We start from the raw sequence: 53242 nt of genomic DNA, 5'->3' as shown, positions 1-53242 counted from the left end.
GTTGTCCCATAGCCAAGGGCAGTGATCACACCGGCCAGCTCGTGGCCGAGGATCGACGGCGTCCGGTCACGGAAGGCGCGATCGGCCCAGGTCGAAGGCCACTCTAGTTCGGTGTTGACGAATCCTGCCGCGTAAACCTGAACGACGACATCGTTTATCGCGGCTTGCGGCTCGGGCCGCTCCACCAGCTTCATGCCGGCCGTTCCCGCAGTCTGGTCCGTTACAACGATTGCTTTCATGGGAATTGTCTCCTCAGTGATTTGTTGGTTCGAGGTAAATTGCAGGCGTGGTTTTTCTACCTCTCATGCAGTTGGCTACCGGTTCGGCGCCTTCCGCGACGAACTGGATGTTGAATTGCTGCGTAGTGCCGACGAGACTGCTGCTCGGGTTCCTCGGAGTTGCCGCGCCGCGAACCCAGCATTTTTGTGAATCTCAACCGCGCGACGAATTTGACGATTCCGGTATCCCAGGTTGCCTCCGTTAAGATGTCTTGGCAGGGCTGACCTCTGGAAAATCGATCGGGGTCTGCACCGCGTTGTTCATGAAGTTGGTCAGCAGGAATTGGGCTGTGAGCGCTATCGTGCAACCGCGGCCAATGTCGCGATGCGCCAATCCGGACTCGTGCGACGCGGCGAAGCGGATCGCTATTGGCGAGCGAACCTGGGGGGGCAAGCACCGGCAGCGGCCGAGGGTTAACTCGGCCGCTGCCACATGATGTTAGCAAAGGCTCCTAGGGGTGCGCGGTCTTCAGCGCGCGCTCCCCGCTTTCGGGCGCGTTGAGCACGAAGGTGACGAGGAGAACCGCAGCACCATTCGCCCAGTAGTACCAGGCGTCCAGCCCCTGCAGGCCGAGCACGAAGGGCACGGCGACGAAAGTAATGCCGACGAGTCGGTCAACCGCGATATGCAGCCCATACGGCAGCACTCGGACTACACCGGTCTTGTGGTTGGTGAACAGGGTCAGAATGAGGGCGGCGACGCCGGTTGCGACCGACACCCAGAGCGCCAGCGGATTGGCATGGCCGAGTCCGAGCAGGAACGGCGCTGCCATCAGGCTCAGCGCGACGGGATAGTCGAGGAAGGCGTGAACGGTCTTTGTGACGAAACGAATATTCATGAGACTCTCCGGTTGATCAGGGATTGGGGACTTGCACACTGCTCATATGGAAGACTATGGGTGACGCTTGGTGCCAATAACTTTGCTGATCGTCCCGATGGACTCCTTCGCTGCCCTGTTCGCCCACGTAACGCCGACGGCCCGGACGTTCTTCACCGGGAACCTGTGCCAGACGTTGCAGTTCACTGGTGTGGGCCATTTGCACCTCTTCAAGGCAGGCGCGCTCACGGTCACCCAGGACGGACAAGCCGATCTCGAACTCGTTGAGCCGACCCTGCTGTTTTTGCCGCGCGGGCGGACCCACAGTTTCGCAGTTGATCCCGAGCGCGGAGCCGACCTTGTATGCGCGACCGTCGAACTCGGGGGTGCCGAGGGCAACCCGATTGGCCAGGGCCTGCCTGAATGTGTGGTCCTGCCGCTCGCTGCTCATTCGGCGCTGGCCCCGGTTTGTGATCTGCTGGTCGGCGAAGCCTTCTCCGAAGCTGGTGGCCGCCAGGCGGCGCTCGACCGGCTGTTCGACTATCTGCTGATCCTGATCGTGCGTCACGTCGTTGAGAGCGGCGCCATTTCGAGCGGCGTGCTCGCCGGGCTCGCCGACCCACGCCTGGCCAAGGCGCTGACCGCGATGCACGAGGCGCCGAAGAAGCCTTGGAAGCTTGAGGATCTGGCCGACGTTGCGGGCATGTCACGCACCCGGTTCGCCGATCATTTTCGGACGCTGGTCGGGCTGACGCCCATTCAGTACCTGACGGTCTGGCGCATGACGATCGCGCGCCAGCTTCTCGGCAAGGGCAAACCGGTCAAGAGTGTCGCGGCGCAGGTCGGCTACGACAGCGCGGCCGCCTTCTCGCGCGTGTTCAGTCGGGTGACCGGGCAGCCGCCGCGCGAGTTCGACGCGCTCCGGGATGGATCTCGATAATCGATGGATTCGGCACTAGAGCAACCTGCATAACAGTGCGCAATGACTGACATCGGCGCAAAGCTGTCGACAAGGATTTTCGTACACCTCGGATGCTGACCCGGCGGATCAGGGATGCTGACATTGTGGCTAATTAAACGGCGCGCCATGACCGAGGCCGGAAAGGGCCGATAGGAGATCAAGACCACTGCCATGTGATCAGCTAACGCAAAGTTGATCTCCATATTGGATTGACTTCAAAGCGACGCAGCAAAATTCCTTCTAATCACAAGAAATGGAGGAAGGAATGGCTGAGGAGGTCAGTCCAAATAACCCTGCTGAGGCTGTGGCCGAAGTTGCCAAAACCGACGGTACGGCGCAGGAGTACATTACTATCGATCAATTCTGGGATGAGAACCCGTTAATTATGCCTTGGATGGAACAATACCTCCCAAGAAATCGCATGTGGAAAGATGCCGTTTTCGAAGCATATAACGCAATGTTCTCCATTGTCGTCGTTTTGATTTTGTCAAAGGCATTCTTAGTGCCCGACAGGATAATTTTTGCTCCTGGAATTATCGTGATAATTTGGAATTCATATCTTTTGGCAAAGCTTAATACAAGAATGGCCCGTGCACAGGGAAAATTTATCAGAGCCAAGCTGAATGCGAGACCCTTTCCCGAAAGGGTTCGGATCAGAGTGCAGGGGTTCAAAGAGTGGTTGAACCCTTAAATCGGAGGCCACCATGACCATGCAGAGGTTTTCCAAGTTGCTTTGTTTCGTCTCCAGCATGCTGGTGGCCGGCGTCACCCACGCCGGGGAAGCGGAACAGGCCTTTAAAAGAGGAGATTACGCAGCAGCCGTCGAGTTGTGGAGGGGCATGGCTGAGTCCGGTGACCCCAAGGCGCAGGACAATCTTGGCACTGCTTACGTCGAAGGGCACGGTGTCACACAGGATTACGTTCAAGCTGCCGCTTGGTACCGTAAGGCAGCGGACCAAGGTGATGCTCAGGGAGAGCACAATCTCGGCTATCTCTACGACCGTGGGCTAGGCGTCAACCAGGACTATTCCGAATCTGCAATTTGGTATCGCAAAGCTGCCGATCAAGGATTGGCGGATGCTCAAATCAATCTCGGGTTGCTATACAGAGATGGAACAGGCGTTCCGCAGGACTATCGAGAAGCTGCCACGTGGTTCCGTGAGGCCGCCGATCAAGGAGGGGCCGTTGCCCAATACTTTGTAGGTTTGGCTTACTTCAAAGGGGAAGGCGTCGCCCAGGATTATGCTGAGGCAATCGCATGGTTTCGCAAAGCGGCGGTGCAGGGAAACGTCCAGGCGCAGCATGACCTTGGTGTAGTTTATGTACAGGGCCTAGGCGTTACAATTGACTACGCCCAAGCCGTCTCCTGGTTCCAAAAGGCTGCGGACCAGGGGGATGCGCGTGCTGAGTTCAATCTTGGTATTTCGTACTACAAGGGGCTAGGGGTTCCTTTAGACTATGTGCAGGCTGTTGCCTGGCTGCGGAAGTCTGCAGACCAGGGGTATGCGAAAGCTGAGAATACCCTCGGAGTAGCATACCTGGCTGGCCGTGGAGTGAAGCAGGATACTGCTCAGGCCCTCATTTTGATACGCAAGGCCGCTGATCAAGGGGATCCCACTGCTAAGGCCAATCTTATCAAGTTGGAACCGCCGGCAAAAAAGGCATAAGATTCACTATCTTTTCGAATTTCGGCGCTCAAAACTGGTCGGCAACACCTGATAACATTGTGACCAATTAAATCACGACTTCAGATCGTTCCACGAAACGTTCGCTGGGGGCCAAAGGTGCAGCGGACGAAGCTTTCATCACTTTGGTGCTTTCCGCGTGACCCTGAAATCCCGCCGACGTCGCCGCTGCCAATGATGCCGATCGCCGAACGACGACTTTTCACGCAAATATCGATAACATGAGGAGTCGCTAATGTTGGCGCCATGGCCTACAAACAGCAACTGCTCAAACGTCACGATGGAGGACGAGATGGCTTATGGAATAGTTCACCACTTTCCGGGTGGGACAAAGTCACAGTACGAGGCCTCGATCGCCGCTGTGCATCCAGCAGGCGGTGCTCTGCCGAAGGGCCAAACCTTCCATGCAGCTGGGCCGTCCACAGGGGGCTGGACAATCGTTGCCATCCACGATTCCAAGGAGAGTTGGGAGACGTTCCGCGATGGCATCCTGATGCCCACGATGGGCAAGGGCATCAAGGGCGGCTTCACCTCGCCACCCCAAGAGACAGCGTTCGAAGTCCAGAACATTCATGGCGGAGCGCTCGGGAACTGAATATGGGCATCTCGGCAACGTGCGCTGGTTCGGTGGCTCCGCACCGTGTAGCCGAAATGCTGTCGACCGACCCTATCGATGAGTTGGCCGAACCAACGATTGACGCTGTGAAGTCGTGAGGCTCGTCTCGGTGCTAGCGTCCGAACTGGCGCCCGTTGCCGACGATGCTGTCATTTTGCGATATCCGCCGGACAGCTGTTGCTGACATTGTGGCTAATTAAACGGCGGGCGATGATCGAGGCGCGGAACGGCTGTTAAGGGCCGTTTGTCGACCATCCGGTTTAGGTTCGCGCTAGCCATAAGCTGCCGTTGCCGGGCCGACCTGATGCATCACGGGCTTCGACCTGCGGTGGCCGGGATTAGTCAGTCGGCGACATAGGCTGCCAGTTCCTCAGCCGTCCCCAACGGAAATGCTTCCTTCAAATACTCGAGAAACGCCGAAACGCGAGGGCTAAGCAAACGCCTTGAGGGATAAAGGGCCCAAAGCGCCGTCTCAGGCCCTAACACATCCCCCCAATGCACCAACCTGCCGGCAGTCAGATCGCCGCTGGCAAGCGACAACGGGAGGCGCGCGGCGCCGAGCCCCATGCGCACTGCATCTCGGACCATAACGAACGACGCCAGGCTGAGCACTGGCTTGGCGTTAATCGTCGACTTGCCAGACGAGGTCGTGACTTGCCAGGCTTCGGACTCATTCAACGAGCCTCGACTGATCGCGGGAACGAGACTTCCCGAGGCTGGGGGCGTAAAGTACGGACTGGCCACTACCACCAGCCGGTCGCGCAGGAACACTCTCCCAACAAGGGTGGCATCCGGCTCCGGGTTGACGCGGATGACGAGGTCGTAGGCTTCTTCGATCATGTCCACGGCCCTGTCTTCCGTGGTGATCTCCAACCGAACTTCCGGGTATCTAAGCACGAAGCCGGCGGCGAGCCTTCCGACCGCGGTCTGAGAAAAGAGCAGTGGCGCGCTGATGCGTAGCCGGCCACGCGGGCTATGGCCCCCCGAAGCGATCGCTTTCGCCGTCTCATCAAGTTCTGTGAGCAGAAAGCCCGTTCGTTCAAACAGGGCTCGTCCCTCCTCCGTGAGCTTGAGCGTCCGCGCACCACGTTCGAACAGGCGCAGATCAAGACTTGCCTCGAGATCGGCCACGCGTCTGGAAAGGGTGGCCTTTGGCCGGCCGGCGGCACGCGAGGCCTTTCCGAACCCGCCGTGGCGGGCCACTAGGTTGAAGTCGGCAAGAGCGAGAAGATCCACGATTTTTGTTCTTTACTGTTCCACCAATGAGACGACCTGTCCAAACATACCATCTATCGGGATGAATGTGGATCACTCATTTTGAGCGTGCCTTTTAACTCAAACAGAAAGTGAACCCCAATGACCATCCTCGTTACAGGTGCCACCGGCCGCGTCGGCCGCCATGTCGTCGACCAACTCCTTCAGCGCGGCGCGACGGTGCGTGTGCTGACCCGCGACCCCGCGAAAGCCAGCTTCCCGACCGGTGTCGACGTCGCCACGGGCGATCTCCTCGACATCGATGCGCTGCGCAGCGCCTTCAAAGGCGTGAGCACGCTCTTCCTACTCAATGCCGTCACGGGTGACGAATTTGCCCAGGCGATCATCACGCTCAACGTCGCTCGTGAAGCGGGCGTCGACCGTGTCGTCTATCTCTCGGTATTCGAAGCCGATCGGGCGGTGAACGTCCCGCATTTCGCCGTGAAGTTCGGCGCCGAGCGCATGCTGGTGCAGATGGACTTCAGCGCCACCATCTTGCGTCCGACCTACTTCATCGACAACGAGTCGATGGTAAAGGACGTCATTATGGAGCACGGCGTCTATCCGATGCCGATCGGCAGCAAGGGCGTAGCCATGGTCGACGCCCGCGACATCGCCGAAGTAGCCGCGATCGAGCTCATCCGCCGCGACTCCGCACCCGGCAAGCTGCCGATCGAGACCATCAACGTGGTGGGGCCCGACACGCTGACCGGCCCCGACGTGGCTAAGATCTGGTCGGACCTTCTGGGTCGCCCGGTGGTCTATGGGGGCGACGATCCCGGCGCGTTCGAGCAGAACATGGCGAGCTTCATGCCGAAATGGACGGCCTACGAGATGCGCCTGATGGCCGAGCGTTATGTCAGCGACGGCATGATCGCGGAGCCCAATGACGTTGCACGGCTGACCAGTATTTTGGGCCGCCCCCTCCACACCTATCGCGACTTTGCGGCCGGGGTCGCGAGCGCGGCCTGAAGGTCGCGCCATCCCGGTCATTGGCGATGTCACTTACCTAGAGAACGCGCCAACAACGATGACGTTGAATTACCCGAGCTCGTGGATGGCGACGTTAGGAATGACCGACTTCGCGATCTCGCATAGATGCTGGTGATGGGTGAGATAGATCACCTGCCCAACACCGGCCATCTCGCCGAACAATCGGAAAACTTCCTCCGATCGGAGATGGTCGAAGGTCTCCATGATGTCATCGGCAATGAACGGAATAGCCGGCCTGAGCTTGGCAAACTCATAATATCCGGCGAGCCGTAGAGCCAGGTAGAGCTGAAAACGCGCGCCTTTCGACAAAGCGTCTGCGACCTTCGATTGGCCATCCCCCTGTGTCGCGATGAGGACCTCGCCGCCCTTTACCGGCTGGGTCGTCAAGCCTGTGTACTGGCCGCGTGTGATCAGTGCGAAGGCGTCGGAGGCCTCGCACATCATTCCAGAGCGGTGGCGTTCGCGATAAACCCGGAGCGCGCTCGACGCCGACATCACCCCAAGCTTCAATTCGATGTAGCGGACGGCCTTTTCCTCGATTTCGAGGAGGACGGTGCGGCGCTCCGCATCAATTCGGGCCACAGCGCTGTCGCCGCCGATCGCATCGAGCTTGTCGGTCGCCCGGGTACGTCGGACGAGCTGCTGTTGCAGTGAGTCATCGAGGTCGGCGAGGCGCCGCTCGCCTTCCGCCTTTTCAATTGCGAGCCCATCGAGATCGAGGCCTTCCAGCAACGACCGCGCGTGCATGAAATCGTCAAGGGCGAGCTCGCTCGTGAGTCGTTCTTCAAGCTCGGCCAGGGCACTGTGCAGGCCGTCTCGCTCGCGAAGCTGTTCATCGCGCTCCACGACCTCCGGCAGAGTTTTCACCCCAAAGGCATTGAGCACTTCCTGCTTTGTGGTCACGTTTGCCGCGACATCAGCGTTCAGTGTCTCCCGAACGGCATGCAACTTCTGAACGTCAAGGAGGAGATCTGCCCTCGCCTCACGAGCACGCTCGGCTTGCTCCAGACGCTCTGTAAGCCGGACGCTCACCTGTTCCGGCGCCTCGCCGTCTGCACGCTCGCCGGCCTGCGCACGAAGGCGGGCCACCTCTTCAGCAAATGCAGTCCTATCCGCCTCCATCTTGCTTATGCGGATACGCATGGCCTCACGATCCTGCAGGGCCTTTGACAGCTCCGACAATTGATCGAGCACGCTCCCAAGCCCCGTTCCGGCGATGCCTTCTTCGAGCCAGGTGCCCTGGAGCGCTTCCTTAACTTCGGCCTGCCATGCACCCTCTCGCCGCTCGGCGATTTCAACAGCGAGCCGCCTGGCGGCCAGCTCCTCTTCCTTCGCGGCGACGCTCCTCAACGCTTCCGCGCGCTCCGCGTCGACCTTCGCCTGCCTGTCCAGAAAGCGGTCTGCAGCAACCACCATGGCCTCCAGGGTCTCGCTAGCATCCAGCTGAATCCCAACGCTTTGAAGCGCCGAGGCCAATCCGAGATGGATCCGCTCTCCCTCGGCTATTGCGCGTTCAATCCTTGCGCGTGCGAGCACGATGTCGTCCCAGGCGCCAAGCGCGTCGGCGCGCGCGGAAAGGCGCTCCTCGAGAAGCCCGATCAAGAGGTCGAGCGACTGCGCCTGGCAATCCTCAAGCAGAGTGTTGGCCATTTGCTTGATCTCAGTGGATGCCATTTCTGCCCGCTCGGCCACCCCGGCAAGCTGACCGCTCACGCGCTCTATGGCCGCTTCGGTCTCGGCAGCCCTTTGCTTGATTGCGCGCAAATCCGCCAGCTCGCCAGCATGGGCCAGTCGAGCCGCGCCGACATGGTCGTCCTTGGCCAATGTCGCGGCAAAGACATCTGCGGTTTCCGCCTTGAGGTCGGCGCGGTGATTTCGCCAGGCCTCGTCCCTCTCGCGTCGAATGGCTTCGGCTGTGTCATCGTCGGTGATGTCGGCCGAGGCGCGAGCAGCAGCCAGACGTGACAACGTCGCCATCCGACTTTGTTCATGCTCAGCCAAGCGCTCGGAGAAGACCGCCTTTTCCCTTTGAAGGTCCGCGGCCAATGTCTTCCACCCAGCCATCTGCATGGGTGGCGGGATCGGCATCTTCGAAAGTGCGTCCGTTTCTCCCGACCACGGCCGAAGGCGCCGCATCGCATTCGCCAGCCTTGTTTGCCGCTCGTCCTCCAACGCGCGAGCCTCTCTTATCTCGCGTGCGTGACGACTGGCCTTCGCCTCTGATACGGCTGCCATCAGCCTGGCTCTTGCGGGCTCGGGCACCGCCCTCTCCTCGCCAACGCGACCTCGTGCGGCGTTAAGGCTGTCGAGCGCGGCAGCGGCTTCATCGCGGGCCATCCGCAGGCTCGTCGTGATGCCGGAGCGTTGCTCGACCATGGTGCGAAGCGAGCCAACCACAAAGGCAGGCAGGATGAGCCGAGACGGATCCTGTTCGGCCGACCTTCCAAGCGCGGCGAGACAGCTCGCTACGACCTGGTCGAGTATCTGCACTTCCATCTTGCGGGTCGGCAGATCCATTCCCGCGGACAAATAGCGCGCTTTGCGATCGGCAAGTCCGCGCACCTGTTCGGAGATCGCCAGGACAGTGTCGTCGACGGTGATTGCCTCGATCTTGGCCTTCGCCCGATCGATCTCATCGGCATTCGCCTGCAGACGGGTCCTCAGCTGCGCGTCCTGATCGATCAATTCCGCGACGCTGCCACTCCAGGTCCTGGGAGGAGATGGTATGTCAGGCAGCTCAGCCAGCCTGCTTGCCTTGCGTGTGATTTCGGCCAGGAGCGGCGCGGCGCGCACATATCGGTGGATTGTAGCCAGGCGAGCCGACAACACCGAGCGTTCAGCGAGGCTGCGATCATACTTATCCTGGGCTTCCACCCGTTCCGCCTCGAGTGCCTCGTATGTCGAGGCCAGGGTGTCGATCGTCTCCTTGCGTGACTTGAGTTCCGCAAAGCGCTTCTTGAGCAACGCGATTTCGGTGCTCTGGGCCTGCTTTCGGTGAAGCCCGTCTGCCTCCGTCTCCAGTGCGGCCAAGACATCGCTGGCATTGCCAAGCCCTGCACTGGCGGTGAAAAGGAGCTTGCCGAGATCGCCACGCGATTCAAGGATGGCCTTGCCCCCTTCTTCCAGCGTCTCGTCATCGAGCGAGAACATGCTGCTGTAGGCATCGCGGGACAACCCGGCGAGGTGAGCCGAAATGGCAATCTCGCTGACTGGCTGGCCTTCCGCATCGTGCAGCGAGTTGCTGCGGCTTTTGGTGCGGGACACGGCAAGGGCGCGCCCATCGAATTCAAGCAGCCCGCCGATGCGCATCGCGCTGTATTCGTGCAGGAAATTGTAACGGCTGCGCTCTTCAATGCCAAAGAGCAGATCTAGGTAGGCGGAGAGCGCGGTCGATTTTCCGGCCTCATTCAGCCCGAAAACGATATGCAGATCGGGACCGGAAACCGGCTTCTCTCCGAAGTCGATCGCCCTATCGGTGAACTTGCCATAGCGGGTCAAATCAAGGCGCCGCAATCTCATCGCGTTGCACCTGCCTTGAGCCTCGCCGTGACCACGTCAACGCTGCGTGCCAACACATCGTCGAGAAACTGTTCATGCCCCGCTTCGTCCTTGCCGGCGAAACCGCGGGCATCGGGCGGCAGGTCCGCGATCGTCTTCGAGACGAGTTCTCGCGCTTCGGCTCGAAATGCTTCTGAGCCTGCATTCGCGCGCATCGACTGTGCTAGCTCCAGGGTGGGATCGGCAGCACTTCCCAAATCCCCGACACCGGGAGCCCAAAGAGCAAGCTCCAGCTTCTCCACCCAGGTATTGCCCACCTGCTCAGCTGCTTGTTCGGCTTCTGCGACAGCCAAGTCCCGATCGCGCATCAGCGACCAGGACAGCGCTGAAGTGCCGATCAGGCCAAGGCGGGCAACAAGGTAGCGCGATCTGGCAACCTCCCGAGATTGCTCCAGCCCTGCTCGGATGCGGACGATGGCCTCGCTCCATTCCGACGCCCCAGTTAGATCGACGCTCACGCGCTCGAACTGCGCGACACTGGTGAGCCTCTCCTCGATCTCGACGGAGCGATCGTCGCGAATGGTGACCAGCGTGACCGATTTCTCACCCGCCTCATTGATGTCCCTCCCCTGAGGGATCCCTGGCATCACAAGCGTGCTCGCACCGGAATACACTTGGCGAACGTGAATGTGGCCAAGCGCCCAATAGTCAAAGCCGTGGCTGTGCAGATCGACGACACTGCAAGGGGCATAGACGTCATGGCCTGGGGAACCGGACAGGCTCGTATGCATGATGCCGATGTTGGCAGCTCCCTCCTGCGGGCCGGCATATTTGGGCAGCAGGCTTTCGGGCGCCTTGGGGCTGGCGAAACTTAGCCCATGGAACGCGACGTCTATGCCAGAGCCAGGCTGGATTACGGATTGGGCGCGGCGGCCAAAAGTCGTAACCGTGTCCGGCAGTACGAGCTGCTTCGTAATTCGCGACATTGCGTCGTGGTTGCCGCGGATCATGTAGACCCTGACGCGGGCCTGGTGCAGGCGCGTCATCTGCGAAGCCAGATAGCGCGCCGTCTTCATCGAGGTCTGGTCGCCATCGTAAAGATCGCCGGCAACAACGAGAGCGTCGACACGCTCCTCCAGGCACAGATCCACGATCGCGGTGAATGCCTGGCGGCTGGCATCCCCGACGAGCTCGGCAAGCTCGGGATTGCGCAGCGCAAGTGAGCGCAAAGGGGAATCGAGATGGATGTCGGCCGTATGAACAAATCGAAATGCCATTGCAGGCGCTCTCCCGGCTGGAACCGAAGCTCAGGCCAATTCTGTCGAAGTCCAGTTCGCCTAAACCACAGCGACCAGGTCAAAGCCTCGGTAGCAAAACCCGACAGCGTTGGGCAACGGAGGGATATGATGGCCCATGATCCTCGGCAAGGCGGGAAGGACAAATCGATGCCCTCGAAGAAACGGCGGATGATGCCAAATAACACGAGCGCGGCGTTTCGGCCCTGGAGACCGTGCTGCCCTGCGGCGTTTATTAGACGGTGCGCATTCGCCATGATGCGCATCGTCGAGACTGAAAGCCGCGGCACATTTTACATTCAGACGCGCAAAATAGCAGAGGCTATACCAAAGACCTCCGAGACCCGATCGGATGCGCCGGATCGAATGCTCTCAAGGCGACGGTGTGCTGACGCTTGATCATGCGAGTTCGCCAAATAGTGGCACGGTCGGAGCGTGCACGTCGATTGCCTTCACGATGGTAGCGGCGAGAGGAAGATGCGTTTTCTCAGCCTCCCAGACTTGCCGGAATCGTTGGACGGTTTCCGCGGCGGTGTCGACGACAAGCTTTTCCGGCAGAAGTGCCTTGGCCGCCAGATGCCTAAGCTCATCGGTATCGAGCTTGGCCATCTTCTTCGTGCGAGAGTAATTAAGCGCAGCCGTGTCCTCGCCCTTCATATAGGGAATGGTCGACACCAGGTCGTAGGCCGGCGAGAGCGCGGCCGAGCGCCGGTCCGGATAGATCAGCGACCAGTTTTTGAGGTGCATGTCGCCATTGCCGATCAGCGCGCTGAACACGAGGCGGCGAATGAACTCGGCCGCGCCGACATCGCCCGCCTCGGTGCCGATCACGCGCGCGATGTTGGCGTAACTTGCACGCTTGTACTTGTCGTCCGGGAAGACCCCGAACACCTGCGCGAAATCTTCGGTGTGGACAGGACCGTCACCGGTCCGGTCGAAGCGGCTGACAGCAAGCGCCTGCCCTCTTAATTCACCCACTCCTTCGGGAATGCCGGCGATTGCATCGAGATCGACCAGGTTGATGATCGGCACCTCCATGCCGATCATCCCGGCGATCGTCATCATCGAAAACTCGTTTTCCGGGACGCCGGTGAACTGCTGGGAGGGGAGCTTCACGATCCACGATCCGCCGACGCCCTCGGCGGGAATGGTCAGGCCGCCGCCCTTCCCTGCGTTCTGAAACGCGGAGAACTTGAGCTGCACACCGGCGAGCGAGAAGCGCAGCGCATTGGGTTTGGCGTTCTTCGGAAGATCCTCGTCATCACCAGGAGGAAGGCCGTCACCGACCGCAGGATGGATCGAGAGTGCTCCGGGCAGATCGAGCCCCAGGACCCAGAGCAGGAAGAATTCGCGCTGCTGATTGACCCCGGCCCGCTCGGCGAGATAGCGACGCAAGCCGCCCTCCGGCAACAGGTTCGAGAAGAATGGCGGCACGACCCTTTGTGTCGGGCGGATCCTGGTGATGAGGCCGCCCAGGTCGTCCTTGAACGACAGGCTGAGGGTCGGCCGATCCGGGTTATCGACGTAGTCTTCGTTGAACGCAAATATCGTCCGATCGCCCTGCAGGTGGGTTAGCGTGCCAATAGGCTCGTCGTAGAGCCGTACATCCAGAACCGAGACGTCAGGCATCCGCGTCTCCATCGTCCAGCGAATAGGCAGGTCGCGGCTCCGACGGAACGGGATGGGCGATGGAGTTGCGAAGGCGCTGCAGGTTCTGTGCGATGTCGTGCAAGATGGGTCCTGCTTGGGCGCTCGCCTGATGGCGCTGGAGGCGGGCGATCAGCTCGCGCACGAGCTGCATCTCTTGATTGCTGAGATTCACCCGCCGCAGAAGCCGAAGCGTATCCTCGATGCGATCGATGTCGGCTGAGCTGCCGTAAAGGTGCTTCATTTTCTTGACCAGGCGCTCGGCACGGGCAAAACGCTTGTCGTTTGGCTGACCGGCCTGGATATGCATGTCGGGCGTCGCTTGGGACTTGACCAGGCCGAGCACCGCCGACACGAGCTTCTTCGGCACGAGCATGACCTCGAGATCGAGCGCGCGTGTCAGGTCTATGAAGCTCGACAGTCCCGGCTCCATCTTGCCGCTCTCGATTTGCGAGATATGGCTCTGCGTCAGCCCGGCCCGCTCGCTGAGCGCGCGCTGGCTCACACCGGAGGCCTCGCGGACCTCGCGTACGTGCGTGATCAGGGTTTCGCTCTGGTAGGCCATGATGTAGAATCCGGATCAAAAATGCCAAAGTGATCAGGATATTATATCTAGCGCGCCGCGCGTTCTCTGTCAACCGAACGATACAGCATAATGATCACCGCGCCGTTCTGATATATAATACCGTATAGGCCCTTATCGGCTTGCGCTGGTCTTGGCCCGGCAACAAATTCCGTCCGACTTCAGCAAACTTTCGAGACGTCAACGCTGTCCCTCTCCTCACGGGGGGAGTCTCCATCCGTTCCGGCGTCAGCCGCGCCGCGCAGCGGCCAAAGCAAATGAGGGCGTATAAAGCGCAGACGATGAAATGTCCGCCGGACGGACATTGTCATTTCATCGTCGAGCCGGTTCGTGATGCCGAGACCGGTTCAACAGGGCGGCCTAAGGAGCGTCAGCATAGCGCCGCCGCAGGCGGGACGCGGGGCAGACCGCCCCCGGCGAGGCGTGCCACATGGCCTGATGATTTCAACGGGCAGCTGGTCACGTCTGGCTGCCGGGAGTCGAACATCACGAGACCCGATGGGAGGCCAGCGGCAGGCAGGCTTGTACGAACGACATGCGGCGCGTTGCGGCCGATACCATCAATTCGACAATGGGGAGGGTTTTGAACGCCCTAAAAGGTGTTAGCGCTGTCCACTTGCTATGCACGCTGTAGACGGCGGTAGCCGCCGCACGGAGCCTGCAGCACAACACAAACAGAGCCCGCCTCCGCATAGACTGTGATCAGGCTGCGTCGTGGAATGAAACCAGCCTCCGGCGCCGGTCGTCCCAAAGCACGAGCCTGACGCATTTGAAGCTGTCCCAGAGGGTGATACGGCCGATGCAGGCGAGTTGCGGATGGTCGCGCAGCACTTCCGGCAAGCGGTAGTAGGGAATCCGGCTGGACAGATGATGGACGTGATGGATGCCGATGTTGCCGGTGAGCCACCGCAGCACCGGCGGAAGATCGTAGTGCGAGGCGCCATGCAGCGCCGCTTGGGGAAACCGCCAATCCTCGCCCCCCGACCAATACGTCCCCTCGAATTGGTGCTGTACATAGAAGAGCCAAACGCCAGCCGCACCTGCCAGCAGTGCGACCGGCAGATGGATTAGGAGAAAGGTAGCCAAACCGACGGTCCATAAAATCAAGGCAGCCAGCGTAACGATCGCAATATTCGTCAGCATGGTCGAAATCCAAGGCAGAGCACCCGAGCTCATCATCCCGAACGGCAGGCGCTGCTTGAACAGGAATAGCCAAGCTGGCCCGATCCCGAACATCACAAGCGGGTGCCGGTACAGCCGGTAAGCGACGCGCTTTATCGGCGAAAAGGCACGGTATTCGGCAATCGTCAGCGTGGTGATGTCACCGACCCCGCGTTCGTCGAGATTGCCCGCAGTCGCATGATGGGCGGCGTGTGCACGCCTCCAATAATCATATGGGGTCAGAGTCAGGACCCCAAGCAGGCGGCCGGTCCAGTCATCGAGTCCGCGACGGGCGAAGAACGAGCCGTGGCCGCAATCGTGCTGGATCATGAACAGCCTAAGCAGGAAGCCGCTGGCAGGAAGGATCGCGATGAGCCCGGGCCAGAAGCTGTTGGTCAGCGAAAGACAAGCAGCGGCCCAGAAGATGGCGAAAGGGATAAGAGTGATGAACAGTTCGAAGGCGCTACGCCCTAGACGCGGCTGTCGGTATTTCGCCAGCTTCTTCAACCACGCTTCGGCATTGTCTTCAACAAGTGAAGCGGGTGGATAGACATGTGCGCTCATTATAACCAGTCCGTTTTTTCGCCACCCTGCGATCGAAAACTATCCACCCGTCCGGATGGTCCATGCGCAGCGCGTAATGGTTTGTCATATTCGCGTCCTTCGCTGCCGCTCTCACCGATAGGTTTAGGCTCGCGTAATGAAAAATGCAGCCGCCAGAACAGCGACAGTCCACAGCACCGCTCAGCTTCAAAGCCACGGCCCCCGTGTGAAGAGAGCCGCTTCTCCGTGCCCTTCGATTTGGTCGGCGTAGTCGCGACGACGACCGTCGGCTTGCCCCCCACGTTTGCCGAATCCAGGAAGCAGCGTAGATTCACGCATGGAAATGACCCAGCCAAGACCCACGGCCGGGCGCGGGGGAAAACGCAGCCGCGCGATCCGATGATCAGACTGACAATGACGGTTGCCGCGCATGTCCAGAAGAGCGTGGATTTGGCCCGCCGGTGATCTTCCATCAGCGCGCGAGAGATAGCTTGCTGCCTTCTGTGGCCATGGAACGGTTCCTTTTAACTGATGTTCGGATCGGTAGCCCGGCCCGCCGGCGCCAGGCATCGCGGCGCGTTTCCCGCAGGGGAGTTGGTTAGCCCCTGCTACCGCCGGGGGATGGCGCGGCATCCTTGGCGGGAACGTCGGCAATCATGGCCTCGGCGGTGATCAACAGGGCGGCGATCGAACCGGCGTCCTGGAGTGCGGTCCGCACCACCTTTGCCGGGTCGACGATGCCAGCCTTGATCATATCGACATAAATCTCGTTCTGGGCGTCGAAGCCCTGATTGGAGTCCTTGCCCTCAGAGAGCTTGCCGACGACGATCGAACCTTCGACGCCTGCATTTTCTGCGATCTGGCGGATCGGCGCCTCGAGCGCGCTCAGCACGATCGAGATACCCGCCGTCACATCGGCATTGGCGCCATTCAAGCCGGCAAGCGACGACCTGGCGCGCAGCAACGCCACGCCGCCGCCCGGAACGATGCCTTCTTCGACAGCGGCGCGCGTGGCGTTCAGCGCATCGTCGATGCGGTCCTTCTTTTCCTTGACTTCCGATTCGGTGGCGCCACCGACGCGGATGACCGCAACGCCGCCGGCGAGCTTCGCCAGCCGCTCCTGCAGCTTTTCCTTGTCGTAATCGGAAGTGGTTTCCTCGATCTGACTTTTGATCTGCTGTATGCGCGCCTGAATGGTCGCCTTGGTGCCGGCGCCGTCGACGATTGTGGTCGTGTCCTTCTCGATCAGCACGCGCTTGGCGCGGCCGAGCATCTCGATGGTGACATTTTCGAGCTTGATGCCGAGATCCTCCGAAATCATCTGGCCCGAGGTGAGCACGGCGATGTCTTCCAGCATCGCCTTGCGGCGATCGCCGAAGCCCGGCGCCTTGACGGCCGCGACCTTCAGGCCGCCGCGCAGCTTGTTGACGACAAGCGTTGCCAGCGCTTCGCCCTCGACGTCCTCCGAGATGATCAGCAGCGGCTTGCCGCTCTGCACCACGGCTTCGAGGATCGGCAGCAATGCCTGCAGGTTGCCGAGCTTCTTTTCATGGATGAGGACGTAGGCGTCTTCCAGCTCGGCGCGCATCTTGTCGGCATTGGTGACGAAATAGGGCGAGAGGTAGCCGCGGTCGAACTGCATGCCCTCGACGACGTCGAGTTCGGTCTCGGCGGTCTTGGCTTCCTCGACGGTGATGACGCCGTCGTTGCCGACCTTGTCCATCGCCTTGGCGATCATGTCGCCGACGGTGGCATCGCCATTGGCGGCGATGGTGCCGACCTGCGCGATCTCGGCGGAGGATTTCACCTTCTTGGACCGCGCCTGGATTTCCTTGATCACGGCGGTAACGGCCTGGTCAATGCCACGCTTCAGGTCCATCGGGTTCATGCCGGCGGCGACGAGCTTGACGCCTTCGCGCAGGATCGAGGCGGCCAGCACCGTGGCGGTGGTTGTGCCGTCACCGGCAAGGTCGTTGGTCTTCGAGGCCACTTCGCGCACCATCTGCGCGCCCATGTTCTCGAACTTGTCGGCAAGCTCGATTTCCTTGGCGACGGCGACGCCGTCCTTGGTGATGCGTGGCGCGCCATAGGCCTTGTCGATGACGACATTGCGGCCCTTGGGGCCAAGCGTCACCTTGACGGCGTTGTTGAGGAGCTCGACCCCGCGCAGCATGCGGTCGCGGGCATCGGAGGAGAATTTGATTTCCTTGGCGGGCATGATTTTTTCCAGTTCGGTTGGGAGTGGCCCGACGACGGCGTCGCCCCGATACTCAGGATCGGAGCGTCCTACGCGCGTCCGGGAATACGCGCGGCGCTCACGTCAGGCGGCCTTCTTGGCAGCTACGGTCTTGTTGATGATGCCCATGATGTCAGCTTCCTTCATGATCAGAAGGTCCTCGCTGTCGATCTTGACCTCGGTGCCCGCCCATTTGCCGAACAGGATGAGGTCGCCCGCCTTGACCTCGAGCGCGATCAGAGCGCCGTTTTCGTCGCGTGCGCCCTGGCCGACGGCGATGACTTCGCCTTCCTGCGGCTTGTCCTTGGCATTGTCGGGAACAATGATGTCGCCCTTGGAATTGGCGTCACTTTCCGCGTGCCTGATGACGACGCGGTCGTGGATTGGCCGAAATTTCATGGAAGCTTCTTTCTGGGGCCGGTATAGGCGGCCACGCCCATATATAGGCCGATTGGCACTCGTTAGATAGAAGTGCCAAACTTAATTCTCGAGCGCCCCAAAATAATGGAAATCAAGATAGGGGTAATCAAAAACAGTTCCTGCATCTCGGCACCTTGCCAGACCTTGGCCCAGTGGTCATGTCGAGACGAAAAGCGCCGCTGCCGTTGCGGGGGCAGCGCCGGCACCGACTTCCCAATTATCCCATCCGCGAGACGAACGGCCACCTTAAGCACCCTGATCAAATCATCGATCGCCCAAACCGGTCCACCAGAATGCGAGATCGGTCAGGGGCAAGGACGACTGGCGGTAATAGGGACTTACTCCGCCGCTTCGGCGTAGCGCGCCGGCACATAGTTGAGGATCGGCCCAAGCCAGCGCTCGACCTCGGCCAGCGGCATGGCCTTGCGCCGCGCATAGTCCTCGACCTGATCGCGCTCGACCTTAGCGACGCCGAAATAATAGCTTTCGGGATGCGACAGGTAGATGCCGGAGACGGAGGAGCCAGGCCACATGGCGAAGCTTTCGGTTAGGCTCACGCCCGCATTGCCTTCGCCGTCGAGCAGGCGAAACAGCGTCGCCTTTTCGGTGTGGTCGGGTTGGGCCGGATAGCCGGGTGCGGGGCGGATGCCGCGATAGGGCTCGCCGATCAGGTCGTCCGGGGCCAGGTTCTCATCGGGCGCGTAACCCCAGAACTCCTTGCGCACCTTCTCGTGCATGCGCTCGGCGAACGCTTCGGCGAAACGGTCAGCCAGCGCCTTGACCATGATCGAGGAATAGTCGTCGTTGGCCCGCACGAAGCGCTCGGCGATCGCCACTTCCTCGATGCCCGCGGTGACTATGAAGCCGCCGAGATAGTCGGCCTTGCCGCTGTCCGCAGGCGCGACGAAATCCGACAGTGCGACATTGGCCTTGCCGTCGCGCTTGGCCAGCTGCTGGCGCAGCGCGAAGAATGTCGCCAGTTCGTGCGAGCGGGCCTCATCCGTGAACAGTCTGATATCGTCGCCGGCAGTATTGGCCGGCCAGAAGCCGATCACGCCCTTGGGCGCAAACCATTTTTCCGCGATGATCTTCGCCAGCATCGCCTGGGCGTCCTCGAAGAGCTGGCGTGCCGCCGGCCCCCGGTCCTGATCGTCGAGGATTTTGGGATAGCGGCCCTTCAACTCCCAGGTTTGGAAGAATGGGGTCCAGTCGATATAGCGGGCAAGCTCGGCCAGATCCCAGCCTTCGAAGACCCTCAGGCCAAGGAAGGACGGTTTTGGCGGCTCGTAACCCGCCCAGTCGATCTTGTGGGCATTGGCCCGCGCCCTGGCGAGCGGCAGCCGCTGCTTGTCGGCTTCGCTGCGCGCATGCGCGTCGGCAATTTTCTTGTACTCCGCGCGAACGTTCTCGACATAGCCGGCCTTGGCCTCGTTCGAAAGCAGTGCCGACACCACGCCGACGGCGCGGCTGGCGTCGGCGACATACACCGTCTGGCCTTTCGCATAGCGCGGATGGATCTTGACCGCCGTATGCACGCGGCTGGTCGTCGCGCCGCCGATCAGCAGCGGAATGTCGAAGCCTTCACGTTCCATCTCGGCCGCCATATGCGCCATCTCGTCGAGCGAGGGCGTGATCAGGCCGGACAGGCCGATGATGTCGACCTTTAGCTCACGCGCCGTCTGCAGGATCTTGGCCGCAGGCACCATGACGCCAAGATCGATGATCTCATAATTGTTGCAGGCAAGGACCACGCCGACGATGTTCTTGCCGATGTCGTGGACATCGCCCTTTACCGTCGCCATCAGGATCTTGCCGGCGCTCTGGCGCTCGCCATTGCCGATCCCGCTGGCGGTGTTCGCCAGCTTCTCGACCTCCATGTGCGGCAGCAGGCCGGCCACCGCCTGCTTCATCACGCGGGCCGACTTCACCACTTGCGGCAGGAACATCTTGCCGGCGCCGAACAGGTCGCCGACGACGTTCATGCCCGCCATCAACGGGCCTTCGATGACATGAAGCGGCCGCTCGGCGGCACGCCGCGCCTCGTCCGTGTCCGCGTCGATGAATTCGGTGATGCCATTGACCAGCGCGTGCGAAATGCGCTGCTCGACCGGCCAGTCGCGCCAGGCGAGAACGCGTTCCTGCGCCTCCTTGCCCGCCGTGCCTTTGAAGCGTTCGGCGAGTTCCAGCAGGCGTTCGGTCGCCGTGCCGTCGCGCTTCGGCTCACGATTGTTGACGACATCCTCGCAGGCTTCGCGCAGTTCCGGGTCGATAGTGTCGTAGACGGCAAGCTGCCCGGCATTGACGATGCCCATGTCCATGCCCGCCTGGATGGCGTGGTAGAGGAACACGGCATGCATGGCCTCGCGCACCGGTTCGTTGCCGCGGAACGAAAAGGAGAGGTTCGACACGCCGCCCGAAATATGGACATGCGGTAACGTCGTGGTGATCTCGCGCGCCGCCTCGATGAAGTCGACGCCGTAATTGTTGTGTTCGTCGATGCCGGTGGCGATGGCGAAGATGTTCGGATCGAAGACGATGTCCTCGGGCGGAAAGCCGGCCTGCTCGGTCAGCAGCTTGTAGGCACGGGTACAGATCTCGACCTTGCGCGCCTTGGTATCGGCCTGGCCGGCCTCGTCGAAGGCCATGACGACGACCGCGGCGCCATAGGCCCGCACCAGCCTGGCATGATGCAGGAACGCTTCCTCGCCTTCCTTCATGGAGATGGAGTTGACCAGCGGCTTGCCCTGGACGCATTTCAGGCCGGCCTCGATGATCTCCCACTTGGAACTGTCGATCATCACGGGAACGCGGGCAATGTCCGGCTCGGCCGCGATCAGGTTGAGATATTCGACCATCGCCTTCTTCGAATCGATCAGGCCCTCGTCCATGTTGATGTCGATGATCTGGGCGCCGTTGGCGACCTGGTCGCGCGCGACATCGAGCGCGGCGACATAGTCGCCCGCCGTGATCAGCTTCCTGAACCTGGCCGAGCCCGTGACATTGGTGCGCTCGCCGACATTGACGAACGGAATCTCGTCGGTCAGCGTGAACGGCTCGAGGCCCGACAGGCGCATCTTCGGCTCGATCTTCGGGATGGCGCGCGGCGGATATTTCTTCACCGCCGCCGCGATGGCGCGAATATGGTCCGGCGTCGAGCCGCAGCAGCCGCCGACGACATTGACCAATCCGTCGCGCGCAAAACCCTCGATCTGCTCAGCCATGAATTCCGGGCTCTCGTCATACCGGCCGAATTCATTGGGCAGGCCGGCATTTGGATAGGCGCAGACAAAGGTGCCGGCGACGCCCGAAAGCTCATCCAGATGCGCGCGCATGGCGTTGGCGCCGAGCGCGCAATTGAGGCCGATCGTGAACGGGCTGGCGTGACGGACCGAATGCCAGAAAGCTGTCGGCGTCTGGCCCGACAGGGTGCGGCCGGACAGATCGGTGATCGTGCCGGAGATCATGACCGGCAGATGAATGCCCTTTTCGACAAAGATCTCGTTGCAGGCGAAGATCGCCGCCTTGGCGTTCAGCGTGTCGAAGATGGTCTCGATCAGGATGATGTCGGCGCCGCCATCGATTAGCCCGCGCACTTGCTCGCCATAGGAATAGCGCAATTTGTCGAACGTCACGGCGCGGTAACCGGGATTGTTGACATCCGGCGACATCGAGGCGGTGCGGTTGGTCGGCCCGAGAGCGCCGGCGACAAACCGCCGCTTGCCGTCTTCCTGTTGTGCCCGGATCAAAGCACGACGGACAAGCCGAGCGCCGTCGCGATTGAGGTCGTAGACGGCATTCTCCATGCCGTAATCGGCCTGCGCTATGGAGGTTGATGAGAAGGTGTTGGTTTCGATGATGTCCGCGCCGGCAATAGCGTACTGATAATGAATATCCTCGATCGCCTTGGGCTGGCTCAGGATCAAAAGATCGTTGTTGCCCTTCTGGAGACAGGCGCAACCGACGAACCTGTCGCCGCGGAAATGGTCCTCGTGGAAACCGAGACCCTGGATCTGGGTGCCCATGGCACCGTCGAGGATGAGGATGCGTTCGCGCGCAGTAGATTGAAGCGTAGCCAGGATTTCCGATCCGTCTCGCTTCTCGCCGGCCGGACCAAACAGATCGTCCAGTGAGGACGGACTTTGCGACATTCTTTGTCCTTGTAACGACTGCACATCCAGTAATCACATAAAGACATCTTTATGTCAACATGCCTTGCCTCACGGCAAAGCAATCCGTCACCGCTAACTGGCGCCAGGCGCCAAAAAATGGCGCCGGCGGGACCGGGGTCGGCGCCGGGCGGGCAAAGCTGCCAGGCGTCGCGCAGGGCGGCTTCGTCCTCGGCGCGGCCGGCGAGCCGCATGCTGGCGGCGGCGCATCTGAGCGCCAGCCGCTGGCGCAATGCGCCGGACCAAGCGGGTTGCGCGCGGGCAAGCGTGTCCAGCGACGCCAAGGCGGCGCCGGCATGGAAGGCGGCTTCGGCATCTCTCGACGCGCCGCCGGCGGCAAGCGCCCAGGCAGGGACAGTCGGCGGCGCGACCGAGCTGGCGGTCGCGGGATCAAGGCGAATCATGCTTTCGAGGGTAAATCGCGTGTGCGCTTTCCGCCATCAATTTTGCACTGAAACGCACAGCCTGTCGGTGTGATAAAACGAATGATAATGTTGCCTTATCAGTCATTTAGGCGCAAAGCTGAGGAAGACGGCCGCGTTCGAAGTCGCTTTTCAGTCCGGTCGCCAAGCACCTCGTCTGCCGGTGCCGGTTTTCCAGCCAGCCTCATGTCATTGGTCATTGAGAAACGGTCACTTCTTCCCCGATAGCAGCGATCAGGGCAGATAACTTGGCGCGCACCGGTGGAGGCAGTTGAAGGAACCCCGAGATCAGGCGCCGTCCTTCTGAGCTGGCAATGAAGCCAATGCGCGCATCGGGCGGTAGATAGGAGGCCTCACAGCCGGCCTCCCCATTCTCCGGGAGACCTTCGAAAAAACGACTGACGGGGACGCCCAGCGACTTGCCAATCTCGTAGATCATGGACGCACTGACGCGGTTCCTTGCGCTCTCGTATTTTTGGAGCTGTTGGAAACTGACGCCTATCGATCGAGCAAGCTGAGCCTGCGAAACGTCCGACAGCACGCGAACGGTCGCGATCTGTCTGCCGACGTGAAGATCAGCGGGGTGAGGGTTACGCCCGATTGTTGGCTTTGGCGCTGCCCTGAAAGGACTCGAGCGTTTCGGTTTCAACAATGCTCTCGTCTCTCGATGCTCCAACAGGTCATTCTCAGTGCAATGGCCCCCGTTTTGTGTTGATCGTCAGCCAAATTTGCGCCCAGGAGGCAGAACTATTCTGCCGGAGTATCCGGATATTTCGATCCCGGCACCGAAGGAACGCGAGCGGCTTGCGAACCCCCCGAGAATATCTCGCGCCACGTGCCCGACGGCGGCGACGGGAACCAATTTGCCCGTTTCGGATCCTGTGCGCTCATTTATCTCGCCGATCACGACGGGCAGAAGGTCTATGGCTTCGAGGGTTCCACTCGCATCGTAGCGACAAGCGGCGACAATGCTCTGCCAGACTTCCGGCGGATCCCATTCGACCTCGTCCGGATGGACGTGAAACAGGAAATTTCCGAGACCGTAGAAGACTGGCGAGCCATTGTAGACTTCAACCGCCTGCAGGACGGGGGCGCCGTGACTGACAAACAGGTTTGCACCGGCGTCGATGCATGTGCGAGCAAAGGCCTGCACCCAGCGCGGTACATCCTGCCAACCCGGTTCCCAATGATGGTGGTGCAGGTAGGCGATGACGAAATCGCCTTGCGCTGCCGCCTGACGGATGGCGGACAGATGGATGCTCGCGCTTGCCTGATCGACTTCGACCATGCGGCCGAAGTTGGCCGCTTGGGTAAATACGGTGCCGTAGAAATTGAGCTCCCTGTCGCTCGCCACCTCCGGCGGATCCTCCGGCTGCGCATAATTGGTCAGTTCGAAGGGAGAGCTTTGCAAATGGCCTCCAAGCCGTGCCAATCGCCTGAAATGCCCGTCAGGCACCCCGATTTTCCGAACGGTCTTGAGCCGGTTGACGCCAGGGCGAGCTGGGCGAAAGGCCGTGTGGTTCTCGGCATACATGCTGGACGGGCCGGGACCGGCATCGATCGCAAGAAGGGCGACGTCGCGTTTACCTAGGCGGCGGCGGCCCGGTTTGCGGGCATCGGTCGCGTCGACCCCGATGCCCGCATGCAGGAAGCCACGCCCCTTCACTTCGTCTAGCGTCGAGAGGACACCGCCAGCACCGAGATCGAACGCGTGGTTGTTCGCCAAGGCAAGCGCGTTGAAACCGATATCCTGCAATGCATCCAGCACTTCAGCCCTGGAATAGCCGAAATACCTGCCCTTGGTCGGCCAACCACCATGTTTGCCGAGGATCGTCGACTCGAAATTGGTGAAGACGACGTCACCTTGCTGCAAGAAGCGTACAACCTCCGCGAACCGTTCGTCTTGAACATGACGGATGTCATGCGTGATCAATGATTGGCCGGTTACGACCGCGCAAAATGGGTCTTTCGTGGAACTCGCCTCATGGTAGTGAACGGTCTGGCGCCGACATTCGGCCAGCACCACATCGAAGTCGGCCGCGGGGCCGGGCTATTTTGGCAAGGCCGGAGAAATGTCCATCTTGAACCACTTCAGGCTCAGCGCTTTGATCGTGCCGTCCTTGGTGGCAGCGTCGAGCGCCGCATTGAACTTGGTGAGCAACTCTGCGTCGCCTTTCCGCATGCCGGCGCCCACACCCGGCCCCCAGAGACCACCGTTCAGCTCCGGTCCGAAAAACATCGCGACCGACCCGCCAGGCGCCTCCAGGAAATCGCGCCACGTGAAATAGTCGGCGAGGCCGCCGTCAACGCGCCCTGCGGCAAGGTCAAGCTTCAAATTGTCGAGGCTGTCGTAGCTGCGAATAGTCACGACATCGCCGAGCAGTTGTTTCACGACAGCCTCCGAATTCGATGACCGCAAGACGCCGATGGCTCTGCCGCTGAGGGTCGACCTGAGTCTCTCGATGGTTGCCTTCTCCTTGTCACCAATGGTCGAGAGGTTGACCTTCTTCTTGGTGTCACCCGGGTCGAGCCCAAGCTCCTTGCGCACGATGAATTGGTTAAAACCGCTGGCGTAGGGGATCGAGAACGCGATCTGCTGCTTTCGCTTCTCGGTGATCGCCATGCCAGACATGATGACGTCGTACTTGCCGACGAGCAGCGCCGGGATGATCCCATCCCAATCCTGCGCGACGAAATTGCACGTGAGCTTCATGCGATTGCAGAGTTCGCGACCGACATCGACGTCGTAACCGTAGAGCGCGCCATTCGCATCGGTCCCGTCCCACGGTGGCGACGCACCTTCGGTGGCGATCGATATCGCGCGTTCGCTTTCAGCATGGACCGGGAGTGCTGTGAGCAAGAACGCGACAGAAATGGCAATAGCCAGGGGCATGCGCATAGGGCACCTCTCTCATTTGGTGTTGGTGGGAAGCCGTAAGGCTGCGGCGTCACGGCACGGATGTCGTGATCTCGTGGTCAGGCAAGGCCGGCCGCATCCGCGCCTTGCGTCGTTGCTTCGGCGTGCCGTCGGTCGAAAGCCATTGCTCCAGAGCCTGGGTCGCTTTCACTGCGGTTGAGGTGAGCGCCAGATAGATCGCTCCGGCGACGATGAAGATCTCGTAAGGCGCGAACGTCGCCGAGACCATCTGTCGAGCCATTCCGGTTATCTCGAGCAGCGTCACCGTGCTTGCCAGCGATGATCCTTTGATCATCCCAACGACCTCGTTTCCGTAAGCAGGAAGCGAAATCCGGAATGCGATCGGAAAGGTGACGAGGCGAGCGATTTGCAAGCGTTTCAGGCCAAGCGCCTTGGCGGCTTCAACGACACCGTTCGGCACAGACTGGAGACCGCGGCACAATATTTCGGTGGTATGCGCGCCGCTGTTCAGCGAAAAGGTGAACAGGGCGCACCAGAAGGGGTCTCGCAGGATCACCCAGAAGATGCTGGCGCGCACGGCCTCAAGCTGGCTCAGACCATAGTAGAGCAGGAAGAGCTGAACGAGCATGGGCGTTCCACGAAATGCGTAGGTGTAAGCGAGCACTGAGAGCGACAGGCTCGGGCGTCCAAACGCGCGGGCGAACGCCAGCGGCACCGACAGAAGAAATCCGGCCGTCAACGACAGGACTGTAAGGGTCAAGGTGAGACCGATGCCCGAGGGCAGAACCAGTAACGCGTCGAACATCAAGCCCAAGTTCATGGGAGCGCCCTTCTATCGACCGAAGGCGGGGTAGCGCCGCTCCGCCAATCGGATCGACAGCAAAGTGATCGTCGTCAGGGAGAGATAGAAAGCGGATGCCGCAAGGTAGAAGGTCAACGGCGCGCGCAAGGATCCGGCGCCGACGTAGGCAACGCGCATGATGTCGGTCAGCCCGACGACAGAGACGAGCGCCGTATCCTTGAAGAGCGATATCCAAAGATTGCCATAGGCGGGCAGCGCCAGCCTCAGCATCTGCGGACCAACGATGAACAGCCACCGCTGCCAGGCGTTCAGCCCAAGCGACTTCGCGGCTTCGGTCTGGCCCGCTGGCACCGCCGCGATCGCGCCGCGGAAGACTTCCGTCGCATAGCCGCTGAAGACGACAGTAAGCGCGATGACCCCAGCGGTGAAAGCGTTCACCTCCACATACCTGCCAGCAAGCTTGCTGGCGAAGGTGGTTCCCCCGAAATAGATGAGGAGGATAATGAGGAGTTCTGGAACACCCCGAACCACAGTCGTGTAAGCCGTCACTACACCTTTGAAACGGGGCGCAGGCTTGCCCTTCGATATGGCCAACAACAGGCCGAATACGGTGCCAAGCAATCCGCTGACAAGAGCAAGACCCACGGTAACCATGAAGGCGACAGCAAATTGAGCAGCAAAACCGCCCATGAGGCTCTTCCATCGGCTCGCGATTTCGCAATACGTGCCGCGTCTTTCAACGGCACATCTCTGGCTCGCGACCAAAATTGCGAAATCAACTTAGGGACATCCTGCAATAAATTTCCAGGACTGTCCTCCAGATTACTGGCACCGTTTTTTCATTCAATCTATAAATTTCACAATTTGAGCTATAACGGTTAGTTATATACGCAATCAAATTCTGAAGGGCAACGCGAGATGTGCTCGTCGCGGAGTCGCACTAAGGCCGAGCGCGCTCGCCCTCCGCCGCTTAAAATGGATGGTCAAGCTAGGGTGCAGGAGACCGGCAAAACAATGTGACCGGATCGCTCTCCAGTGCCTTTGCAATCCTCTCCGCTACGTTGAGAGAAGGGTTCTTCTGCCCACGCTCAATGCCGCCCATGTAGCTGTACGCAAGGCCAGCTTCGGTAGCCAAAGATTCCAGGGTCATGCCGCGCTCCTGCCGGACTCTACGAACGTTTGCTCCAAAAATCTCCGCAAGGCGCATGCGCGCATAGCGACAAGCAAACCACCCTATTTACCAGTCACTATAGTGACTATATGCTTGTGGATTCGGTGCTTGCTTGGCGACTTGAGTTTTAGGTCGCTCAAGGCCGATTCAATTCTCACCGCGGTCCGCCGGGTCAATTTCGCATGTGGCTCAGGCGTTCTCGGAAAAGGGCGTAAAATGGAGTTGCTGCAGAGCGACCTGAAGCTCCGACAATTGCAGGTGTTTCGTCAGGTGCTGCGGACCGGATCGACGAGGCGAGCAGCTGCCGCGCTCGGGATAAGCCAACCCGCGGTAAGTCAGCAGGTGAAGCAACTTGAGACCGCGCTCGGCCTCAAACTCTTCGAGAGGTCAACCAACCGCATCCTTCCATCTCGGGAGGCCTGGGAACTCCTGCGCAATGTAGAAATAGCCCTGGCGTCGCTGGATCGGCTGGAAGCATCGATTTTCGCAATGAAGAACGATGAGAAGCAGCGGATCGCAATTGCCGCACCCGCCGTCTTCGGGTTCGTGACATTGCCAAAGGTCGTGGCGACCATCCGGTCGAAAACGGCTTCGAGTGTCCGGTCAATTTCGGGCAATTATGAGCAGGTGGGCGAGCATATCCTGTCTGGGCGGGCGGATCTCGGGATTTCAAGGCTGCCTCTGGATACCCGGCTGTTTGAATGGGCACCAATCGGCTCGGCACGCAACGTGTGCATCTTCCACCGCAACCACCGTTTTTCAAAAAAGACATGTGTCGAAGCGCATGATCTTGCGGGGGAAAAGATCGTCGACATCGACCCTCAGTTTGCGTCGCATCAAATGAACTTCAACGCGCTGCGCTTCGCCGGCATTGAGCCGGATATCCTGGTGGAATACGACTCCCATGGTTATGAGGTGGGGTTTGTCTCGGCCGGCCTTGGTGTGTCCATCACCAACGAAATCATCGCCCGTGAATATGCGGCGTTCGAACTGGGGGCAAAGCCGGTCGAGCCATCGGCCCTCTACCACTACGTTGCGGTCTGGCAGAAAGGCCGGGTCTTTTCCAGCGCACTGGAAGTCTCTCTCGAGGCGATCCTGTCTGCTTTTCACCCGATAGCGCAAAGCGCACCGACTGTTCTCCCGCTACACGCTGCATCGCGCGGCGCTGATCGTTCCTCTTAACCGCCTAGAACTGAGCCTTCCGCCCCTGCTTGGCTTTCGCGAAGCCGCGATCCGTGGCGATGAAACGCTCAAGCATGGGCACGATCAAGCGCAGGGGATCAGTAGCAGGCTGCCCAGATTCTCCTCCAAGAATCTCGGCATACCTGGTTAGATCGCGATGCAGGCGTGCGGGCAATTCCACAGTGACTTTGACCGGCTTGTCATCGGCAATCGGCGCCAGCTTCAGCTTGACCATTTCAGCCACCGTAACGTTCGAGGACAAGATCGCGCGTGACCAGAACGCGCACCGGAAAGCCTGGCCGTATCGTTAGCGTCGGCGCTATTTCGAGCTGGCGCTGGACGATCTGCTGACCGACCTGGCTGACGCTGTCGGAAGCCCCGCTGCGCAGCACACGCACGATGTCGCTCTCCTGGCCCGATGAGCCAGCCTCAGCCCCAACACTGAGTATGGTCGAGAGCGCGGCGGCCTTGAACAGCTCGCCCCAGTGGTAGTCGACGCGATCCTCGACGCCGGCATTGCCCTGCCCGTCCGCGCCAGGTTGCCTCTCCAGAACAATCGAACGGCCGTCCGGGAAAATCAGCCTGTTCCAGACAAGCAGCACACGCCGTTGCCCGAATCCTACCCCACTGTCGTATTGGCCGATCACCCTTGTGCCTTGCGGGATCAGGAGTGCGCGTCCGGTCGGGCTGTCATATACGTTCTCGGTCACCTGGGCGGTGATCTGACCGGGCAGGTCGGAACGGATACCTGTTATCAGGGCGGCCGGGATAACGGCTCCGGCCTGAAGCACATAGGGTGAAGCCGGAGGCGCGACACGGTCGGGCGCGACGATGTTGCGGTCGGCGGCTGCATTGAGGAAGGCAAGCTGGCGGTCTTGCGGCGTCTGTCCGGCAGGAGCCGGACCGGCGAGGTCCTGCGCGGCGACATCGATCCGATGTTCGGCTGTGGCGTCGGTCGCAACCCCTGCCTGGAAGAAGACCTGAGATGTCCGGGCCGCCTCCTCTTCGGCTCGGCGGCGTTGTTCAGCCTCGTCGACACCGGGCGCCGCGATCATCGGCGAAACGACGGGCTGCCCCTTGTTCTGGGCGTCGAGTATCGGACGGCCGAGATCGCCCGGCAGCGGCGGCCCAAGGACGGGGCCGGTATAGTCGCGTGGCAGGTTGGCGAGCCCATCAGCCGGCTGCCGGTTGGAGGTCGAATAGAGTTCCGTGCCCTGGATGTCGCTGCCGCGCGTCTGAAGCGCGTATACCAGCGCGCCGCTGATGCCGAACGACGCGAAGAAGGCGACGCCAGCGATCGCCTTGCGCGACAGACGGGTCACGCGCGGCGGCTCGGCGCGAAGTCGCATCGGCGTAGTGGCGGTTTCGTTCTCGTTCATGACAGCTCCCCTCCCCTTTGCCTCGGTGAGTTGATGACTTTCGATGCGGCACTGGAGCTGGGCAACCAGCGCAATCGATCCGTCTTGATCCCATCGTTTCGGACGATCCCCATGGTCTGTTGCCGTTTGCCGCCGCCAAGACGCAGTTCGGCCGCGCCGAACAGGCGATCGACGATCAGGATATTTTGGAACACCCGGCTGTTGACGATCTGGGCTTCGCCGTCCGGACCGATGACGAAGAGCGGCGGCATCTCGCCCTGTACGATTCCGCGAGGGAACTCGATATAGACATGTCTGCCATCGTCATAGACGGCGATGGGTTTCCAAGGCGGCGTGTCGCCTGTGAGACCATAGCGGTAGTTCCGCCCGGCAAGGTCCGGGATCAAGGGCGTTGCGGGCAGGCTCTGCTGCTGGCTGGCGGGGTGAGCTGGATACGCCCATGCCACAGCCGGCATATAAGGCTTCTCGCCCGCCCGCAGCTCGATCATGTAGCTGCGGCGGTCGGTGGTGATGACGAGGTTGGTGGTGATGTCCGCACGCGAGGGCTTCACCAGCACGTGAACGCGTCGGGTCACGCCCGAGCCGCTCTCGGTGTCACCAATGATCCAGCGCGCGGTGTCCCCCGCCGCAATCGGACCGCTGCCAGTCAGGTTCTCGCCGGGCTCAAGCGCGATGTCCGTTATCTGCCCGGGTGCGGCGTAGACCTGGTAGAGCGCCCCTTCGCTCCAGGGATATATCTGGATGGCGTTGTAATAGCCCTCGCGTCGCGGCTGGACACGCGCGGCCGCGTTGGCGTTCTCGACGCGCGCAGTCGGCGTATCGCCGACCGCGCCTCCCAGCGTCGGTGTCCAGCCTGGTGGAATGTGTGGCGGCCTGGGTTTCTCTTCGGCCGATCTTGCCGGGACGGATGGCAATGGCGGCACGTAGGCATCATAGGCAATCTGTGGCGGCTTCTGGAGCGTGGCACAGCTCGTGAGCACGAACCCCGAGAGAAACACCGAAGCAAGTGCTGATCCACGAACGGCTGGAAATGCGTCAGCATGCAGCGCGAGGCTCATTGGCTCATCTCCCGTGACCAGTTGATGGCGTTGACGTAGATCCCCAGCGGGTTCACCCGAAGTCGTTCGGCGTCATGCGGCGGCTGGACCACAATCGTCAGGATCGCGGTCCAGTGTTCCGTGGTGGAGAGCTGGCCGTTTTCATAGCGGCGCTCGGTCCAGGCGACGCGGAACGAATCCGCGGAGGCACGGATGACCGAGGAGACCTCGACAGCCACCTGCTGCTTGCCGACTTTGGAAAAGGGTTCGTTTGCACGGGCATAATCATTGAGCGCCGCCGCACCCTGGTCGGTGGTCCATTCATAGGCGCGCAGCCAATCCTGGCGCACAATGATCGGATCGGCCGGGATCGATCGAACCTGCTCGACGAAGCGGGCGAGATGCCAGGCGATTTGCGGATCGGTTGGCTTGTAGTCGGCAGTCGCCGGCGCGACCGTCTGCGCCTGTCCGAGCGCATCGACCTGGACTACCCACGGCACGACCGAACCGCGGGCTGACATCCAGACAACCGAGCAGGCGAGGCCAGCCGAAAGGATCAGCGATCCGAAGGCCATGTACCGCCAGTTCCTGGCCTGCACACGCGCAGAGCCGATGCGTTCGTCCCAGACCTGCGCCGCCTTCTGATAAGGCGTTTCCGGCTGAGGGGTCTTGCCGTAGTGGACGGCGGCTCGTCGAAATATGTCCATTGGTCATTTGCCTTCGGAGAGAGAAATCGAGGTGCCACTGCCGTGGGCTTCACCGGCGCGCACGGCGTGCGCTGTGGTCTGGACGCCATGCGACAGGCGCTGGGATCGCTGGATGCGTTTGGCCCAGTCGGGTGGGCTCTTGGCCGCGCTGCTGCCTGCTTGTCCGTCGCGGCCGACGGACCGATCGTTGGCCGCTTCGGCAGCGCCTCCTACGGTCCCCAGGGTCGATGAACCACCGGTGGCGGCAGCGGCCGAATTTGCGCCGGACGCGAAGCTCGACTTCATCGATTGGCTGGCGCGCGCGGCGGCGCGTTTGAGCGGCGAGGCGGCACCAGACACACCCGCGCTTGCAACGCCGCCCAGCCCGGAGGCGATGCCGGCGGCGCCAGGCTGGCCGGCGGAGCCGAGCGTATAGGCGCTCGACGCGCCACCTGCGAGGAACGAGCCGCTCCGTGCCGCTGCTGGGGCCGCGGACAAAGCAGCAGTTCCGCCCCGCATCGCAAGGCCGGCAGTCCCGCCTGCAACCAGCGCCATCCCGCCTGCCGCGAGCCCTGTTCCGACGGCTGCTCCCGCGCCAAGCTGCGGTCCGCCGGAGACAAGACCGTTGGCAATACCGGGGCCGAAAATGCCAAGACCAAGCAGCGACAGAGCCGCCAGCACGATCGCCATCGCCTGGTCAATCGTAGGGTTCTCGCCGCCAAAACCCTGGGTAAACTCGCTGAAGAGCGTCGAGCCGATACCAATGACGACGGCAAGCACAAGCACCTTGATGCCCGATGAGATGACATTGCCGAGCACGCGTTCGGCCATGAAGGCTGTCTTGCCGAAGAGACCGAAGGGGATGAGGACGAAGCCGGCGAGTGTCGACAGTTTGAATTCGATCAGGGTGACGAAGAGCTGGACGGCCAGGATGAAGAAGGCGAGCAGCACCAGTGCCCAGGCAAAGAGCAGGCAGGCGATCTGGATGAAGTTTTCGAAGAAGGACACGTAGCCCATCAGGCCCGAGATCGCCTCAAGCAGCGGCCGTCCCGCATCGAGGCCGGTTTGCGCCACCTTGCCGGGACGAAGCAGGTCCTGGACCGAAAAGCCGGTGCCGCTCGCCTTCAGGCCGAGACCGGAAAAGCTTACGAAGACGATCCGGGCAAGGCTGTTCCAGTTGGAAATCAGGTAGGCAAAGACCCCGACGAACAGCGTCTTTTTGACCAGCCGCGCGAGAATATCATCGTCGGCGCCCCAGCTCCAGAAAAGCGCGGCAAGCGTCACATCAATGACGATCAGCGTGCTGGCGACGAATGCGACTTCGCCACCAAGCAGGCCGAATCCGCTGTCTATGTAGCGCGTGAATGTTGCGAGGAATTGGTCGATGACCCCGGTGTTTCCCATACCTATCGCGCCTCCGATGAGGTCGCATCCGGCGACAGCGGCATGGCTATGCCAGACGCCGAGCTCGCAAACGGTGCTTTGAGCACGAGGAACCGGTCACGCTGTTCGGCCCACAAGCGCAGACAACCGTCGTCGCGCAAAGCAGCCTCACCCAAGGTTTGGCAGCGGCGAAGGCCCTCGCTGAGCGGGTTCGGCGCCAAAGCGGTCGGCGTCTGTGGAGGGAGGTGGTCCGGTCTTTCCTCCTTCCGGGTCATCTCGAGCGCCGTCGCCGTGATTGCCACCGCGACGAAGACGATGGCGACGAGGCGAGCGAAGGTCCTGCCATCCATGGCCTTGAACTCACTGGTTGAACATCTTGGCGTCGCCGGCCTGGTAGCCGGAGCCGGGGACAAGGAAGCGGCGACGCTGCTCGCGGCCCTGGTCGGCGGCCGCGGCGCGTTCGGCGTCGGTCAGTGCCTGGGCGCGACCGTTGGCGGCGACCACAGCAGTGAGATCCGCGAGCTGTTGGGCCTGAAGGGCGAGGAGCTGGTTGCCGGCCTGCGTCGCCTGGAGCGCGCCGGTCGCTGATTGGCTGGCGCCGACAAGCGCCGACATCTGCGTGCGATTGGTGTCGATGTTTCCGACGACGCCCGCCTGTACGCGCATGGCGTCCTGAAGACCGCCAACCGTATTCTGCCAGCGCGAGCGCGCATCCGTGACGAGTTGTTCATCAGACGCGGAGAGCGAGACGCTGCCATATTGCTGCTGGAAGATCTTGTCGACCTGCTGGACGTCGAAGGCGATGTTCTGCGCCTGGTTCAGAAGCTGTTGTGTCCGCTGCACCGATTGCTGCAATTGCTGCAGGGAGGAGAAGGCGAGGCTAGCAAGATTACGCCCCTGATTGATCAACATCTGGGCTTGGTTCTGCAGCGAGGTGATCTGGTTGGTGATCTGCTGAAGCGATCGCGCCGCCGTCAGCACATTTTGCGAATAGTTGGACGGATCGAAGACGATGAATGCCTGTGCCGGCGCAGTCACCATCAGCGAGATCGCGAACGGTGAGGCGAGCATGGCGGCGGTCAGCAATACTGTGCGCGCGCGGTTTCCACGGCTATTCATGATCGAAGCTCCTTTTCAGCTTGCGTTACGGAGGTGGAAAGGTCGGGAATGAGGTCAGCGGCCCAACCGGCGCCTCGGGCGCGCAACCAGGCTGCGAGGAAGCCATCGCGTCCGTGTTCGGCGGCGATGCTGGCGACCAAAGCCTGATCGGTTTTTGAGGATGCGGCACAGAGCGCTAGCCCAACTTCGGACAAGCCAAGTTCGAAGAGGCGGTTGCCACGTCGGGACTGGCAGTAGTAGTCGCATTTCGGCGTCGCCCGCGCCAGGATCTCTATCTGGCGGTCATTGAGGCCGAAGCGGCGATAAATCGCTGTAATCTGCGGCTCGATCGCGCGTTCGTTCGGCAACAGCAGCCGGGTCGGACAACTCTCGATGATCGCGGGCGCGATGTTCGAATTGTCGATGTCGGACAGCGACTGGGTGGCAAAGATGACACTGGCGTTCTTCTTGCGCAGCGTCTTCAGCCATTCGCGCAGCTGGCCGGCGAAACCTTGGTCGTCAAGGGCGAGCCAGCCCTCGTCGATGATGAGCAATGTCGGCCGCCCGTCGAGCCGGTCACCGATCCGATGGAACAGATAGGACAGAACCGCTGGGGCGGCGCCGGTGCCAACGAGACCTTCAATCTCGAAGGCCTGCACGGATGCGCCGCCAAGGCGCTCCGCCTCGGAATCGAGCAAGCGGCCGTAGAGGCCTCCAATACAATAGGAGCGGAGAGCCTGCTTCAGATCGTTCGCTTGCAGCAGCACGCTCAAGCCGGTGACGGTGCGCTCTTCAACTGGCGCCGAGGCGAGCGACGTCAGAGCGGTCCAGATATGTTCCTTGGCATCCGGAGTTATGGGAACGCCTTCGCGGGCCAGGATTGCCACGACCCAGTCGGCCGCCCAGGCGCGTTCATGAGTGTCGTGGATGCGGGCAAGTGGTTGGAGGGAGACCGAGGCTTCAGTGCCTTCGGTGAATTCGCCGCCGAGGTCGTGCCAGTCGCCGCCCATGGCAAGCGTTGCGGCGCGGATCGAGCCGCCGAAATCGAAGGCAAAGACCTGGCTGCGCGCATAACGGCGAAACTGCAGGGCCATCAGCGCGAGCAACACCGACTTGCCAGCGCCCGTGGGCCCGACAACCAGGGTATGGCCGACGTCGCCGACATGCAGGGACAACCGGAACGGGGTCGAGCCCTCGGTCTTGCCGTAGAGCAAGGGGGGCGCACCGAAGTGCTCGTCCCGTTCCGGCCCCGCCCACACGGCAGAGAGGGGAATCATGTGGGCGAGATTGAGTGTCGAGATGGGCGGCTGGCGGACATTGGCGTAGGCATGTCCGGGCAAAGAGCCGAGCCAGGCGTCGACGGCATTGATGGTTTCGGTCATGGCCGTGAAGTCGCGCCCCTGGATGACCTTCTCAACGAGACGAAGTTTCTCTTGGGACACGCGTGGATCGGCGTCCCAGACGGTGACGGTCGCGGTGACATAAGCCATGCCCGCCACGTCGGCCCCGAGCTCCTGCAAAGCCATGTCGGCGTCGGCGGATTTGTTGGCGGCGTCGGTGTCCACGAGCACGGAGGCCTCGTTCGTCATGACCTCCTTCAGGATCGCTGCAATGGACTTGCGTTTGGCGAACCATTGCCGCCGTATTTTCGTCAGCAGCCTGGCGGCATCGGTCTTGTCGAGCAGGATTGCGCGAGTCGACCAGCGATAGGGAAAGGCGAGCCGGTTGAGGTCGTCGAGCAGACCCGGTGTGGTCGCGGTCGGGAAGCCGACGATGGTGAGCACGCGAAAATGCTGGTCGCCAAGCCGCGGTTCAGGGCCACCGGTCAGCGGCTGGTCGGCCAGCAGCGCATCCAGATAGATCGGTGTCTCCGGGACGCGCACACGATGACGCTTCGTCGAGACAGTTGAGTGCAGGTAGGTCAGCGTCTCGCTGTCATCGAGCCACCGGCATTCCGGCATAAAGCCGTCGAGCAAGGAGAGCACGCGCTCGGTGCGGTCGATAAAAGCGCGCAGGATTTCGTTGGCATCTATGCCGGACTGTTCGCGTCCCTCGTAGAGCCAAGTCTCAGCGCGCGCCGCATCCTCGGCCGGCGGCAGATAGAGGAAGGTAAGGAAGTAGCTCGACACGAAATGAACTTCTTCCTCCTCGAACTCGGCTTTGCGCTCGGCGTCGACGAGATAAGAGGCGGGATCGGGAAACTGGCTTTCAGGATAAGTCGCCGCGTCGTGCCGCTGCGCCTCGACAAAGATGCTCCAACCCGAACCGAGGCGACGGAAGGCATTGTTGATGCGGGAGGCCACCGCGACCAGTTCGGCAGCCACAGCGGATTCGAGATCTGGTCCGCGCAACTGCGAAGTTCGCTGAAAGCTCCCATCCTTGTTGAGCACCACGCCCGGTGCGACGAGCGCAACCCATGGCAGGTAGTCGGCAAGACGGCTCACGGTGCGACGATATTCGGCAAGGTTCATCATCACCGCGCCCTCAAACCGACAGATGAGCGGGGAGGCGCAGATGCCGGCGGCCGACTTCCACGAACAGGGGATCGCGTTTTGCAGCCCACACCGCCGTGAAATGCCCAAGGGCCCAGATGATGAGACCGATCAGCCACAGACGCAGGCCGAGGCCAACGGCGCCTGCCAGCGTGCCGTTCAGAATTGCGATGGAGCGCGGCGCGCCGCCGAGCAGGATGTGTTCGGTCAGTGCCCTATGAACGGCGACGGTGAACCCCGGCACCGCGTTGAGTTGTTCGAAAGCGATTGCCATCAGATCAGCGCCCCGCCGCCGAATGAGAAGAACGACAGGAAGAAGCTCGACGCCGCGAAGGCGATCGACAGGCCAAAGACGATCTGGATCAGCCGCCGGAAACCGCCGGAAGTATCGCCAAAGGCAAGCGTCAGCCCCGTGACGATGATGATGATCACGGCAATGATCTTGGAGACCGGGCCTTCGATCGACTGAAGGATCTTCTCCAGCGGCTGCTCCCACGGCATCGACGAGCCGGCGGCATTGGCGGCCGGGGCTACCATGAGAGAGACGATGAGGGTTGTGGCCGCTGTAGCCAGGTGCTCGCGCGAAAGCTTGCTGATCATGAATTGTCTCCTGTGGTGTTCGGGGTGGCCTGGGAGGTGCGGTAGTCGCCGTCGGGTCCAAGCCCATCGATGCGTGCGAGTTCGGTCAGCCGCCGCGCGGAACCACGGCCAGCCAGGACAGCGACTAGATCTATTGTTTCGGCGATCAGCGCGCGTGGAACAGTGACGACAGCTTCCTGGATGAGTTGCTCAAGACGGCGCAGCGCCCCGATCCCGGTTCCGGCATGGATAGTGCCGATGCCGCCAGGGTGCCCGGTGCCCCATGCCTTCAGAAGATCGAGAGCTTCGGCGCCGCGCACTTCGCCGATCGGGATGCGGTCTGGTCGCAGGCGCATTGAGGATCGGACCAGGTCTGAGAGTGTGGCGACACCATCCTTTGTCCGCATGGCGACCAGGTTGGGCGCGGCGCACTGGAGTTCGCGGGTGTCCTCGATGATGACGACGCGGTCGGCCCCCTTCGCCACCTCGGCCAGCAAGGCATTGGTCAGGGTCGTCTTGCCCGTGGATGTGCCGCCGGCGACGAGGATATTCGCGCGGGCAGCGACGGCAGCGCGTAGCGTCGTCGCCTGGTCGGCTGTCATGATGCTTGCCGCCACGTAGTCTTCGAGTGTGAAGATCGCGACAGCGGGCTTGCGGATTGCGAAGGCTGGCGCGGCAACGACCGGCGGCAGCAGTCCTTCGAAGCGTTCTCCGGTTTCGGGCAATTCAGCAGAGACCCTCGGAGAGCGCGGATGCACCTCAGCACCGACGTGATGGGCGACGAGACGCACGATGCGCTCGCCATCGGCGGCAGACAGCACCTCTCCCGTCTCGGCCAGACCTTCGGCAAGGCGGTCCACCCAGATACGGCCATCGGGGTTCAGCATGACTTCGACGACCGAGGGATCGTCAAGGAGCCGTGTTATTTCGGCTCCGAGCGCTGTGCGCAGCATGCGCGAACTGCGCGCGCGGCCTTCGGAATTGTTGTGCGAAACCACGATCTAGTCCCCGTTTCAGTCGGGGACAACTCAGGCCGTCCCCGCTCGAGGATGATCAAGAGAACCAGAAATCGGGCCGGTTCAACAAGTTTCGATCGTCGTAGTGGCGTGGCGTACAAATACAGGAGATCGGCGGTGCCGCTATCGCGCCATCCACCGCTTTGAAACGCCTCTGCAGTCGGGCCGGGTGAACTTAGAGCCTATAGGCATGAGCCGTTCGCGGGCGTGAGAACTCCCAAGCCAACGCCTGACCGGCTGGCTACAACAACTGTTGCCTGATCTCATTTTTCTATCCGATGGAAAGGGGACGACCGCAAGCGCGACGCTGCGAGAGCCATCATTGCGCACCATACGCGATCGCGTATACCTAGCATTTATACGGGATCGCGTATATCTCTGGTTTAAACGCGATCGCGTATATTGAAACTTTATACGCGATCGCGTATGTTGGCGCTTGGAGGCTACAATGACCGACCAGATCGCTCGCAATGAAAAGCAACTCGGCGCCATCCTGCGTCGCGCCCGCAGGCAAGCCGACCTCACGCAAGGGGCGCTTGGCGACCAGATCCACCTGCGCCAGGGCACGGTGTCCCGCCTCGAAGCGGGCGAGCCCGCGGTGCAGCTTCGCACGTTGATGGCCGCTTTATCCGCACTCGACCTTGAGCTCGTCGTTCGCGCGCGCAGCAAAGGCAGCGCCACTGACATCGAAGACCTGTTCTGATGGCGCGGCGGCCGGTTCACGCACCGCTGAACGTCTTTCTGAACGGGCGCCTGGTGGGCGTGCTGCGCAGGGAACCGACGGGCGCAATAGACTTCCAATACGCCGGCGAATGGCTGGACTGGCGCGGCACCTTCCCGGTCTCGCTCTCCCTCCCGTTGCGCGAGGACCGCTATATCGGCGCGCCTGTGATCAATGTCTTCGACAACCTGCTTCCCGACAATGAAGCCATCCGCAAGCGCGTTGCCGAACGCGTAGGCGCGGAAGGTACCGACGCCTACAGCATGCTCGCCGCCGTCGGCCATGATTGTGTCGGCGCGCTGCAATTCCTGCCCGATGGCATCGATCCCGGCAATCCCGGCAGCAGCGATGGCAAGCCCGTCAGCAACAGAGAGATCGCCGGGATAATCAAGAACCTCGCTATCGCTCCTCTCGGTCTTGGCGAGGACGAGGATTTCCGCATCTCGATCGCGGGCGCGCAGGAAAAGACGGCGCTCTTGCGCTCTGACGGACGCTGGTTCAAGCCAATCGGCACGGCTGCGACCACCCACATCTTGAAACCGCAGATCGGCCGGTTGCCCAACGGCATCGACCTATCCAATAGCGTTGAGAACGAGTATCTGTGCCTCAAGCTGCTCGAGGCGTTCGGCGTTCCCGCGGCCCGGGCAGAGATCGCTGATTTCGGGGAGCGCCGCACGCTGATCGTCGAGCGCTTCGACAGGCTGTGGGCCCGCGACGGCCGACTTCTGCGCCTGCCGCAGGAGGATATCTGCCAAGCCCTATCGGTGCCGCCCACGCGCAAATATCAGTCCGAGGGCGGTCCTGGCATCGCTCAGATTGTCGAGCTTCTGAAGGGCAGTGACACGCCCGACGAGGACATCGCCGGCTTCCTGCGCGCTTGCATAATATTCTGGCTGATTGGCGCGACCGACGGCCATGCCAAGAACTTCAGTATCTTTCTAAGCCCTGGCGGACGGTTTCGTATGACGCCCCTCTACGACGTACTGACAGCGCAGCCCAGCCTGGATGCCGGACAGATTCCCCGCAAGAAATTCAAGCTGGCAATGTCAGTCGGCAAGAGCCGGCACTATTCGGTGCATGAGATTATGCCCCGCCACTTCATGCAGACCGCTGATATTGCTGGCGTGGGGACGCCTGCCATACGCAGGATTTTCGAAGACATTTCCGCAAACGCGGAGAAGCAGGCCGAGGCCGTGATCTCCAAATTGCGGCGCGGCTTTCCCGAACAGCTTGTCGGGTCAGTCAGGTCGGCAATAGGCAAGCGAGCGCTTCTGCTTGCTGATGCAAGTTTATCATGATCACAGGTCGGCAAAGAAGAAATGCAAAGCCACCGAAGGCCTCTATCCAGATGGGTACAATCAGCGCTCATGGCGTGGCTGCCGACTGCCTCTCCGCTGAGGCAGCGCTGATGGCGTGGCGATGACTAAAAGCGTCACGACTGCGAGCTTTGCTCATCGCCTGCTGATCATCATCAGCATCACCGCCGTCGTTGTCCTTCGCGGTGCCGGCCGCCATGGTGATGACGAAGACAGCCATCGCCCTTCATTGCATCCCATCATCGTCGATCGGATTGACGGCCTCCGAAATCTCCTGCTGCAGTTTCGGTCCCTTCGTCAGGCGCCTCCCCAAGACCGTGACGAAGGCGTCGTATCGTTCGGTCGCCTTGGCGCGCGCGGCCTGGGCCGCGGGCTCCGGCAAGGCGGGTGTGGTCGCGAGCCACAAGCAAACGAACACCGCGAGGGTCTCGACCGCGATGCCAATATCGCGTCCTGTCGGTCGAGACGCCTGTCGACTTGGCGGAGGCGCTTCGTGATCGCGGCCTCGCGACGTTCATCGACATCGGCAACGTTGGCAATGGCCGAAGCGGAGATCAGCGGTTCGGTGGCGCAGGATCAAGCACGTTCCGCAGATTTTTTTGAACGACCTTGCACAATACCCTAACCATGGTGCAACATAATACCCTAATTGTCGCTCAACATTATTCCCTAATTAAAGCGCGGTGCAAAAACCTAATTAGCGCGCAACACGAAAACCTGAGGATCGCCCAAAAATGGCACCGCCGCATGAGAAATTGGCCGAGGCGCTCGCCGCGCTCAAGGCACTTCAGGACCGGCACGCCGTTGCTATTCGCTCAGCCGACCTATCCCGTACCCATCGCGAACGGCTTGTCAAAAATGGCTTCCTGCAAGAAGTCATGAAAGGCTGGTATGTCTCGTCCAGTCCTCACCAGCGTCAGGGCGAGACCACGGGCTGGTGCGCCTCGTTCTGGGACTTCTGCGTCAGTTATTTGAATGATCGCTTCGACAGGGACTGGTGCATCGCCCCCGAACCCTCCCTCTCCTTCCATGCGGGCAATCGTGGCGTCCCGAGGCAATTGCTGGTGCGATCGCCGGCCGGGGGCAACAAACCCACGGCGCTTTTGCACGACACGTCGATTTTCGACGTCCGGGCCAAAATGCCGGTCGCTAACGATATTGCCGAGATCGACGGCCTTCGTCTCTACGCCTTGCCGGCGGCGCTCGTCGAAGCCTCCCCCAGCTTCTTCGCCCAAAAACCGACCGATGCGCGGACGGCATTGGCGATGTTTTCGGATGCATCGGAAATTCTCACGCGACTTCTGGAAGGAGGCCACAGCACAATTGCCGGCCGTCTCGCTGGTGCTTTTCGCAACATCGGCCGCGAACGGATCGCAGACGACATTGTCCGCAGCATGCAGGCCGCCGATTACACGATTCGCGAGACCGATCCGTTCGATACACAGATGGAATTGTCGCTGCCGCGCCGCGAGACGTCACCTTATGCCGGACGGATCAGGCTGATGTGGCAGGAGATGCGTGGTGCAGTGATCGACAATTTTCCGGAGGCGCCAGGCCGCCCGAACGATGTCGATGGCTATCTCCGACGCGTTGACGACATGTATGTCACCGACGCCTACCACTCGCTTTCCATCGAAGGGTACCGGGTCAGCCCCGAACTGATAGAGCGGGTGCGCAGCGGCTCCTGGACCCCCGACGAGAATGCGCAGGACGGCGCTCACCGCGACGCGCTCGCGGCGCGCGGTTACTACCAGGCCTTCGAAGCGGTAAAGCGCAGCGTTGGGTCCGTGCTGGCCAACAAAAACCCTGGCAGCGTCGTCGATGACGATCATGGCGGGTGGTACCGCGAGTTATTCGCACCCAGCGTTGCCGCCGGTATCGTCAAACCCGGTGACTTGGCTGGCTATCGCAGTGAACGCGTTTTTATTCGCAATTCCATGCATGTTCCGCTGCCACCCAACGCCGTGCGGGATGCGATGCCCGTTTTCCTGGAGATGCTCGAGACGGAGGAGCATCCGGCGGTGCGTGTCGTCCTTGGCCATTTCATCTTCGTTTATATCCATCCGTACATGGATGGAAACGGTCGCATGGGACGGTTCCTGATGAATGTCATGATGGCGGCCGGCGGTTATCCCTGGGCTGTCATTCCCGTCCAACGCCGCTCTGCCTACATGGCTGCACTGGAGCAGGCCAGTGTCCACCTGGACATCGTGCCCTTCAGTCGCTTTCTGGGTGAATTGACGGATCAAGGCATGTCGGGGAAGACAACCGCCATACTCCCCGCTGATTAGGCGATCGCTGCCAGGTCAACGTCACGTGGAATGTCCAGCCCCCCGGCGGATCGCCGTCCCGCCTCAATCAGCAACTGGCAATGAACGACAGGCTAAATTCCGGCGGAAGATGGCATGCCTTTGTCATCAGCTGGATTGATATCCTCCGAAATCTCCTGGCGCAGTTTCGGGCCCTTCGCCAGGCGCCTGCCCAAGGCCGCGACGAAGGCCTCGTAGCGTTCGGCCGCCTTGGCACGCGCCGCCTGGGCGGCGGGCTCCGGCAAAGCTGGTGTCGTCGCGAGCCAGAAGCGGACGAACACGGCAAGTGTCTCGACCGCGATACCGATGTCGCGCTCCTGCCTGGTCAGGCGGCGGTCGATCTGGTCGAGGCGTTTGGCGATCGCCGCCTCGCGACGCTCATCCGCGTCCGGCGACAGGAACGATGCGATGGCAGCTTCCGCGATCATCGACTGGGATTGTTCGCGACGCGCCGCGTAATCCGCCAACATCGTCATGACTACCTGATCGAGATAGACAGAGATCTGCACCTTCTTCTTGCGGGCGGACATGGCGGCTACAAGTCCATACCGTCATCGGGATCGAGCGAAACCTGCCGCGCTACACCCCGTATGAGGCGATTCAGGCGTCGATTTCTGACAGCTTCGTCGTCGTCGCTGTCGTCCGGCGGCTCGACCTCGAACTCATTATCGATCGGAGCCATTTTCTCAACTGGGAGCGAACGATTGAGTTCGGGCTGCAGCCGCAGCTCCGACCCGGTTGGATCTCCGTCGTCCTGCCGTGGCGTGTCTGTACTCTCGGCAACCTCCGTGCGGGTTGGAAGCGGCAATTGGGTCCACTCGTCAAGATCGCCCTGTTCGGATCGGGCCAGTTCGGGCGGCGGCAACACGCGGTCCCGGAAGCGGGCATCCTCGTAGTAGCGCGCCTTCTTCGCCCTGATCGGCAGCGTGCCCGCCACCATCACGATCTCGTCGGTCGGTGGAAGCTGCATGATCTCGCCAGGGGTCAGCAACTGGCGGGCTGTCTCCTGCCGCGACACCATGAGATGTCCGAGCCAGGGCGAGAGCCGGTGGCCGGCATAATTCTTCATCGCCCGCATTTCGGTTGCCGTGCCGAGCGCGTCGGACACACGTTTGGCAGTCCTTTCATCGTTCGTGGCAAAGCTCACACGAACATGGCAGTTGTCGAGGATCGAGTTGTTCGGGCCATAGGCCTTCTCGATCTGGTTCAGCGACTGGGCGATGAGGAAGCTTTTCAAACCATAGCCGGCCATGAAGGCCAGCGCGCTCTCGAAGAAGTCGAGACGGCCGAGTGCTGGAAATTCATCGAGCATGAGCAATAGCCGGTGCCGGCCTTTTTTGGCATGCAGCTCTTCAGTCAGGCGGCGTCCGATCTGATTGAGGATGAGGCGGATGAGCGGTTTTGTCCTATTGATGTCTGAGGGAGGCACGACAAGGTAGAGCGTTGCCGGTTGTTTGCCGCCGACGATGTCGCTGATCCGCCAGTCGCAGCGCCGCGTCGCCTCTGCCACGACGGGGTCGCGGTAGAGACCGAGGAAGGACATCGCGGTGGAGAGCACACCGGAGCGTTCGTTGTCGGATTTGTTGAGCAGTTCGCGCGCCGCGCTTGCGATGACCGGATGCGGACCCGCCTCGCTGAGATGGGGCGTCTTCATCATTGCCGCAAGCGTGGTCTCGATCGGGCGCTTCGGATCGGAGAGGAAGGCGGCGACACCGGCCAGGGTCTTGTCCTTCTCGGCGTAGAGAACGTGAAGGATCGCGCCCACCAAAAGCGCGTGGCTGGTCTTTTCCCAGTGGTTGCGCTTCTCCAGGCTGCCTTCCGGATCAACCAGAATGTCGGCAATGTTTTGGACGTCGCGAACCTCCCATTCGCCGCGGCGGACTTCCAGGAGAGGATTGTAGGCCGACGATTTCGAATTGGTCGGATCGAAAAGCAGCACGCGGCCGTGCATGGCACGAAAGCCGGCGGTGAGTTGCCAGTTCTCACCCTTGATGTCGTGGACGATCGCCGACCCCGGCCAGGTTAGTAGCGAAGGCACCACCAGGCCGACACCCTTCCCCGACCGGGTCGGGGCGAAGCACAGCACATGCTCAGGCCCGTCGTGGCGGAGGTAATGGCGGTCATAGCGGCCGAGCACCACACCATCGGCGCCGAGCAGACCGGCGCCCTCCACCTCCCTCCTGTCCGCCCACCGCGCCGAACCATAGGTCTGGACATTCTTGGCTTCGCGTGCGCGCCAAACCGACATGCCGATCGCGACAACGATCGACAGGAAGCCACCGGAGACGGCAATCAACCCGCCTTCCACGAAGATATTCGGGGCGTAGGCATCGTAGAAATACCACCACCAGAACAAAGCGGGTGGATAGTAGACGGGGCAACCTGCGAGCTCGAACCAGGGCGGACCGAGTTGGGCCTGGAACCCCAGCCTCCATGCCGTCCATTGCGTCGCCGTCCAAGTCGCCAACAGCACGATCAAGGAGACAGTGAGTATCTGACCCCAGAGGATTTTCGTGGCCGACATGATGGCGGTCCTTTCTTGTCTTAATCAGAGGCCGAGCCCACGCTTGCGGCCAAAGCTCCAGTCGACGCCTCCGTCCTCACGGGAGACACCGGAGACATGCTGACCGAGATGTTTTTGGAGCGAGGGCGACCAAGGCACGAGCTGGAAGCCAAGGCCGTCGTCGACCATGGCAAAGCGGCCGGAAGCAAGCGACAAGCGCTGGCGGTAGATGCCCGCGACGTAGGTTGCGCTGGCGCGACGTTCGAAGGGCAGGCCGGTCTCAGCCGCGAGCTTCTCACCGACCAATTCGAGTTCCCGGCGGCGCAGCGTTTCGATCAGGTTACGGCTGAAAACGACGCGCCCGCCGAGACGTTTCGCTAGGCCTTCGCCGACGAGGTAATCAGCCCGCTGTTCCATAGCCTGATGAACCTCGGCGCCGAAGCCAGCCGTGCTCAAGGCGGCAGGCTCGCGAGCGATGGCCTGTCGATCAAGCCAGGTTGCTCCTGTTGCCGTGATCTGTTCATGCACACCAAGATCGGAGCGGACGGCGAGCGCGACCCGACGCTGGCCTCTCGCGTCCTCGAACGTGCGCAGTTCGACAATCGACCCCGGAGGGCCGTCGCCGGTTGCCTCAAGATCGCCAAGTCTGATGTGGTGCGCGCGCCCGTCGACGCTGTCGACCACGGCATAAGCAGTGCCGCTCAACTCGTCGTCGAGACCGCGATCGAGTAGCCGACCGACAATGGGTTTATCGAGGCTTTCGGCGGCCAAAACATAATTGCCCAGGCCACGCTCGATCCCCCTCTCGGTCAAAGCGCGATGCATTCGCCTTATGATGTCGCCGCGCTCGCCGAGCTCACGCAGGGTCGTCTCGGCCCGATCGTCAATCACCCATTGGCCTGGCGCAACCTGATCGGCAAGGCCAAGGGCCTGGAGCTTGCGCAGGCGGCCGACCTTCTGCACGTGATACTCGTCGGGCTGTCTATGAGCATACGGGGCAAGATCGATGACGCCAGTGCTGGAAAAGTCGCGCAGCAGTTGCCGGTCAAGCTGGGTCCAGCGTTCGGCTTCGATCTGCCGCTGCAAATTGCGGCGGATGTCGAGATCGGAACGGGGGCCGAGTTCCTGCGTAACGAGATCGGCAGCACGGGCGCGCATGCCTTCCTTGATATAGTCGCGTGAGATTACGAGATCCTGGCCATCATCTGTGCGCCCACGCAAGATGACGTGGATATGGGGATTGTCGGTGTTCCAGTGGTCCGCCGCGACCCAATCGAGCTTCGAGCCCAAGTCCTTCTCCACCTGCCCCATCAAGTCGCGGGTGAAGGATTTGAGATCAGCCATATCCGTGGCGTCTTCCGGCGAGATGATGAAGCGGAAATGGTGGCGATCGCCATCGCAGCGCTCGGCAAACTCCTTGACACTCGCATCATCGGTGTCGGGGCCGAACATGCGGGGCTGTCCCGTCTCACGGGTAACGCCCTCACGCCGCAGGTAGCTAAGATGCGCGGTGAGCGGGACTGCGCACGCGGAGTGGCGAACCACACGGGTCTTAATGACCGTCACGCGAGAGCGGCTGGTCAGCAGGCGGTTGGCCCGGATGTTGGCGATCCGCCCTCGGCCGAAGCGGGATCGATTGCCAGGACTGATTTGACCGGTGCGGGAGATGTTTCCGCCGGCCTTCTTCGCTGCCGCCAGTGCCTGTGCGATGAACGGCCGCGCAGCCTGACCGCGGTTTGAACGAATGCGCCCGGGTCGAATGCGAAGCTCGCGCTCATCGGCCATGCCGCTATCCTCCAACTTGGAGAAGAGGATGCGGATACAAAGTCTTGGGCGTTCCGCGCACATTGCGCCGAAGGGCCGCAACGTGCGCAAGGCACCTGAAAATCCCCCAAAAACAACCGACCGGCCGTCGCACAATGTGCGGGCTTTTATCTAGCCATCCCTCGGTCGTATTGCTTGCATCTCCTCTTCCCGCACGCCATGACCCGCTTGAGCACGAAATGTTGCGAAGCGCGTTGAGGAAGCTCATGGCGCCGACCTTTCGCTCACCTGCGGTGCGAACAGACCGGTCGATCGCGGCGTAGCGTCCGCCAATCCGTCCGTGGGCCGAACCTCTGAAGGATCATCGCGGGGTCGTTCCAGTTGCATCGAACCATAGTCTGGCTTGCTGATTGGCTGCGGGGCGAAGAGCGAAACGTCCTTCCACCCATACTCCGCTGGGCCTGCCGGACTGTGCGTCTTCGGTGCACCGTCGCTGAGTATGGTGGACGTAACGACGGCGACGTAGACGCGCGTCTCCAGAGGCAGCCGCCTGCCTTGCAGCGACGCCTCGTAGCGTCCTGGGCCTGCATTATACGCCGCGATCCAGCCGGGCGATCCGTAGCGATCAACCAACTCGCGGATGTAGGCCGAGCCCGCGATGATGTTGTCGTGCGGATCGTAGGGATCGGTGCCAAGTCGATAACGCGCGCGCAGGTCGGACCAGGTGTTGGGCACAATCTGCATCAGACCCATGGCGCCCTTGCGCGATGTGGCGCGTTGATCGCCGGCGCTTTCAGCGCCAAGGACGGCGCGGATCCAGCCCGGCGGAAGGCGGAAGCGGCGCGCCGCTTCCGCTATGTGGGTCTCGTAGTGACTGCGCGCCGTCGACGTTCCGACTGGCAGGCTCTGCGCCGGTGCAGTCGCGGGAACGATGCACGTGAAGCAGAGCCCGGCAAGCACAAGCAGAGCTGAACGTCGGCTAGCGCGAGGCAACACAGGCGTTCGCAACTGGTTCGTCGACTGACGGCGCGCCAACATCGCCTAGTCCTTCTCGGCGCGGTCACGCAGACGCGACCACTGCAACGACCAGGATGTTTTGTCAGCGCCGTTTTGGAACAGATAGGCGCGGATCGGCTGCGCGAAAGTCGGGTCGTCGATCTGCAGCGATATGAACTCTCCCGCCTTTTCGCTGGAGTGTCTCCAACCGGCGCCAATCGCGACGCCGTCTTCGCCACCAGCGTGCACACGATAGTCGGGCGCGTTGTCTGTCTCGCTCGCTTCGGCAGCGACGATTGCAATCTCAAGGTTGAGGCTGAGCGTGCGGATTCGTCCCGAATACCCGGTCTGATGGCTGATGAACTCGCCGATCTGTGGCATTTCCTATCTCCTGTCGTTGATGTCCGCGGTGACGATCGGACGGCACGGAGGGCGCCGCCGGTGGCGCGCTCACCGCGCGGGCGCACGCCATTGGAAGTGGCCGCCGCCCAGCTCGTCCGTCCACAGCGGAACCGCGCGGCCGATGATTTGATCAGTGGGGAGGAGGCCGAAGTAGCGTCCGTCGAAGCTGTCGCGGACTTGGCTGTTCATCAGGAAAACGGTGCCGGCAGGAATGCGCCGGCAGCCCTGCCAATCCGGCAGGTCGCGACCGGCGCGATCGCGTTGGAGCGCCATACCGACGTCAGTGCCATCGACTGAAATGATCAGCTCTTTGCGGCACACGGTTTGGCCTGAAACCGCAAGGATGTGCTTGATGAGCAGCACGCTCTTCGGCAGATAGCCGCGGTCGGCAAGCCATGTTGCGAGCGGTTCGGGCGGCTCAGCGGCTACGAGATCGTTCGCCGAAAGCGTCCTGCCGCCTTCGATCAGGTACAGGCCAATTGGTGTGCTGGCTGAAGCATTCCAGATGAACCTCGGCGACACCGCGGTAAACGTGGGACAGAGCGTGGCCGTGGTCGCCAAGACCGTCGCGAGGACAATCGCGAGCCGCGTCATGGCTGGACCCGTCGCCGGAGCAAATGGGCGCGGTGAAGATCCAACGTGTAGGTGCGTGGCTCCTGGCCCGCCGTCAATCGGTTGTGGACATGCCGCCAGTGATCGACCGAGACCGCTTCCGGATCGATGCCGAGTTGCTCGATGGCATCGATCAGCTGCAATACCCGCTCCACCTTGGGCCAGCCGTCACACCTGAGCATGATGTCGCCGCCGGGTCGCACGAAAGGCAGCGTCTGGTGTGCCTCGCCCTCGGCAACAGCGCGCACGATATCGATGCGGGAAATGATCGTGCCGAAGTCGTTCGCGGCCCACCGAACGAAGGCAAAGACGGTGCCCGGCCGAAACGAGACAATGCGCCGGTGGCGGTCGAGAATCTTTTCCTGAGCGACCGAACCGAAGCGAATCCAGTATTCGATCTTCTTCTCGACCCATGTCAGTTCGACGTGGGTCAAGCCGTCATCGTCCATCGCGCCGATCACCGATCGACCTGAACGGAAGTCAACGACAGTGCCCATTGGTCTCTCCTGATTTCGCGGGGAAGCAGCCGCGTGATGTAGCTGCTGAAGTGATGCCGACGTGGTGGACCCGCGGCGCCTTCGCGCCGGGCTCAATTCAGCGCCCATAACGTCCGGCCGGCGTCGGAGCCGCTGGTGGATGGCGCTTGGCCGGAAGGACTGAGCCGCGCGGGTCCGAAGTCGAGGTCACCGCGCCGCGCTCAGCCCAGGCCTGGAGATCGTCCACGGCGTAGACGACACGGCCGCCGAGTTTGCGATAGCCAGGACCGGTGCCGTAGGTACGGTGTTTCTCGAGCGTGCGGGACGACAGGCTGAGGAACTCGGCGGCTTCCTTGGTGCGCAGAAAGCGCGGTGGCAAAACGGCTAGATCTGGTCGCATGTATCGAGCCTCCGAGAGGGTTTTGAGAACCGCTGGTGCTAAGCGGCGGGCAGCGACCACTGTGGCGGAAGGACGGCTTCGCAGAGGATGGGGAAGATTGGGGGGTGCAATATTCCCACCCCAGGAGCGCTATGAGCGCTTGCGATGGCGCAGCAATTGCAAATAGCCGCCGGCGATCATGGCTCTTCCGCCCTTGACGAGACCGATCACGGTGCTGCGAAGCGACGAGGTTTTCCAGGGATTGGAGGCAACACGCCCCGCCCCGTAGAAAGTGGTCGCGATTTCACGATAGCTGGCGCCGCTGGTGCGACCATCGGTGGCCCGCATCATCAAGCGCAGGCGGCGCCTCTGCTGAACAGTCATTCGCGTATCGGGCGGTACAGGCCGCCTCCTATGGCCGCGCCAGAAACGGACCAGAGCCTCGACTCGCCCCAGGGTCTCGGAATCCAGCGGAATCAGGGCCGCGCGGGAACAAGTCGCTTCCTCAGCCGGAAAGAGCAGAAGCTGCGTTGCGATGCCGCTGTTATGGATGGCGTGCGACCCCTCCGGACTGTCGTGATAAGCACCTATCCCGGCGAGCCCCGTGGAAGGGTCGGATGACAGGAAATCCGGTGAAGGCACGAGGGCCAGCACTGCGGGGTTGGCAAGTGGTGACCACAAAATGTCTTGCGCTAAGGAGGACAGGTCGGGACGAGCGGCGAAATCGCAACCCCCAGCGTTTCTGCGCTTCTGTTGGAAACGGTTGGGTTTCCGCTCCCGAACGGGCGAGCGCGGCGTAGAGGCGCTGATACGAATTCCAACGGCGCAGGCACTCCCAGGCCAGCCCTTCGACTGGTAAGCTGTCGAAGAAGTCATAGCTGGTGTTGTCCCGCCAACGTGACGTATCCGGCTTCATCGTGCGGTCCTCATCAGGCTGCAAGTTGTGCCCGAATCGATTCCCAGCGATTGCAATTGGCGGAAGACCCTGAATAGGCATCGAGTGATGCTTTTTCAGCATCACCGTGGCGACGATGTTTCGCTAGGTTTCGGTCTTGCGCAGGAGGAGACGGTAGCCGGTTCGCGTCATCCAGCGCGCCCGCGCCAGATGGCCGTCGTAAACCTGTTGGGCGCGCCGCGGCTCCTCTTTCGGATCGATCCCGAAGAGGACCTTGACCACCTCCCGCCAATCGGCGCCATCGGCGTCGGCGTCAAACAAGCGCATGTAGAGCTTGATATGGCGGCGATCATAATCGGTGAGCTCGTCCCCAGTTGGAGCGGTGTCGTCGAACGGCTCAATCATGATGTGCACTCCCCCATGGGCGAGACGTAATGCACAAATCCTATAGATGTCACGTCGGCAGCGGAGGAGGCTCGGCGAGCATCACTCGATGCTGTACTGGCATCGCGCTCGCCTCGCGCCACCGGCTCCGGTTGGCCGGTTGAGGTTCCGCCCGGTTGGCCCGGGCGGAACCTATGGAGCCTCCTATTCTGCGTTGCGGCGGCTCGGGCGGGACCAGATCAGGCTGTAGCCCTCACCGTCCTCGTCATTGAACAGGTTGGCGAAGATCGGGGCGGTGAAGCTCGGATCGTCGAGCTTGAGGCCCAGATAATCGCGGCCCTCGTTGGACTGCTTGGACCAGGCGGCGCCGATCTCGGCGCGGCCTACGAAGACCCGGTGGCTGGGGGCGTTCTCGCCGCTGGTGCGGGTTTCGGGGACGATGCGGACGCCGCGGGCCTGAACGCTGAGAGTGACGATTTCGCCAGTGAACTCGTTGTTGCCGGACTTCTTGAAGGTGCCGATGGTAGCCATGATAATTCTCCTTGATCCTGTCTGCTTCGAGCCGCACCATTGCGGTCTCGATGGTGGTCGAGAGGTCGGAGGCGATTGACGGCGCACCCTTGGGGCCGAAGCGAAGCGGAGGATGGCGCGGAAGCGACTTTGTTGTTGCGCGAGGAATGACGGCGCAGCCGGCAGGGGAAGAAAGTCGCGGAGCGTCGTTGCGTCACAGGCGATCGAGGCGAAGCCGTCCTTCAGACCAGAAACACCAATCGAAGAGACCGCTTCGGTGCTGGCCAGGACTGGATGGGGCGAGAAGATTTGGCGACCTGCGCCCGATCCGGCCCGGCAACAGAAATTCCACGCAATCGGTAGCCGCTTTCGAAATTGGCCCGAGCGTTTGCATCGACGAACCCGCGCGCGACTTGATGGCTCCGGTATGCGGTTTTTCGTTCGCCATCCGCAGAGGGCGCCGGATCATTCGCTGACCTTATGAAGATGCCGGTCGGTGGCCAATCTCAATCGAGTGTGTCTCGCTGCCGGTTGACGGTGCCTCGGCAATGCATGACGGCGTCGGTGATCGTTATCGTGTCTCGAAAGCCCCAACAAGAAGCGCCAGGATAGGCCCCGCGCGGATCGCTCCGTTTCCGTCCGAGTGGGACTATGACAGCCAGTTGCCTTGGTCTTGAAACTGGGGGAACTCGCTATGGAAATGCGACCGATACGTTGTCGCGTATTCAGTGGACTAGTTGCTGGTCTAGCGAATGCGCCGGGCTCTTAGCCGCCTCAACGGTGGACGTGAAAATATCGAGGCGCAGGACCTCGCCAAATTCAAATGCACAGGTGAGTCGGACTGGAGCATGGAACGATTTCGGGAACCGTCCGTCCACTTATTGCGTTTATTTCGAATATTGCGAATAGTGATTCGCAGTGTTATATGCGGCGACGATCAAGGAAATGGACAATGACCAAGCAGCTAGAGCGACCGATCCTGCCGTCGGCCGCTGACGCCGAATTGGCCGCACAGGCAAGCCGCCAGCTTTCGCGCACCAAGCACGAAGGCGCTGAATTGCGGGTTCAGGTAGGCAACGAGACTTTGCGCCTGCCTAAGAGCGTGGGTGATTTGCTTTATCATCTGCTTACGGAAATGGGTCAGGGGAATGCCGTTACGATAATCCCCATTCACGCAGAGCTCACGACGCAGGAGGCAGCCGACCACCTCAATGTATCGAGGCCATATCTTGTTCGCCTACTTGAAGAGGGTAAGCTCCCGTTTAACATGGTCGGCACCCATCGGCGCGTAAAATTCAGCGATTTGGCGACCTACCGTAACAATGCTGAGGAGGAGCGGAAAAGGGTAATGGAGGAACTCGCCGCCCAAGCCCAGGAACTGGGGATGGGCTATTAAGACCTCTCCATATACCGCCGTCCTCGACGCTTGCGTTCTTTATCCAGCCCCGCTGCGAGATCTGCTCATAGAACTCTCAACGGGTGGCCGTCTGTACCGTCGAAAATGGACGGAACAGATCCATGATGAGTGGACGCGAAATCTCATAAAGGATCGTCCAGACCTCAATCCGGAACATATCCAGCGGACGCGCGACCTGATGAATCGCGCCGTCCCGGATTGTCTAGAGCGGGATGAGATTTATATGAGTCGTAGGATTCCCAAATCATCGCAGTTCTGATTCAACATTCATGCTGGGAG

Annotated in this window: 51 protein-coding genes, 2 pseudogenes and 1 riboswitch; of the genes and pseudogenes, 10 read left to right on the top strand and 43 right to left on the bottom strand. The window is 61.4% G+C overall.

The window, feature by feature from the left end; all coding sequences use genetic code 11:
* Together ACWGS9_RS27055 and ACWGS9_RS27050 are read right to left on the bottom strand one after the other, a co-directional pair.
* Window positions 1-239: alcohol dehydrogenase catalytic domain-containing protein (locus ACWGS9_RS27055; protein WP_454508115.1), on the bottom strand; the 239-nt coding region annotated here is incomplete at its 3' end.
* Window positions 240-730: 491 nt separating this feature from the next.
* The gene (locus ACWGS9_RS27050) at window positions 731-1117 is read right to left on the bottom strand and encodes an SPW repeat domain-containing protein (RefSeq protein ID WP_454508114.1); all 387 of its coding nucleotides are present in this window, start codon (window positions 1115-1117) and stop codon (window positions 731-733) included.
* 82 nt (window positions 1118-1199) lie between these two features.
* Between ACWGS9_RS27050 and ACWGS9_RS27045 the strand changes: the two genes are divergently transcribed.
* From ACWGS9_RS27045 to ACWGS9_RS27030, 4 genes are all read left to right on the top strand, one after another.
* Complete coding sequence (locus ACWGS9_RS27045; protein WP_454508113.1) at window positions 1200-2036, top strand: helix-turn-helix transcriptional regulator; 837 nt, start codon at window positions 1200-1202, stop codon at window positions 2034-2036.
* A 286-nt stretch (window positions 2037-2322) separates the two neighbouring features.
* A complete protein-coding gene (locus ACWGS9_RS27040) occupies window positions 2323-2748 on the top strand; it encodes a hypothetical protein (protein ID WP_454508112.1) in 426 nt (141 codons plus the stop codon).
* A gap of 13 nt (window positions 2749-2761) precedes the next feature.
* Window positions 2762-3724, top strand: a complete 963-nt coding sequence (locus ACWGS9_RS27035; RefSeq protein WP_454508111.1) for an SEL1-like repeat protein — start codon at window positions 2762-2764, stop codon at window positions 3722-3724.
* A 310-nt stretch (window positions 3725-4034) separates the two neighbouring features.
* On the top strand, window positions 4035-4337 hold the full coding sequence (locus ACWGS9_RS27030) for a hypothetical protein (RefSeq protein ID WP_454508110.1): 303 nt from the start codon (window positions 4035-4037) through the stop codon (window positions 4335-4337).
* Window positions 4338-4700: 363 nt separating this feature from the next.
* Here the strand turns inward: ACWGS9_RS27030 and ACWGS9_RS27025 are convergent, their stop codons facing one another.
* Window positions 4701-5594 (bottom strand): LysR family transcriptional regulator, encoded by an 894-nt coding sequence (locus tag ACWGS9_RS27025; protein WP_454508109.1) that lies wholly within the window; start codon window positions 5592-5594, stop codon window positions 4701-4703.
* A gap of 120 nt (window positions 5595-5714) precedes the next feature.
* Between ACWGS9_RS27025 and ACWGS9_RS27020 the strand changes: the two genes are divergently transcribed.
* Window positions 5715-6584 (top strand): SDR family oxidoreductase, encoded by an 870-nt coding sequence (locus ACWGS9_RS27020; protein WP_454508108.1) that lies wholly within the window; start codon window positions 5715-5717, stop codon window positions 6582-6584.
* A 69-nt stretch (window positions 6585-6653) separates the two neighbouring features.
* Here ACWGS9_RS27020 and ACWGS9_RS27015 read toward each other — a convergent pair whose 3' ends face one another.
* The 15 genes and pseudogenes from ACWGS9_RS27015 to ACWGS9_RS26945 all read right to left on the bottom strand — a co-directional run bounded on the left by ACWGS9_RS27015 (window position 6654) and on the right by ACWGS9_RS26945 (window position 27463).
* Window positions 6654-10103: an ATP-binding protein gene (locus ACWGS9_RS27015; protein ID WP_454508107.1), complete on the bottom strand. Its 3450-nt coding sequence runs from the start codon at window positions 10101-10103 to the stop codon at window positions 6654-6656.
* A gap of 17 nt (window positions 10104-10120) precedes the next feature.
* On the bottom strand, window positions 10121-11380 hold the full coding sequence (locus ACWGS9_RS27010) for a metallophosphoesterase family protein (RefSeq protein WP_454508106.1): 1260 nt from the start codon (window positions 11378-11380) through the stop codon (window positions 10121-10123).
* Window positions 11381-11797: 417 nt separating this feature from the next.
* Window positions 11798-13027, bottom strand: coding sequence for a type II toxin-antitoxin system HipA family toxin (locus ACWGS9_RS27005; RefSeq protein ID WP_454508105.1), 1230 nt, complete (start codon window positions 13025-13027; stop codon window positions 11798-11800).
* Complete coding sequence (locus tag ACWGS9_RS27000; protein WP_454508104.1) at window positions 13020-13610, bottom strand: helix-turn-helix domain-containing protein; 591 nt, start codon at window positions 13608-13610, stop codon at window positions 13020-13022. The genes ACWGS9_RS27005 and ACWGS9_RS27000 overlap by 8 nt, the downstream gene beginning before the upstream one ends.
* A gap of 720 nt (window positions 13611-14330) precedes the next feature.
* Window positions 14331-15353 carry a fatty acid desaturase gene (locus tag ACWGS9_RS26995; RefSeq protein ID WP_454508103.1) on the bottom strand — a complete coding sequence of 341 codons (1023 nt, stop codon included), beginning with the start codon at window positions 15351-15353 and terminating at the stop codon, window positions 14331-14333.
* Between the two features lie 577 nt (window positions 15354-15930).
* A complete protein-coding gene (groL, locus tag ACWGS9_RS26990) occupies window positions 15931-17550 on the bottom strand; it encodes a chaperonin GroEL (RefSeq protein WP_454508102.1) in 1620 nt (539 codons plus the stop codon).
* 102 nt (window positions 17551-17652) lie between these two features.
* Entirely contained in the window at window positions 17653-17967 is a 315-nt protein-coding gene (locus ACWGS9_RS26985) for a co-chaperone GroES (protein ID WP_454508101.1), read from the bottom strand.
* 99 nt (window positions 17968-18066) lie between these two features.
* A riboswitch (cobalamin riboswitch) is annotated at window positions 18067-18252 on the bottom strand.
* Window positions 18253-18326: 74 nt separating this feature from the next.
* Entirely contained in the window at window positions 18327-22136 is a 3810-nt protein-coding gene (metH, locus tag ACWGS9_RS26980; RefSeq protein WP_454508100.1) for a methionine synthase, read from the bottom strand.
* Window positions 22137-22306: 170 nt separating this feature from the next.
* Window positions 22307-22558: pseudogene (locus tag ACWGS9_RS26975) on the bottom strand (DUF1403 family protein); the annotation flags it as partial.
* A 214-nt stretch (window positions 22559-22772) separates the two neighbouring features.
* A complete protein-coding gene (locus ACWGS9_RS26970) occupies window positions 22773-23225 on the bottom strand; it encodes a helix-turn-helix domain-containing protein (RefSeq protein ID WP_454508099.1) in 453 nt (150 codons plus the stop codon).
* A gap of 69 nt (window positions 23226-23294) precedes the next feature.
* The gene (locus tag ACWGS9_RS26965) at window positions 23295-24509 is read right to left on the bottom strand and encodes a CapA family protein (protein ID WP_454508098.1); all 1215 of its coding nucleotides are present in this window, start codon (window positions 24507-24509) and stop codon (window positions 23295-23297) included.
* Between the two features lie 117 nt (window positions 24510-24626).
* On the bottom strand, window positions 24627-25469 hold the full coding sequence (locus tag ACWGS9_RS26960) for a transporter substrate-binding domain-containing protein (protein ID WP_454508119.1): 843 nt from the start codon (window positions 25467-25469) through the stop codon (window positions 24627-24629).
* A 55-nt stretch (window positions 25470-25524) separates the two neighbouring features.
* A complete protein-coding gene (locus ACWGS9_RS26955) occupies window positions 25525-26274 on the bottom strand; it encodes an ABC transporter permease (RefSeq protein WP_454508097.1) in 750 nt (249 codons plus the stop codon).
* Between the two features lie 12 nt (window positions 26275-26286).
* Window positions 26287-26946, bottom strand: coding sequence for an ABC transporter permease (locus tag ACWGS9_RS26950; RefSeq protein ID WP_454508096.1), 660 nt, complete (start codon window positions 26944-26946; stop codon window positions 26287-26289).
* A gap of 298 nt (window positions 26947-27244) precedes the next feature.
* Window positions 27245-27463 carry a helix-turn-helix domain-containing protein gene (locus ACWGS9_RS26945; protein ID WP_454508095.1) on the bottom strand — a complete coding sequence of 73 codons (219 nt, stop codon included), beginning with the start codon at window positions 27461-27463 and terminating at the stop codon, window positions 27245-27247.
* Window positions 27464-27643: 180 nt separating this feature from the next.
* Between ACWGS9_RS26945 and ACWGS9_RS26940 the strand changes: the two genes are divergently transcribed.
* Window positions 27644-28609, top strand: a complete 966-nt coding sequence (locus ACWGS9_RS26940) for a LysR family transcriptional regulator (RefSeq protein ID WP_454508094.1) — start codon at window positions 27644-27646, stop codon at window positions 28607-28609.
* Between the two features lie 4 nt (window positions 28610-28613).
* Here the strand turns inward: ACWGS9_RS26940 and ACWGS9_RS26935 are convergent, their stop codons facing one another.
* Genes ACWGS9_RS26935 through trbB form a run of 11 tightly spaced genes read right to left on the bottom strand, consistent with a single transcriptional unit; the run spans window position 28614 to window position 38216 of the window.
* Complete coding sequence (locus tag ACWGS9_RS26935; RefSeq protein ID WP_454508093.1) at window positions 28614-28844, bottom strand: DUF2274 domain-containing protein; 231 nt, start codon at window positions 28842-28844, stop codon at window positions 28614-28616.
* A gap of 1 nt (window position 28845) precedes the next feature.
* Window positions 28846-29988 (bottom strand): TraB/TrbI/VirB10 family type IV secretion system protein, encoded by a 1143-nt coding sequence (locus tag ACWGS9_RS26930; protein ID WP_454508092.1) that lies wholly within the window; start codon window positions 29986-29988, stop codon window positions 28846-28848.
* Complete coding sequence (gene trbG / locus ACWGS9_RS26925) at window positions 29985-31046, bottom strand: P-type conjugative transfer protein TrbG (RefSeq protein WP_454508091.1); 1062 nt, start codon at window positions 31044-31046, stop codon at window positions 29985-29987. Before trbG ends, ACWGS9_RS26930 begins: the two co-directional genes overlap by 4 nt.
* Entirely contained in the window at window positions 31043-31732 is a 690-nt protein-coding gene (gene trbF / locus ACWGS9_RS26920; RefSeq protein ID WP_454508090.1) for a conjugal transfer protein TrbF, read from the bottom strand. The genes trbG and trbF overlap by 4 nt, the downstream gene beginning before the upstream one ends.
* 3 nt (window positions 31733-31735) lie before the next feature.
* On the bottom strand, window positions 31736-33115 hold the full coding sequence (gene trbL, locus ACWGS9_RS26915; protein ID WP_454508089.1) for a P-type conjugative transfer protein TrbL: 1380 nt from the start codon (window positions 33113-33115) through the stop codon (window positions 31736-31738).
* A gap of 2 nt (window positions 33116-33117) precedes the next feature.
* On the bottom strand, window positions 33118-33444 hold the full coding sequence (gene trbK-alt / locus ACWGS9_RS26910; RefSeq protein WP_454508088.1) for a putative entry exclusion protein TrbK-alt: 327 nt from the start codon (window positions 33442-33444) through the stop codon (window positions 33118-33120).
* A gap of 10 nt (window positions 33445-33454) precedes the next feature.
* Complete coding sequence (gene trbJ / locus ACWGS9_RS26905) at window positions 33455-34213, bottom strand: P-type conjugative transfer protein TrbJ (RefSeq protein WP_454508087.1); 759 nt, start codon at window positions 34211-34213, stop codon at window positions 33455-33457.
* A complete protein-coding gene (trbE, locus tag ACWGS9_RS26900) occupies window positions 34210-36666 on the bottom strand; it encodes a conjugal transfer protein TrbE (protein ID WP_454508086.1) in 2457 nt (818 codons plus the stop codon). Before trbE ends, trbJ begins: the two co-directional genes overlap by 4 nt.
* 10 nt (window positions 36667-36676) lie before the next feature.
* Window positions 36677-36958, bottom strand: coding sequence for a VirB3 family type IV secretion system protein (locus ACWGS9_RS26895; RefSeq protein ID WP_454508085.1), 282 nt, complete (start codon window positions 36956-36958; stop codon window positions 36677-36679).
* Entirely contained in the window at window positions 36958-37284 is a 327-nt protein-coding gene (locus ACWGS9_RS26890) for a TrbC/VirB2 family type IV secretion system protein (RefSeq protein ID WP_454508084.1), read from the bottom strand. The genes ACWGS9_RS26895 and ACWGS9_RS26890 overlap by 1 nt, the downstream gene beginning before the upstream one ends.
* Window positions 37281-38216 (bottom strand): P-type conjugative transfer ATPase TrbB, encoded by a 936-nt coding sequence (trbB, locus tag ACWGS9_RS26885; protein ID WP_454508118.1) that lies wholly within the window; start codon window positions 38214-38216, stop codon window positions 37281-37283. Before trbB ends, ACWGS9_RS26890 begins: the two co-directional genes overlap by 4 nt.
* 511 nt (window positions 38217-38727) lie before the next feature.
* Here trbB and ACWGS9_RS26880 point away from each other — a divergent pair.
* Window positions 38728-38982, top strand: coding sequence for a helix-turn-helix domain-containing protein (locus ACWGS9_RS26880; RefSeq protein WP_454508083.1), 255 nt, complete (start codon window positions 38728-38730; stop codon window positions 38980-38982).
* Window positions 38982-40298, top strand: a complete 1317-nt coding sequence (locus tag ACWGS9_RS26875; RefSeq protein WP_454508082.1) for a type II toxin-antitoxin system HipA family toxin — start codon at window positions 38982-38984, stop codon at window positions 40296-40298. The genes ACWGS9_RS26880 and ACWGS9_RS26875 overlap by 1 nt, the downstream gene beginning before the upstream one ends.
* A gap of 67 nt (window positions 40299-40365) precedes the next feature.
* Here ACWGS9_RS26875 and ACWGS9_RS26870 read toward each other — a convergent pair whose 3' ends face one another.
* The gene (locus tag ACWGS9_RS26870) at window positions 40366-40536 is read right to left on the bottom strand and encodes a hypothetical protein (RefSeq protein ID WP_454508120.1); all 171 of its coding nucleotides are present in this window, start codon (window positions 40534-40536) and stop codon (window positions 40366-40368) included.
* A gap of 6 nt (window positions 40537-40542) precedes the next feature.
* Window positions 40543-40874: pseudogene (locus tag ACWGS9_RS26865) on the bottom strand (CopG family transcriptional regulator); the annotation flags it as partial.
* 176 nt (window positions 40875-41050) lie between these two features.
* Between ACWGS9_RS26865 and ACWGS9_RS26860 the strand changes: the two are divergent.
* Window positions 41051-42607, top strand: a complete 1557-nt coding sequence (locus ACWGS9_RS26860) for a Fic family protein (RefSeq protein ID WP_454508081.1) — start codon at window positions 41051-41053, stop codon at window positions 42605-42607.
* Window positions 42608-42699: 92 nt separating this feature from the next.
* Here the strand turns inward: ACWGS9_RS26860 and ACWGS9_RS26855 are convergent, their stop codons facing one another.
* The 12 genes from ACWGS9_RS26855 to ACWGS9_RS26800 form a co-directional block, all read right to left on the bottom strand.
* Window positions 42700-43155: a CopG family transcriptional regulator gene (locus ACWGS9_RS26855; protein ID WP_454508080.1), complete on the bottom strand. Its 456-nt coding sequence runs from the start codon at window positions 43153-43155 to the stop codon at window positions 42700-42702.
* 5 nt (window positions 43156-43160) lie between these two features.
* Window positions 43161-45149: a conjugal transfer protein TraG gene (locus tag ACWGS9_RS26850; RefSeq protein WP_454508079.1), complete on the bottom strand. Its 1989-nt coding sequence runs from the start codon at window positions 45147-45149 to the stop codon at window positions 43161-43163.
* Window positions 45150-45173: 24 nt separating this feature from the next.
* Window positions 45174-46913 (bottom strand): relaxase/mobilization nuclease domain-containing protein, encoded by a 1740-nt coding sequence (locus ACWGS9_RS26845; RefSeq protein ID WP_454508078.1) that lies wholly within the window; start codon window positions 46911-46913, stop codon window positions 45174-45176.
* Window positions 46914-47156: 243 nt separating this feature from the next.
* Window positions 47157-47930: a lytic transglycosylase domain-containing protein gene (locus ACWGS9_RS26840; protein ID WP_454508077.1), complete on the bottom strand. Its 774-nt coding sequence runs from the start codon at window positions 47928-47930 to the stop codon at window positions 47157-47159.
* A gap of 3 nt (window positions 47931-47933) precedes the next feature.
* Window positions 47934-48269: a DUF736 domain-containing protein gene (locus ACWGS9_RS26835; protein WP_454508076.1), complete on the bottom strand. Its 336-nt coding sequence runs from the start codon at window positions 48267-48269 to the stop codon at window positions 47934-47936.
* Window positions 48270-48338: 69 nt separating this feature from the next.
* Window positions 48339-48884 (bottom strand): S26 family signal peptidase, encoded by a 546-nt coding sequence (locus tag ACWGS9_RS26830; protein WP_454508075.1) that lies wholly within the window; start codon window positions 48882-48884, stop codon window positions 48339-48341.
* Window positions 48881-49351, bottom strand: a complete 471-nt coding sequence (locus tag ACWGS9_RS26825) for a DUF2840 domain-containing protein (RefSeq protein WP_454508074.1) — start codon at window positions 49349-49351, stop codon at window positions 48881-48883. Before ACWGS9_RS26825 ends, ACWGS9_RS26830 begins: the two co-directional genes overlap by 4 nt.
* Window positions 49352-49496: 145 nt before the next feature.
* Complete coding sequence (locus tag ACWGS9_RS26820; protein ID WP_454508073.1) at window positions 49497-49778, bottom strand: helix-turn-helix transcriptional regulator; 282 nt, start codon at window positions 49776-49778, stop codon at window positions 49497-49499.
* A 129-nt stretch (window positions 49779-49907) separates the two neighbouring features.
* The gene (locus ACWGS9_RS26815) at window positions 49908-50399 is read right to left on the bottom strand and encodes a DUF2285 domain-containing protein (RefSeq protein WP_454508117.1); all 492 of its coding nucleotides are present in this window, start codon (window positions 50397-50399) and stop codon (window positions 49908-49910) included.
* Window positions 50302-50673: a transcriptional regulator domain-containing protein gene (locus tag ACWGS9_RS26810; RefSeq protein WP_454508116.1), complete on the bottom strand. Its 372-nt coding sequence runs from the start codon at window positions 50671-50673 to the stop codon at window positions 50302-50304. The genes ACWGS9_RS26815 and ACWGS9_RS26810 overlap by 98 nt, the downstream gene beginning before the upstream one ends.
* 123 nt (window positions 50674-50796) lie before the next feature.
* Window positions 50797-51057: a DNA -binding domain-containing protein gene (locus ACWGS9_RS26805; protein WP_454508072.1), complete on the bottom strand. Its 261-nt coding sequence runs from the start codon at window positions 51055-51057 to the stop codon at window positions 50797-50799.
* 183 nt (window positions 51058-51240) lie between these two features.
* Complete coding sequence (locus ACWGS9_RS26800; RefSeq protein WP_454508071.1) at window positions 51241-51567, bottom strand: DUF736 domain-containing protein; 327 nt, start codon at window positions 51565-51567, stop codon at window positions 51241-51243.
* A gap of 931 nt (window positions 51568-52498) precedes the next feature.
* Here ACWGS9_RS26800 and ACWGS9_RS26795 point away from each other — a divergent pair.
* Window positions 52499-52942, top strand: a complete 444-nt coding sequence (locus ACWGS9_RS26795; protein WP_454508070.1) for a helix-turn-helix domain-containing protein — start codon at window positions 52499-52501, stop codon at window positions 52940-52942.
* The last annotated feature ends 300 nt before the right edge of the window (window positions 52943-53242 follow it).

The organism is Mesorhizobium sp. Arg314 (genome assembly GCF_053714275.1).
Note: the sequence above shows the minus strand (reverse complement) of the source record. Positions and strands in the feature narration are given on the sequence as shown.

What these genes read in the sequence shown, in the direction of transcription:
- ACWGS9_RS27050 (WP_454508114.1), bottom strand. Translation starts at nt 1,117, where the DNA reads ATGAATATTCGTTTCGTCACAAAGACCGTTCACGCCTTCCTCGACTAT.
- ACWGS9_RS27040 (WP_454508112.1), top strand. Translation starts at nt 2,323, where the DNA reads ATGGCTGAGGAGGTCAGTCCAAATAACCCTGCTGAGGCTGTGGCCGAA.
- ACWGS9_RS27035 (WP_454508111.1), top strand. Translation starts at nt 2,762, where the DNA reads ATGACCATGCAGAGGTTTTCCAAGTTGCTTTGTTTCGTCTCCAGCATG.
- ACWGS9_RS27030 (WP_454508110.1), top strand. Translation starts at nt 4,035, where the DNA reads ATGGCTTATGGAATAGTTCACCACTTTCCGGGTGGGACAAAGTCACAG.
- ACWGS9_RS27020 (WP_454508108.1), top strand. Translation starts at nt 5,715, where the DNA reads ATGACCATCCTCGTTACAGGTGCCACCGGCCGCGTCGGCCGCCATGTC.
- ACWGS9_RS27010 (WP_454508106.1), bottom strand. Translation starts at nt 11,380, where the DNA reads ATGGCATTTCGATTTGTTCATACGGCCGACATCCATCTCGATTCCCCT.
- ACWGS9_RS27005 (WP_454508105.1), bottom strand. Translation starts at nt 13,027, where the DNA reads ATGCCTGACGTCTCGGTTCTGGATGTACGGCTCTACGACGAGCCTATT.
- ACWGS9_RS27000 (WP_454508104.1), bottom strand. Translation starts at nt 13,610, where the DNA reads ATGGCCTACCAGAGCGAAACCCTGATCACGCACGTACGCGAGGTCCGC.
- ACWGS9_RS26995 (WP_454508103.1), bottom strand. Translation starts at nt 15,353, where the DNA reads ATGAGCGCACATGTCTATCCACCCGCTTCACTTGTTGAAGACAATGCC.
- groL (WP_454508102.1), bottom strand. Translation starts at nt 17,550, where the DNA reads ATGCCCGCCAAGGAAATCAAATTCTCCTCCGATGCCCGCGACCGCATG.
- ACWGS9_RS26985 (WP_454508101.1), bottom strand. Translation starts at nt 17,967, where the DNA reads ATGAAATTTCGGCCAATCCACGACCGCGTCGTCATCAGGCACGCGGAA.
- metH (WP_454508100.1), bottom strand. Translation starts at nt 22,136, where the DNA reads ATGTCGCAAAGTCCGTCCTCACTGGACGATCTGTTTGGTCCGGCCGGC.
- ACWGS9_RS26960 (WP_454508119.1), bottom strand. Translation starts at nt 25,469, where the DNA reads ATGCCCCTGGCTATTGCCATTTCTGTCGCGTTCTTGCTCACAGCACTC.
- ACWGS9_RS26955 (WP_454508097.1), bottom strand. Translation starts at nt 26,274, where the DNA reads ATGAACTTGGGCTTGATGTTCGACGCGTTACTGGTTCTGCCCTCGGGC.
- ACWGS9_RS26950 (WP_454508096.1), bottom strand. Translation starts at nt 26,946, where the DNA reads ATGGGCGGTTTTGCTGCTCAATTTGCTGTCGCCTTCATGGTTACCGTG.
- ACWGS9_RS26945 (WP_454508095.1), bottom strand. Translation starts at nt 27,463, where the DNA reads ATGCGCCTTGCGGAGATTTTTGGAGCAAACGTTCGTAGAGTCCGGCAG.
- ACWGS9_RS26940 (WP_454508094.1), top strand. Translation starts at nt 27,644, where the DNA reads ATGGAGTTGCTGCAGAGCGACCTGAAGCTCCGACAATTGCAGGTGTTT.
- ACWGS9_RS26935 (WP_454508093.1), bottom strand. Translation starts at nt 28,844, where the DNA reads ATGGTCAAGCTGAAGCTGGCGCCGATTGCCGATGACAAGCCGGTCAAA.
- ACWGS9_RS26930 (WP_454508092.1), bottom strand. Translation starts at nt 29,988, where the DNA reads ATGAACGAGAACGAAACCGCCACTACGCCGATGCGACTTCGCGCCGAG.
- trbG (WP_454508091.1), bottom strand. Translation starts at nt 31,046, where the DNA reads ATGAGCCTCGCGCTGCATGCTGACGCATTTCCAGCCGTTCGTGGATCA.
- trbF (WP_454508090.1), bottom strand. Translation starts at nt 31,732, where the DNA reads ATGGACATATTTCGACGAGCCGCCGTCCACTACGGCAAGACCCCTCAG.
- trbL (WP_454508089.1), bottom strand. Translation starts at nt 33,115, where the DNA reads ATGGGAAACACCGGGGTCATCGACCAATTCCTCGCAACATTCACGCGC.
- trbK-alt (WP_454508088.1), bottom strand. Translation starts at nt 33,444, where the DNA reads ATGGATGGCAGGACCTTCGCTCGCCTCGTCGCCATCGTCTTCGTCGCG.
- trbJ (WP_454508087.1), bottom strand. Translation starts at nt 34,213, where the DNA reads ATGAATAGCCGTGGAAACCGCGCGCGCACAGTATTGCTGACCGCCGCC.
- trbE (WP_454508086.1), bottom strand. Translation starts at nt 36,666, where the DNA reads ATGATGAACCTTGCCGAATATCGTCGCACCGTGAGCCGTCTTGCCGAC.
- ACWGS9_RS26895 (WP_454508085.1), bottom strand. Translation starts at nt 36,958, where the DNA reads ATGGCAATCGCTTTCGAACAACTCAACGCGGTGCCGGGGTTCACCGTC.
- ACWGS9_RS26890 (WP_454508084.1), bottom strand. Translation starts at nt 37,284, where the DNA reads ATGATCAGCAAGCTTTCGCGCGAGCACCTGGCTACAGCGGCCACAACC.
- trbB (WP_454508118.1), bottom strand. Translation starts at nt 38,216, where the DNA reads ATGCTGCGCACAGCGCTCGGAGCCGAAATAACACGGCTCCTTGACGAT.
- ACWGS9_RS26880 (WP_454508083.1), top strand. Translation starts at nt 38,728, where the DNA reads ATGACCGACCAGATCGCTCGCAATGAAAAGCAACTCGGCGCCATCCTG.
- ACWGS9_RS26875 (WP_454508082.1), top strand. Translation starts at nt 38,982, where the DNA reads ATGGCGCGGCGGCCGGTTCACGCACCGCTGAACGTCTTTCTGAACGGG.
- ACWGS9_RS26870 (WP_454508120.1), bottom strand. Translation starts at nt 40,536, where the DNA reads ATGGCTGTCTTCGTCATCACCATGGCGGCCGGCACCGCGAAGGACAAC.
- ACWGS9_RS26860 (WP_454508081.1), top strand. Translation starts at nt 41,051, where the DNA reads ATGGCACCGCCGCATGAGAAATTGGCCGAGGCGCTCGCCGCGCTCAAG.
- ACWGS9_RS26855 (WP_454508080.1), bottom strand. Translation starts at nt 43,155, where the DNA reads ATGTCCGCCCGCAAGAAGAAGGTGCAGATCTCTGTCTATCTCGATCAG.
- ACWGS9_RS26850 (WP_454508079.1), bottom strand. Translation starts at nt 45,149, where the DNA reads ATGTCGGCCACGAAAATCCTCTGGGGTCAGATACTCACTGTCTCCTTG.
- ACWGS9_RS26845 (WP_454508078.1), bottom strand. Translation starts at nt 46,913, where the DNA reads ATGGCCGATGAGCGCGAGCTTCGCATTCGACCCGGGCGCATTCGTTCA.
- ACWGS9_RS26840 (WP_454508077.1), bottom strand. Translation starts at nt 47,930, where the DNA reads ATGTTGGCGCGCCGTCAGTCGACGAACCAGTTGCGAACGCCTGTGTTG.
- ACWGS9_RS26835 (WP_454508076.1), bottom strand. Translation starts at nt 48,269, where the DNA reads ATGCCACAGATCGGCGAGTTCATCAGCCATCAGACCGGGTATTCGGGA.
- ACWGS9_RS26830 (WP_454508075.1), bottom strand. Translation starts at nt 48,884, where the DNA reads ATGACGCGGCTCGCGATTGTCCTCGCGACGGTCTTGGCGACCACGGCC.
- ACWGS9_RS26825 (WP_454508074.1), bottom strand. Translation starts at nt 49,351, where the DNA reads ATGGACGATGACGGCTTGACCCACGTCGAACTGACATGGGTCGAGAAG.
- ACWGS9_RS26820 (WP_454508073.1), bottom strand. Translation starts at nt 49,778, where the DNA reads ATGCGACCAGATCTAGCCGTTTTGCCACCGCGCTTTCTGCGCACCAAG.
- ACWGS9_RS26810 (WP_454508116.1), bottom strand. Translation starts at nt 50,673, where the DNA reads ATGAAGCCGGATACGTCACGTTGGCGGGACAACACCAGCTATGACTTC.
- ACWGS9_RS26805 (WP_454508072.1), bottom strand. Translation starts at nt 51,057, where the DNA reads ATGATTGAGCCGTTCGACGACACCGCTCCAACTGGGGACGAGCTCACC.
- ACWGS9_RS26800 (WP_454508071.1), bottom strand. Translation starts at nt 51,567, where the DNA reads ATGGCTACCATCGGCACCTTCAAGAAGTCCGGCAACAACGAGTTCACT.
- ACWGS9_RS26795 (WP_454508070.1), top strand. Translation starts at nt 52,499, where the DNA reads ATGACCAAGCAGCTAGAGCGACCGATCCTGCCGTCGGCCGCTGACGCC.